General features: G+C 53.7%; 35 protein-coding genes. 15 read left to right on the top strand and 20 right to left on the bottom strand.

Annotated features, from left to right (window positions below):
* Window positions 1–86 precede the first annotated feature (86 nt).
* Window positions 87–1,091 (top strand): helix-turn-helix domain-containing protein, encoded by a 1,005-nt coding sequence (locus IT781_RS15095; RefSeq protein WP_228779188.1) that lies wholly within the window; start codon window positions 87–89, stop codon window positions 1,089–1,091.
* Here IT781_RS15095 and leuA read toward each other — a convergent pair.
* Window positions 1,088–2,740, bottom strand: a complete 1,653-nt coding sequence (gene leuA / locus IT781_RS15090; RefSeq protein WP_194971001.1) for a 2-isopropylmalate synthase — start codon at window positions 2,738–2,740, stop codon at window positions 1,088–1,090. The two genes, IT781_RS15095 and leuA, sit on opposite strands and share 4 nt — an antisense overlap.
* 181 nt (window positions 2,741–2,921) lie before the next feature.
* On the opposite strand from leuA, the gene IT781_RS15085 reads away from it, so the two are divergent.
* The 6 genes from IT781_RS15085 to IT781_RS15060 all read left to right on the top strand — a co-directional run bounded on the left by IT781_RS15085 (window position 2,922) and on the right by IT781_RS15060 (window position 6,735).
* Window positions 2,922–3,392 carry an Lrp/AsnC family transcriptional regulator gene (locus IT781_RS15085; protein WP_194971000.1) on the top strand — a complete coding sequence of 157 codons (471 nt, stop codon included), beginning with the start codon at window positions 2,922–2,924 and terminating at the stop codon, window positions 3,390–3,392.
* A 141-nt stretch (window positions 3,393–3,533) separates the two neighbouring features.
* Window positions 3,534–4,004 carry a VOC family protein gene (locus IT781_RS15080; RefSeq protein ID WP_194970999.1) on the top strand — a complete coding sequence of 157 codons (471 nt, stop codon included), beginning with the start codon at window positions 3,534–3,536 and terminating at the stop codon, window positions 4,002–4,004.
* A gap of 93 nt (window positions 4,005–4,097) precedes the next feature.
* Window positions 4,098–4,655, top strand: a complete 558-nt coding sequence (locus IT781_RS15075; protein WP_194970998.1) for a hypothetical protein — start codon at window positions 4,098–4,100, stop codon at window positions 4,653–4,655.
* 173 nt (window positions 4,656–4,828) lie between these two features.
* Window positions 4,829–5,350: a hypothetical protein gene (locus IT781_RS15070; RefSeq protein ID WP_228779187.1), complete on the top strand. Its 522-nt coding sequence runs from the start codon at window positions 4,829–4,831 to the stop codon at window positions 5,348–5,350.
* 129 nt (window positions 5,351–5,479) lie between these two features.
* Window positions 5,480–5,851, top strand: a complete 372-nt coding sequence (locus IT781_RS15065; RefSeq protein ID WP_228779186.1) for a hypothetical protein — start codon at window positions 5,480–5,482, stop codon at window positions 5,849–5,851.
* A gap of 56 nt (window positions 5,852–5,907) precedes the next feature.
* Window positions 5,908–6,735, top strand: a complete 828-nt coding sequence (locus IT781_RS15060) for an alpha/beta hydrolase (protein WP_194970996.1) — start codon at window positions 5,908–5,910, stop codon at window positions 6,733–6,735.
* Between the two features lie 256 nt (window positions 6,736–6,991).
* On the opposite strand, the gene IT781_RS15055 is transcribed toward IT781_RS15060, so the two are convergent.
* The 6 genes from IT781_RS15055 to IT781_RS15030 all read right to left on the bottom strand — a co-directional run bounded on the left by IT781_RS15055 (window position 6,992) and on the right by IT781_RS15030 (window position 13,340).
* Window positions 6,992–7,402: a biopolymer transporter ExbD gene (locus tag IT781_RS15055; RefSeq protein ID WP_194970995.1), complete on the bottom strand. Its 411-nt coding sequence runs from the start codon at window positions 7,400–7,402 to the stop codon at window positions 6,992–6,994.
* A 2-nt stretch (window positions 7,403–7,404) separates the two neighbouring features.
* Window positions 7,405–8,070, bottom strand: a complete 666-nt coding sequence (locus IT781_RS15050; RefSeq protein WP_194970994.1) for a MotA/TolQ/ExbB proton channel family protein — start codon at window positions 8,068–8,070, stop codon at window positions 7,405–7,407.
* A 13-nt stretch (window positions 8,071–8,083) separates the two neighbouring features.
* Window positions 8,084–8,902, bottom strand: a complete 819-nt coding sequence (locus IT781_RS15045) for an energy transducer TonB (RefSeq protein WP_194970993.1) — start codon at window positions 8,900–8,902, stop codon at window positions 8,084–8,086.
* Window positions 8,903–9,141: 239 nt separating this feature from the next.
* Window positions 9,142–9,459 carry a hypothetical protein gene (locus IT781_RS15040; RefSeq protein ID WP_228779185.1) on the bottom strand — a complete coding sequence of 106 codons (318 nt, stop codon included), beginning with the start codon at window positions 9,457–9,459 and terminating at the stop codon, window positions 9,142–9,144.
* A 288-nt stretch (window positions 9,460–9,747) separates the two neighbouring features.
* Window positions 9,748–10,725 carry a FecR family protein gene (locus tag IT781_RS15035; protein ID WP_194970992.1) on the bottom strand — a complete coding sequence of 326 codons (978 nt, stop codon included), beginning with the start codon at window positions 10,723–10,725 and terminating at the stop codon, window positions 9,748–9,750.
* Between the two features lie 221 nt (window positions 10,726–10,946).
* Complete coding sequence (locus tag IT781_RS15030) at window positions 10,947–13,340, bottom strand: penicillin acylase family protein (protein ID WP_194970991.1); 2,394 nt, start codon at window positions 13,338–13,340, stop codon at window positions 10,947–10,949.
* 551 nt (window positions 13,341–13,891) lie between these two features.
* Between IT781_RS15030 and IT781_RS15025 the strand changes: the two genes are divergently transcribed.
* A complete protein-coding gene (locus IT781_RS15025; RefSeq protein ID WP_194970990.1) occupies window positions 13,892–14,404 on the top strand; it encodes an RNA polymerase sigma factor in 513 nt (170 codons plus the stop codon).
* Between the two features lie 141 nt (window positions 14,405–14,545).
* On the opposite strand, the gene IT781_RS15020 is transcribed toward IT781_RS15025, so the two are convergent.
* From IT781_RS15020 to IT781_RS15005, 4 genes are all read right to left on the bottom strand, one after another.
* On the bottom strand, window positions 14,546–15,379 hold the full coding sequence (locus IT781_RS15020) for a DJ-1/PfpI family protein (RefSeq protein ID WP_194970989.1): 834 nt from the start codon (window positions 15,377–15,379) through the stop codon (window positions 14,546–14,548).
* Window positions 15,380–15,455: 76 nt separating this feature from the next.
* Complete coding sequence (locus IT781_RS15015; RefSeq protein WP_194970988.1) at window positions 15,456–17,873, bottom strand: TonB-dependent receptor; 2,418 nt, start codon at window positions 17,871–17,873, stop codon at window positions 15,456–15,458.
* 169 nt (window positions 17,874–18,042) lie between these two features.
* The gene (locus tag IT781_RS15010) at window positions 18,043–19,077 is read right to left on the bottom strand and encodes a FecR family protein (protein WP_228779184.1); all 1,035 of its coding nucleotides are present in this window, start codon (window positions 19,075–19,077) and stop codon (window positions 18,043–18,045) included.
* Window positions 19,078–19,130: 53 nt separating this feature from the next.
* On the bottom strand, window positions 19,131–19,631 hold the full coding sequence (locus IT781_RS15005; protein WP_194970987.1) for an RNA polymerase sigma factor: 501 nt from the start codon (window positions 19,629–19,631) through the stop codon (window positions 19,131–19,133).
* A 40-nt stretch (window positions 19,632–19,671) separates the two neighbouring features.
* Here IT781_RS15005 and IT781_RS22625 point away from each other — a divergent pair, with 40 nt between their 5' ends.
* Both IT781_RS22625 and IT781_RS15000 read left to right on the top strand, forming a co-directional pair.
* On the top strand, window positions 19,672–19,800 hold the full coding sequence (locus IT781_RS22625; protein ID WP_255528706.1) for a hypothetical protein: 129 nt from the start codon (window positions 19,672–19,674) through the stop codon (window positions 19,798–19,800).
* 316 nt (window positions 19,801–20,116) lie between these two features.
* Window positions 20,117–20,329, top strand: a complete 213-nt coding sequence (locus tag IT781_RS15000; RefSeq protein WP_194970986.1) for an MbtH family protein — start codon at window positions 20,117–20,119, stop codon at window positions 20,327–20,329.
* Here the strand turns inward: IT781_RS15000 and IT781_RS14995 are convergent.
* The 4 genes from IT781_RS14995 to IT781_RS14980 form a co-directional block, all read right to left on the bottom strand.
* Window positions 20,323–22,677 (bottom strand): ATP-binding protein, encoded by a 2,355-nt coding sequence (locus tag IT781_RS14995; RefSeq protein WP_194970985.1) that lies wholly within the window; start codon window positions 22,675–22,677, stop codon window positions 20,323–20,325. The genes IT781_RS15000 and IT781_RS14995 overlap by 7 nt on opposite strands.
* 323 nt (window positions 22,678–23,000) lie before the next feature.
* On the bottom strand, window positions 23,001–23,723 hold the full coding sequence (locus IT781_RS14990; RefSeq protein ID WP_194970984.1) for a 4'-phosphopantetheinyl transferase superfamily protein: 723 nt from the start codon (window positions 23,721–23,723) through the stop codon (window positions 23,001–23,003).
* A 236-nt stretch (window positions 23,724–23,959) separates the two neighbouring features.
* Window positions 23,960–25,207, bottom strand: coding sequence for a PepSY domain-containing protein (locus IT781_RS14985; RefSeq protein ID WP_194970983.1), 1,248 nt, complete (start codon window positions 25,205–25,207; stop codon window positions 23,960–23,962).
* 119 nt (window positions 25,208–25,326) lie between these two features.
* Window positions 25,327–27,834 (bottom strand): TonB-dependent receptor, encoded by a 2,508-nt coding sequence (locus tag IT781_RS14980; protein WP_194970982.1) that lies wholly within the window; start codon window positions 27,832–27,834, stop codon window positions 25,327–25,329.
* On the opposite strand from IT781_RS14980, the gene IT781_RS14975 reads away from it, so the two are divergent.
* Window positions 27,833–28,087: a hypothetical protein gene (locus tag IT781_RS14975; protein ID WP_194970981.1), complete on the top strand. Its 255-nt coding sequence runs from the start codon at window positions 27,833–27,835 to the stop codon at window positions 28,085–28,087. The genes IT781_RS14980 and IT781_RS14975 overlap by 2 nt on opposite strands.
* 250 nt (window positions 28,088–28,337) lie before the next feature.
* On the opposite strand, the gene IT781_RS14970 is transcribed toward IT781_RS14975, so the two are convergent.
* The 3 genes from IT781_RS14970 to IT781_RS14960 form a co-directional block, all read right to left on the bottom strand.
* Window positions 28,338–28,868 carry a hypothetical protein gene (locus IT781_RS14970; protein WP_194970980.1) on the bottom strand — a complete coding sequence of 177 codons (531 nt, stop codon included), beginning with the start codon at window positions 28,866–28,868 and terminating at the stop codon, window positions 28,338–28,340.
* A 131-nt stretch (window positions 28,869–28,999) separates the two neighbouring features.
* The gene (locus tag IT781_RS14965; protein ID WP_194970979.1) at window positions 29,000–29,191 is read right to left on the bottom strand and encodes a hypothetical protein; all 192 of its coding nucleotides are present in this window, start codon (window positions 29,189–29,191) and stop codon (window positions 29,000–29,002) included.
* Window positions 29,192–29,220: 29 nt separating this feature from the next.
* Window positions 29,221–32,820 (bottom strand): non-ribosomal peptide synthetase, encoded by a 3,600-nt coding sequence (locus IT781_RS14960; protein ID WP_194970978.1) that lies wholly within the window; start codon window positions 32,818–32,820, stop codon window positions 29,221–29,223.
* 586 nt (window positions 32,821–33,406) lie between these two features.
* On the opposite strand from IT781_RS14960, the gene IT781_RS14955 reads away from it, so the two are divergent.
* Together IT781_RS14955 and IT781_RS14950 are read left to right on the top strand one after the other, a co-directional pair.
* Window positions 33,407–35,596, top strand: coding sequence for a glycoside hydrolase family 3 N-terminal domain-containing protein (locus IT781_RS14955; protein ID WP_228779182.1), 2,190 nt, complete (start codon window positions 33,407–33,409; stop codon window positions 35,594–35,596).
* Window positions 35,597–35,881: 285 nt separating this feature from the next.
* The gene (locus tag IT781_RS14950; protein WP_228779181.1) at window positions 35,882–37,183 is read left to right on the top strand and encodes a sugar MFS transporter; all 1,302 of its coding nucleotides are present in this window, start codon (window positions 35,882–35,884) and stop codon (window positions 37,181–37,183) included.
* 122 nt (window positions 37,184–37,305) lie between these two features.
* Here IT781_RS14950 and IT781_RS14945 read toward each other — a convergent pair whose 3' ends face one another.
* Window positions 37,306–38,223 carry a hypothetical protein gene (locus IT781_RS14945; protein ID WP_194970976.1) on the bottom strand — a complete coding sequence of 306 codons (918 nt, stop codon included), beginning with the start codon at window positions 38,221–38,223 and terminating at the stop codon, window positions 37,306–37,308.
* Window positions 38,224–38,564: 341 nt separating this feature from the next.
* A complete protein-coding gene (locus IT781_RS14940) occupies window positions 38,565–39,776 on the bottom strand; it encodes a S8 family serine peptidase (protein WP_194970975.1) in 1,212 nt (403 codons plus the stop codon).
* Window positions 39,777–40,322: 546 nt separating this feature from the next.
* Here IT781_RS14940 and IT781_RS14935 point away from each other — a divergent pair.
* A complete protein-coding gene (locus IT781_RS14935; protein WP_194970974.1) occupies window positions 40,323–40,826 on the top strand; it encodes a hypothetical protein in 504 nt (167 codons plus the stop codon).
* A 53-nt stretch (window positions 40,827–40,879) separates the two neighbouring features.
* Window positions 40,880–41,079: hypothetical protein (locus tag IT781_RS22430; protein WP_228779180.1), on the top strand; the 200-nt coding region annotated here is incomplete at its 3' end.

The raw sequence follows: 41,079 nt of genomic DNA, 5'->3' as shown, positions 1-41,079 counted from the left end.
GATTAACACAACCGTCGCGCTAGCGACACTTTGCTAAACCGATCTGAATTCAACTTACTGCGTAACATCAGTTAGGAGTTTTGATTATGGATATTCATGGCCCGATAGCCTCGGAGCCCTCAAAAGATTCAGGCATGATACCGGAAATCAAGCTATCGACCGCTGATCTCCCGGCGCGAGAGCGGCATGAATGGCTGCGCGAAGTGATAGGGCGGGAATATGCCAATGTCGAAGTCACACCGCCGGCCGACGGCAGCCTGTTCAATGAAATGACGATATACCCGTGGCAGAATTTGCGCCTGTCCACCATACGGTCGAGCGCCATTTGCCTGGAGCGGCTACCGCGCGAGCCGCATTTGGTGAGTCAGGATACCTACTTTGCGGTTATCCTGCTCTCAGGCGGCTACCTGCTGGAGCAAAATGGCAAAACCGTTGTTCTGCAGCCGGGGGATATGACGCTTTACGACGCCACGCAGCCCCATCGCATACACTGCCCGCAGCACTTTTCGAAACTGATCGTTTCGGTCCCAAGGCCGATGCTCAGGGACAGAATAGCCGGCATTGAGCATTGCACGGCACTGCGTATCCCCGGCAATAAAGGCATCGGTTCCGTGGCGGCCAATTTCATCCGCACTGCTGCGAGCCAGACCGGCCAATTGAATGCGCAGGAATTTTCCGCGCTGGCCGATCATTCCCTTGATCTGCTGACATTGGCGTTGGCCTCTGTGCGCCCGGCAAACTTCAACGTGTCCAGAAGCCGTTCCATCGCGCTGAACAGAGTCAAGGCATTCATCGAACGCCATCTTGCCAATCCGGATCTGGATACCGCGCGGGTCGCCGGCGGCGTCGGCTTGTCGCCGCGCTATATCAATGATCTGTTTAAGAACGAAGACACTTCCCTGATGCGCTATATCTGGCAGCGGCGGCTCGAAAACTGCCGGAAAGACCTGATTGACCCGGTCCATGCAGGCCATCGGCTTTCCGACATCGCATTCCGTTGGGGTTTCAACGATTTGTCGCACTTCAGCCGCGCGTTCAGGCAGCGCTTCGGCTGCTCGCCGACAGAATACCGGCAGCAGCCGAAAGCCTAACGGATAGGCCTTAAAACGGCATTCAGCGAAGCGGTAACGATATCGTCATGGCAGGCTATGCCGGTATGCGCCCCGCCGTTGTATTTGAGCCGGACATAACAAGCCGCCTTGGCATCGCTACCGGCCGTTATGGCGTGCTCGTGGTAGTCGGTAATTTCGATAACCTGGCCCAACTGCCGTTCCAGCGCGTTGACAAACGCATCCAGCGCGCCGTTGCCGGTTCCTGCCACCGTTATCTCGCCTGCGCCCGAAACCAGACGCGCAGAAATCGTCTCATGCTGGTCGTGATCGAGATGAAATCCGGCCAGTTGGTAAACCGGCTGCACGGCAAGATAGGTCTGCTCGAACAAGGCCACCAGCTGCTGCGCGCTTATCTCCTGGGCCTCTGCTTCGGTCCGGCGCTGCACGATCTGGCTGAATTCAATCTGCAGCCAGCGCGGCAGTTGCAGGCCCAGTTCCCGCTCGATGATATAAGCGGCGCCGCCTTTGCCGGACTGGCTGTTGATGCGGATGACCGCCTGGTAATCGCGTCCGACATCGGCCGGGTCGATGGGCAGATAGGCGACGTTCCACGGCTGCCCCGGCCGGCGGGCTTCAAGGCATTTCTTGATCGCATCCTGATGGCTGCCCGAGAAAGCCGTGAACACCAGATCGCCCGCGTAGGGATGGCGCGGATGCACGGCAATCTGGTTTAACTGGCTGACCTGGCGGCTGATCGAGCCCAGGTCGGAAAAATCCAGCTCGGGATCGACGCCCTGGCTGTACAGATTCATGGCCATGACCATGATATCGGCATTGCCGGTGCGCTCGCCGTTGCCGAACAGCGTGCCCTCGACGCGCTGGGCGCCGGCCATGAGCCCCAGTTCGGCGGCCGCTACCGCGCAGCCCCGGTCGTTGTGGGTATGCAGGCTGATGATGACCGCCTCGCGATGCCGGATATGCGTGCTGAACCATTCGATCTGGTCGGCGTAGACATTCGGCGTCGAGACTTCAACCGTCGACGGCAAGTTGAAGATAATCGGCCACTCGGGCGTCGGCTGCCAGACATCGGCGACGGCGTTGCAGATTTCCACGGCGAAATCAGGTTCCGTCGCGGTAAAGCTCTCCGGCGAATACTGAAACTGCCACGCGGTCTCCGGCTGCGCCGCAACGCATTCCTTCATCACGCGTGCGCCATCCACGGCCAGCGCGATGATGCCGTCCTTATCCATCTTGAAGACCTGCTCGCGCTGCGCTCTGGACGTGGAATTATAAAAATGCATGATGGCCCGTTTTGCGCCTTTTAAAGCCTCGAAACTGCGCCGGATCAACGCTTCGCGCGCCGGCATCAGCACCGATACCGCGACATCGTCCGGTATCAGCCGCTGCTCGATCAGCAGGCGGATAAAGTCATAATCGGTCTGCGAGGCCGAAGGAAAGCCGACGGCGATCTCCTTGAAACCGATCCGGACCAGGAGCTTGAAGAAAGCCGTTTTCTGCTCGATGGTCAAGGGATTGATCAGCGCCTGATTGCCGTCGCGCAGATCCTCGCTGCACCAGATGGGCGCCTGTTCAATCCGCCGGTCGGGCCACTGCCGTTGCGGCAGGCTGATGACTGGACAAGGCTCGTACTTATGATGATCGAAAACCGCTCGCTGTGCTGTATTCATAATGCCTCCTCGCTCAATTATCGTTAAATGAAGCCACAGTATAGGGAAAAGGCTTGAGCGAATGATTGCCAATATGCCGGCAAAAACAGCTTTTTAAGCAATTATTGCTTACTGATCATCATCTGTTTGTATAATCATTTCCGCCATTGCCTAAATCCGAAAACGACCCTGCTGAATTGTTATGAAACTAGATAGAACAGACCGACGCATTCTGGATGAAATACAAAAAAACGCCCGCATTTCCAATCTGGAACTGGCTGACAAGATAGGGCTTTCGCCCTCGCCCTGCTCAAGACGAGTCAAACAGCTCGAAGACGGCGGCTTCATCGACCGCCATGTGACCCTGCTGAATCAGGCCAAGCTGCAACTGAAGCTGACCGCTGTAGTTCAGGTCAGCATGGACCTGCACACGCCGGAACGGTTCGAAAACTTCGAAGCCCTTGTCAGCGCCTGGCCCGAAGTGCTCGAATGCTACCTGATCACCGGCCAGTCCGCGGATTATCTGTTGAAAGTGATCGTTCCGGACATGGATCATTATCAGGAATTCCTGCTCGGCAAACTGACCCGCATCGACGGCGTCAGCGGCGTACAATCCAGTTTCGTATTGCGCAAGGCCATCGATACGACCGTCTTGCCACTGCATCACTTGTAGCCTTTGTTTGCGAACTTAAAGGCAACAAAGCCCGGAAATGAGGTCTAAGGCATTAATAATGACGAGTTGGCGTAGGCTGCCCTCGTCCGCTTCCGGCCATATCAAGCGGTCCGGTATGTTCATTTCGGAAGGAGAATAGTCATGACAGTCAGCCCCATCCCCGACGGTTACCACAGCATCACCCCTTATCTGTGCATTGAAGGCGCAACTGAAGCCATCGAGTTCTACAAGCGCGCGTTCGATGCGGCCGAAGTGTTCCGGCTAGTTACGCCAGACGGCGAGATCGGGCATGCGGAAATCAGGATCGGCGACTCATCTTTCATGTTGTCCGAAGCCTGCAGCCGAAGCCCGCTGCTCAGTCCCCAAGCGCCGGGCGGCTCATCCGTCGGCCTGTATTTATATGTGGAAGATGTCGATACGCAATTTGCGAAGGCCGTCGATGCCGGGGCGAAAGTCATCAGCCCCTTGCTGGATCAGTTTTACGGCGACCGGACCGGCGTCCTGCAAGACCCTTTCGGGCATATCTGGTATCTGGCTTCGCGCATCGAAGACCTGTCGCATGAAGAGATCAGCAGGCGCGCCGAAGCGCTTTTCAGTGCGCAATGCGGATAAGGCCGATGTCGTCTCTGCCCCAGCTCCTGTGTTGATTGCAGTTAATTGCTATACAATTAACCGCTGATAATGAGCGTTATGGAAATCATAATTATGCTGAAAAAATTCATCGCCAAAACCGCCGACCTCTTTTTGGGATTATTGGTGGGCATTTATATCGTTCTGGAAGAGCTGGTCTGGGACAAGATAGCCGAGCCGATTTATAACTTTATACACGGACTCAAAATTTTACAGAAAGTCGAAGCCATGATTTCCAGGCTCGATCGTCATGCGCTGCTGATCATCTTTTTAGCGTTGTTCACGCAAGTGGAACTGCTGGGCATCATCGCGCTGAAGCTGATGGCTACAGGCCAGATCATCTCCGGCACGCTGCTGTATGCCGGCAAAATTCCCATCGCCGCGTTCACCTTCTGGCTCTTTAACATCTCGAAGCAACAACTCATGACCTTCGGCTGGTTCAGGCAACTGTACGAACTGGTGGAACTGGCCATACACAAGATCAAGTCCAGCGCCATCCATCGGCATATCATCGCCCGGCTCAAGTCCGTGAAGGAATGGTTTAAAATCCGGCTGTCCGGCCCCCGGCTGCTGGTCCGCAGACTAATGGAAAAACTCAGAAGTTCAGACCATTTTCGCAAATCAAATAGTTAATTTTGCTCTGACTTTTGCTTATTGGCGCATGATGGTTTAGTAGGCAGGCCGAGAAACATTGTCGCCTCGATCTGACTAAACCCATATAAAGTTACCGATGATCATGCATTAAATCTCATATGAAAAATAGCCGCTTCATATCATTGCTAAACAGATTTCTGGTGTGTTTGCTGATGAACGGTCTATTTACGGGATGTACCACTTTGGAATCCCGGCTGTCTATCGAACCTTATACCAAAAACAAGCCGATGCGGGATGAGCTTGAGACGGTTGCGGAAGCTTATTGCCGAAAAAAGCGTGCAGGTCCGGACTCTGTTGGTTCAGAGATGCAACCTGATTTTATTTTTACTACCGATGGCTGTTCTCGGTGGCTTGATGACTCATGGGCAGCCTGTTGTATTGCGCATGATATTGCTTACTGGTGCGGAGGCAGCGTGCAGAATCGCCAAGAAGCAGATCAGGAGCTCAGGCGATGCGTGCAAAACAAAACGCAGGTTATGGGCAGTCTTATTTATGCCGGCACCCGTATAGGCGGAGTGCCCTGGTTGCCAACCCCATGGCGCTGGGGTTACGGATGGGATGACTGGCCCCGGAGTTATGAAAAATCCCAACCTCTGCCTTCGGTTAAAAAACTTATGGAAGAACTTAAAATTCATGACATTATTGAACATCATCTATCGAACAGCAGAAAGTGAAGGTTACAGACGGTTTTTTATTGAACAGAAATTAAAGCCTGATCCCGGCTTAAAGTCCCTGCGGACTTAATGCATGAGAGTAATGATTATTTCTGACCAGAGCTGGCAGGCATTCGGAGGAAAAAATCAATGAATAATGATGCTCCTGGATTGCGGATCGTTTATGAAGGATCACTTCGGGATGGAATTTACGCTTTTATAATCTTCGCCCTGCTTGCCGTAGTAGTAACGCTATGGATCTTGTACAGAAAAAACACCTTAAAAACCAAATACCTGTTGCTGATAATCTGGGGCATTTTTCCTCCCATGTGGTTTGTTTTGGAGTATTTTTTTATCTTTTTACCTTATGGCGTCAAGGACTCTTTCGCTTTCTTTCAATATGGACAGAATATCGCATCCAAACTTTGGGCTGCTGTTTTTGCTTTAATCTCGATTGATCTTTATAAAACGAAGGAAAAAGAGAAGGAAGACAAAAAAGATGAGACCGAAAAGGAACCCTAAACCGGACATCAATTTATTAATCCGTGAACAGCGGGCATCAATACCAATATTTTAAAATGACAGGATTTTTTCAGACGAGAGACGATCTTTCTCTCTTTTTTAATACATTGTCCAGCACTTCATCAAAGGCATCTATTGTGTTTCTACATGGTGTGGGCGAACACATCGGCCGCTATGAAGCCATTTTTCAATCGTTTACGGCTCAAGGGTATAGCTGTTTCGGCTTTGATCAGCGAGGCTTCGGGCAATCTGACGGCGAGCGAGGGCATATCAATTCATTTACAGAATACGTCGATGATTTAGCCCGATTTATTGATGAAATTGTTAATAAAGACGCAAAAATGCCGGTCTTCTTATTTGGCCACAGCATGGGAACGCTTGTCACACTGGCTTATGCCTTGCAATATTCAACGAAAATACGCGGATTAGTGATTTCCTCATGCCCACTAAAATTTGCCTACTGGCTTGCCAATTTTGGTGGTCTTCTTGCCGATGCATTGTCGGAAATAGCCCCGCAAGTCAAGATTCCCAATATGATAGATCCCGATGAGTTGACGGACGACCCACTAGTTATTGAAGCCTTTAAGCATGATCCTTATATAGTTAAAGACGTTTCGCTCAGTTGGCTGCACGAGTTTAAGCTGACACAGAAAAATATTTTGCTCAATGCCAACCGGATTTTACTTCCCACCTTAATTTGTCATGGTGATGCTGACCCTATTGCGGCAGCTGCGGGCGCAGAATTACTGTATGAAAAATTGGGCAGCGACGATAAATCGTTAATTATTTTTAATGGATTAAAGCATGAGCTTTTGAACCATCTAGCCGATGAAAGGGCACAGGTCCTGAAGAAAATTTTCGAATGGCTGGATAAGCATTGCTAACTTTTTTGCTCGACATCGGCTGACCGGGTTGGAAAACTCTCTCCACACGGCATAACAGACCGATGCCGCGCAAATCATGTAGGGTACGCACTGCGTACCATTTTCCTATCCCCTAATAAAAAGATACGCGATACGTACCCTACAATGATCTCCTTTATACATTTATCGTTGTCGCAGTCCATAGGAACGCTGAAGATGATGACGCCTATCCACTATTTCGCTTTGGACTTTATAGGTCTTCCATAAGTCAAGCAAACTACTGTTCTACCGTTACAAAAGCTATTTTGGTGATGCCCGCATGCTGAACAGTCGCCATTATTTCGGCCACCTTGGCATAAACCACGGCTTGATCGGCGTATAAGTGCACGCCGGTCTCGGGATTTTTCACTATCTCATCCTTTAAAGCGGTTTCCAGCGCAGAGAGGTCCGCCATAGGCTGTTTGTTGAGCGTAATGATCCCTTGCGCATCGATGCCCAACTGCAACGGTTGCTCTTTCACATCCGCCGTGGTCTCGGCGGTTTTCGGCAACGCTACATGCACGGATTGAGTCAGTAGCGGTGCGGTCACCAATAAAATGATCACCAGCACCAGCATCACGTCTACCAGCGGCGTGACGTTGATTTCGCTCATCGCATCTTCGCTGTCCGATTGCGTTTTGAAGGCCATGGTTATGCCCTGCCTTGCCTGTCGGCGCTAAAGACAATGTGCATGAAGCCGGCGACGAAGTTTTCCAGGTCGGCGCGGTGCTGTTTGACGCCGCGCATGAAGAAGTTGTAGGCCAGTACCGCAGGCACGGCAACGGCAATGCCGATGGCGGTGGCGATCAGGGCATCGCCAATGGGGCCGGCGACCACATCCAGGCTGGATGAACCGCTTTGGGTAATCTCATGCATGGCGTGCATGATGCCCAGGACCGTGCCGAACAGGCCGACAAAGGGGGCGGTACTGCCTATGCTGGCGAGCATGGTCAGGCCGGCTTCCATCGCGCGCTGCTCCTGCTGCATGTGGATAAGCAACGATTGTTCCAGCTGCTCGGTCGGCTCCCCCTGATATTTCAGGTGCTTGCCTGACGCCTGTTGGCTGCCGTCCAGCCAGGTGAAACCTTTTGTGGCAATGCGGGCTTGCGGCCCTCTGGCCAGCGTTTCAGGCAAGGCGCGAGCGGTAGCAAGATTCGGCGCCTCCCAAAACGCGCTGTTAAAACGGCGGTTGTAATAACCGTTCTTGCCGAATTGCCAGAGCTTGAACAGAATCAGCGTCCAGGTGATCACTGAAAAAGCCAATAATGCATACAAAGTCCCGTCGACAATCAATTGGGGAGCAATATGGTAAGGCATGCCTTCTTTTCTCCTAACGTTCTAAAGTAAAATTAATGGGTACGATCACCGAGCTGGCTATTGCCGTATTGCCCCGTTTGGCGGGATTGAACCGCCATTTCCTGACCGCCTCGACAGCCGACTCATCCAGCGCCTCGAAACCGCTGCTGCTGTGTATGGCGACGGCCTCGCTATAGCCTTCGGCAGACACGCTTACCCGTAGCCGTACCGTACCCTGCCAGCCTCGCCTTTTGGCAATGGCCGGATATTTCGGGGGAGGATTGAAACCGTAGTTGGCGTTGACGCTGGCTTCGGTATAAGGCGCTGCATTACTCGGTGCCTTGCTTGCTGACGCTGTAGCTCTGGGAGCTGCGCTTGAGTTTTGCGAATTCGACGGTTGCGCTGCCGATGCCACAGGTGAAGGCGCAGGCAGCTTCTCTTCGGCGATTGCCTCTGCTTTTGGCGGTTTCGCTTGTTTGGGCTTTTCCGGCGCTTTTTTCTTCAAGGTTTTTTTGACCGGCGTTTTTTTCGGTTTGGGCGGTTCAGCCGGTTTGGGTGGTGCCGGCGGCGCGGTTACGGCTTTGGGGCCCGGCGCTGAAACCAATGACACTTCCATCATCAATGGTTGCGCCATCGTGACCGGTTCCTTCGGCTGCAACAACCATTGGGCGGCCCAGATGTGCAGCAGCATCACCAGAACAAGCAGTAAACTGCCGATCGAGCGAGGCTTTTCTTCTCCGGTTAAAGCTTCAAACAAGGTTCGCTTTTTGCGCGCGACCGATGGCGCCGCACCGCCCAGAAGCGGTAAACTCTGCCCGATCAAGCCCTGTTCGTGGTTATTGAATAAATACATGGGAAATATGCCTTCCTTAATTTGCCCCAATGCCAGGTGTTGTTCACTACTATGCCGGATAACGGCGGCCCAGCCTGCTGGCGCTTTATTATTATTTGGTTAGTCAAGGTAACGCAGGTGCGAACGGCATCGTTAAAAATTGTCGAAGCCGGCTCCACCAAAGCATGTCATGGATTTTCTTAACCTCATTGTATTGGTACAAGTTGCCGCTGCTGCCTGCTGAAGCTGATCGGCCTTTCTCACTCATCCTGCCGTTTGCAGGAAAGCGTGTTTAAAAGCGCCGTGAGCCGGTCCAGTTTCACATCCACTTGCGTTACATATTCCCTGAGCTGAATCATTTGCGCCTGAATATCGTTGGCATTCTCATGGACATGCTGGAAATGAACCTGAAAATACCGAGGCAACGGAAACAGATCCAGCAAGTCATCACCCTCGTGAACCCGGCGCTCTTCGGGTATCTTGGGGGGCTTGGAGCTTCTCTTGCGTTCTTGCGCCAGCTTTGGTGTTGTCATGCGTCCTTCCGCTTCGATGTTATCGGTCTTACCGGTTTTCTTCATTAAGACAGAGCAGTCCTCTAAATGCATATCAGCAATAACATTAAGTCGTCCCACAAGTCACGGTAGCCAATGTCTGTGGTTCAGTTAATCCATCCCTGGATTCTGGACGTCATGCCTGACGTTTTTCTTGGGGTGCTAGAAGTTCCGAACAGCCGTATTTTGGGAGGGAATAACGGCTATCTCAGAACTTCATCTTAAAAGACGATTCAGTCGTGAAAATCCCTCACTCCGAAAATAAAAAATTATTTTAGGCGGGTTGTAGAGTTTGGCGGCCTGATGCTTTTGGCATCAGCCGATGATGACGAGCCAGTCGCTCAGATGTGTCATCCTGACTGACAGACTCTTTTCCAGTGTTTCGAGGATGTGCGCCGGATCGCGCAGATTGATGCGGCCGTTGATTTTCAATTGGCGCAGGCTGTTGTCCTTGAAGAGAACCACGCCGTTTCTGTAGCGCTGCACTTGTTCAATGACATCGCCCAGGGCAATGTCTTCGAAGACCAGATAGCCGTTCAGCCAGGATGTCGTCAGTTTCGTATCGAGCCTGCCGGTTGCGCTGTGTCCATCCCGGCCAACCGATACAGCATCACCGTCACGCAGGACAACCGACTGCCGCCAGCGCTGGCTATCCGTCACTTCGACGCGGCCCGACAATACTTTGACCTCATCGCTGCGGCCTTTTTCGTGCACGAAGAACCGGGTGCCCAATACGCGTGTGATGGAATGGTCGCCGTGAACGACAAAAGGCCGACGGGCATCGGGCTGCACATCGAAAAAAGCTTCGCCCTTCAGCAACTCGATGGTCCGCTGGTCGCCCTGCATCGTAACCGCCAGCGCGCTGTCCGTGTTAAGCGTGACGACGGAACCGTCCTCCAGACGCACGGTTTTCTGTTCGCCGACCTTCGTCGCATAGTCGGCCTGGAGCAACACGGTCAGTTCAACGCGAAAGACAAACGCCAGCGCCAGGCAGGCGGCCATAGCCAGCAGCAGCCGTTGTCTAGGGCGCGCTTCTTTTTTCAAGCAGAAAATTTCGGGCGGCTTTGTTTCGGCCTCGCTTAATGCCTGCTTCAAAGCGGCATCGCCCCACAGCATGCACATATCATCGTACGCTTGCTGATGCGCAGGGTTATGCGCCAGCCAGCGCGCAAACGCGGCTTTTTCTTCATAGCCGACATTTTCCGCGCGCAGCCGCACAAGCCAGGCGGCCGCCTGTTCGTCGACCAGATCCTCGCTCCCTGATTCCTCATTAAAATCGTTATCGTGCTTCATATTCGGCATACCTAAACTACTATCAGGACTTACGCAAGCCTGTTGGTAGGCGAAGTCTCCCCCACAGGTCTTACACCACTTGTTTCAGCAGTTGAACAGATAAACCGTGTAAGTCCCTGTCTATATTAATAGACGATTATAATGCTATTTTTCCTCATTTATTTACTGCTTAATATTCTGGCGCCCCGTCCTCAAAAGCTCAATCCCTGCCAGTTAACGGATCAATCGACTTCGGGTTTCAGTGTCAGCCTGTGCTCGACCTTGCCGGCCAGCAGCGCGATAGGCAGGCCATTCACCCAGTGGCGGTGCTGATCGCGATAATAAGACGACAGCGGATGCCCCGACTGGCCGCCGGGCATGTGCATGATGCCTTCGTCGAGATGCGCGGGTGAAACGACCAGTCGTTCGCTAGCGCCGAAAGCCGGACCGACCGCCCGCACGCAGTTGGCGCAGCCGGCCAGGGCGTCGGCCGGCATGTCCAACAGAACCCCGAGCAGCGGCATGGCCGTGGAGAAAGGATGGCCGATTCGGGCCTTGTTGACCTGGCCCCAGGTCAGTTCGGACAGCGCCGTATCGGGATAGTCGGTCTTCAGCTGCTGGGCACTGTGCTTTAACTGGCCCAGGATGAAGTCATCCCAGTTGTGGTAATTGGCCGGGTCCGGCAGCAGCTGCGGCACTTTCTCGGTGAGCATGGCCTGCAGAGGCGTGTCGATATAAGACCAGGCATAGTTGAAATTTTTATCCATGCTGCGACTGGCTTCCAGGAACGGACTGAACACGCTTATCGCCAACTGCCGCCGAAACCGCTCCAGCAGGGCAAAGCCAAGGCTGTCCGTATCTGCCCTGCCGTTCCAGGCCCGCAGCGTGTCGCGCAGTTCCCGCAGTTCCGGTTGCCGCTCAATCGTCTTGGGCGACAGCACGTCCAGCGCCAGTTGCTGATAAAACCCGTAGAATTCGTTTCCGGTATCGAGCTGCAGCCCGAACATGGCCCCTTCATTGATGGCCGGCATCTCTTTGAGCCGATGGGTGATGCGGTAGGCGCGGTAGCCGCTCGCGAACTGGCGGCCGATCACGTACGGATACGCTTTGCCGAGGCGGCGGTCATTGGCCGATACCAGTATGCCGGCGGCGGGATCGATCTCGCGCGGCAGCTGGCGCTCATCGACGTAGCCGTCCCAACCGACCTTGCCGTCAGCCCAGGAACGGCTGACCGAGCCATCGAAACCGACGCGCTTGGGAATCTGGCCCATGACCGTCCAGCCGATACGGCCCTGATTATCGGCCAGCAGAAAGTTCAGCTGCGGGCCGCCGGTATGGTTGACGACCGCCATGGCCTGCTCCAGCGTTTCAGCCTGATCCAGATCCAGCAGCCCGAGATTGACGACAGTGTCGTCGAGCGCGCTCCAGTGCACGGCGACCGGCTTGCCCAGCAGCGGCTCCTGGGCCACAGGCCCCCAGATGCTGCGCCTGACGGTCACCTGCAATGGCGCGGCATCCTTGATGCGAATGGTTTCGCTGATCTGTTCAAACGGTTGCCATTTATCGCCGACGCGGTACTGGTCCGGATTCTGCGGATTGATCTCCAGGCTCACCAGATCCAGGAAATCGCCCGTCAGATTGGTGCCGCCCCAGGCCAGCCGGTCATTGCCGCCGGTGATGAACACGGGCATGCCGGGCAAGGTCACGCCTGCCGTGCGGCCGGAGCCGTAATCCATTTCGGCGCGGTACCAGATATTGGGCACTGAAATACCCAAATGCATGTCGTTGGCCAGGATGGCGCGCCCGTCATGCGTTTTCGCGCCGCTGACCACCCAAGCATTGGAGCCGGCCACCATATCCCGCAGTTGCACGGCTTCGGTGAGTTTCAGCGCGGCCGGCGCATGCCGGGCAAGCGCCATCTCCAGCGAAGCCACAGGAATGGGTCGGGCAGGCCGGTAAGGTTCGGCGTCGCCATACAGGCTATCGGTGAAACGATCGGTATCCGGCGTCAGGAAAGACACGACATCGGCCGGCAGGCTTTTCTCCATGACCGTCAGCATGCGCTCTTCTTTCTCTGACCCGGCCGTCAGGTTGTCGAACATGCCCAAAGCCACCAGCAGGCTGTCCTCCGGCGTCCAGCGTTCAGGACGGTAGTCCAGGGCCGTGAATTCGAAAGGCAGGGCCCGTGCGTTATCGATATAACTGTTGATGCCATCGGCGTAAGCTTCGAGATAGCGCCGGTGAGCCTGCGGCAGTTTGGCCACGACGGCTTTTGCGACGCGGGAAAAACCGTAGGTTCGCACTCTGATGTCATTATTGACGGCGATCTGACCGAACAGCTCGGCGAGTCGGCCGGCATTCTTGCGGCGCATCAGATCCATCTGAAACAGGCGGTCGCGCGCCGTGATATAGCCAAGCGCCCGCAGGGCGTCGGCCCGATCGCCGGCCTTGATCACGGGAATGCCGTGGCTGTCGGACGTTACCGTGACGGGTGCGGACAGCCCCTGCACCCTGAACTCGCCGTCCTGGGGCGGCAGCGACCGTTCCAGGAACAGGAAGCCCGCGCCTAGCCCAAGCATACTCAGGCCCAAAAGCGTGAACAGGAAATAAAGGAGTAGTTTTCGAATTCGTTGCATGAATATTCCGGTTTTTGTGCCTTCTTAAAGTTATGCAAAAATTACCACGAAGGTCACAAAGATGCAGGCCTGTAAAACTTCGGGCCCTGTGTTATCGACAATTTGGGCCATATCGATTTATAGACCGGCATAAGGCGGGTGTAATTCCAGGCAGCCGTCAGAAAATAGGGGCATTTTCTTTCGCAGCGCCCGAATTGCCTCCCCTGAGCAGGCTGAGATACATAGATTAGAGGGCTTCTTACAGAGCCTGCCGCCTTTTAAATGAACTGTGTTATTTAGCGCATTATGATGTGTGAAATCACTTAATGATGAGCATGTGTATAAGCTCTGCCAACATCATTTTCGCCCGGAAAAAAACAGAATCAAATCTCATGCCCGCCTGAAACGCATGGCCCGACGCCGCAATAACCTTTTTATGTCTACCGTTTCTATTATTTTAGGCATAAAAAATGCTTTTCAGCTTTCAAGCGCAGACGTGAAATCGCGCATCGTTAAACGCTCATTGTTTCCGGGCGATCTTTATCTGGCTATTAACGACCAAGGAAGAGAAATTGAACATAGAAGCTCTTTACCAGCAACATCAAGACGAATTGATTTACCATGTTTTCGGCATACTGCATTGCCGCGATATCGCGGCGGACATTGTTCAGGAAAGTTACATCAAATTGTCACGCGAAGCCGAAAGGCAAAAGATCGAACATCCCCGCAGCCTGCTGTTCCGGATCGCCCATAATCTGGCGCTCGATTACCTGAAGCACGTAAAGGTGACGGAAAGTTACGCGCAGTCCGAGGATCCGGCCCTGATTCCGGCGACCGAATCGCCATCGGCCGAACAATTGGTATCAGATGCTCAAAGGCTGCATCTTCTAAGGCAGGCCATAGCGGAATTGCCGCCCCGCTGCCGCCAGGCTTTCATTCTGCATAACATCCACGGCATGAGTTATCGCGACATAGCCCAGGCGCTAAACATATCCGAAAGCGGCGTCGAAAAACACATCATGAAAGGCTTGCTGCACTGCCGCAAGCAGATGAAAAAACGGCTGCCGGAACAAAAATACGGCTGAAGCGCCTATCGCAAAAGAACCGCTTGCAGGCCAATAACCAACATGAGGTCTACCCGCTGTTAAGGCAGGCGCCAATGCCGGAAATGATCAGAGGCAGGGGCATGACTGTGCCCCGCCCGAAACCTGAAAAACAGGCTCTATTTAAATTTCCAGTTCCATATCCAGCACTAGCGGCGCAAACATCCCTCTGACGCTATCCCGGACAAAAGCGGGCGCTTTTCCAGGTGAGCCGGCGTTATAGGGCGGCGCCGGATCATATTCCGCTTGCAGCTGAATGGCTTCAGCATATTCCTTGCCGCGCAAAGCACCGACAATTTGCAGGCCCAAATCAATCCCGGCCGTAACGCCGCCGCCGGTCACTAGATTGCCGTCCCAAACTACGCGCTCGCTCACGGGCGTCGCTCCGAACTTTTTCAATAATTCCAGCGTTGTCCAATGGGAAGTGGCCTTTTTGCCCTTCAGCAGGCCGGCCTTGCCGAGCAGCAAACTGCCGGTGCAGACGCTGGCGATGTATCTGGAATTGGCCGCTTTGGTTTTGATGAAGTCGATAAACGGTTTGTTTTTCATGGCCGCCAACGTCCCGGCTGCACCGCCCGGAACAAACAAAATATCCAGTTTTTCCGGACATTCGCTCTGCCTGTGCGTAGGAACAATTGAAAAATTACCGCAAGACACCGGCGTCAGGTCATCGGTGGGAGAAATTAGATATACTTCGGCGCCCATCATGGCGGTAAATAAAAACTGCGGATTAATCAGATCCGGCGCATAAAAGCCGGGGTATAAAAGCATCGCAATTTTTTCATTCCCCATCATTTTTACGTCCGGATCGCTCATGAACGCTTTATGGGCCTGCATGGAATCCGATTGAGCCTGGATTTTTCGCTGTTCATCGTTTTCGGCCGCTTTGACGCTGTTGCCCAAAGGGGCGAGAAAAGCGGCAAATAATGCCAGCTTGGTAAATTGTCGACGATCCATAAAATAGTCCTGATTCGTTGTATTAATGTAAATCCCGATGGACAGATTAAACAGCCATCGGGAATTGCCGAAAACGTCAGAAGATCACTGAGCCGCTGAAATAGACGGTCGTGCCCTGGGAAGGCGTCACGCGGGTATCGAAGTAATTCAGCCGCTGAAAATAATCGTTGTCGGTCAGATTCTTGATCGAGACGCCCAGCTTGTAGGCTTTTGTCCTGTAAGCGATATCCGCATCTATGGTGTAAAAGCTCTCAGTGCTGAATAAATTGGCTTTGTCCACATAGGCGCTTGATTGGGCATAAATTCCGGAACCTATGCTCCATCCTCTCAACATCGCGTCCTGAAAAGCGTAATTGGCCCAGAAACGGCCGGAATGCTTCGGCACGCCCGGCAGACGGTTGCCGTCAGGCACGCCTGCCAGACTGTCGGTGAATTCCGCCTCGGTAAAGGCATAATTTCCTAACAAACTTAAGCCTTCTGTTACTTGCCATGTCGCATCGGTCTCGATGCCCGTCGAACGCTGCTGCCCTTTAGTGACCGACCGGAATTGGGCATCTGTGAAATCGGTGACTCTGACGTTTTCCCGCTCAATCTGGTAGACCGCCAGTTGTCCTGTCAGCTGCTCGGCGATATCAAACTTTATGCCCGCTTCGATCTGATTGGAAAGCTCAGGCTTGGGCGTCGAAGCATAATTGGCGCCGCCCTGGCCGCGCATGCCTTCGCTGTAGTCGACAAACAGCGAAAATTCATCCGTTATGTCAATAAGCCCGCCGACGTTAGGCAGGAAACGTCCCTCATCGGAATTGAATTTTGAGCCGCTAGCCGTGTTGACGAAATCGGTCGTGACATTGGCTCTGCGCACGCTTGCCAGTAAGTGCAGGCGGTCATAGATCGTGCTTTGCAGCTGCACATAGCCGCCATAAGTCGTGTTTCGGGTAAATTGAGTTTGTTGGCGCGTGCCCGGATGGCTGTACGGAACCGGAAAGGACGGAGCGGCCAGGTCTACAAAAGCGACGGGCATCATGTCGAAATCCATGAAGCCGTCGTCATCCAGCTCACTGAAATCGGCGCCCAGCAGTACCGTATTCTTGGTCGGGCCCAGATCGAATTTAGCCGTTCCATAAACCTGCACGCTTTTTTCTTCCTGCTCCTGGCCCAGCTCGCTATTGACCAGCCCCCATGTCGACGGGAGAACGAGCGGTTGATCGGCTCCGAAGCTAAAGCCCTTGCCGAGCAGATTCTGCGACAGGGTATCGAATTTGGAATGGGAATAGCGTCCTTTGGCGGTGAACGACCAGATATCATTCAGCTTGTGGTCCAGCGTGCCCCAGACGCCATAGAATTCCGAATTGCTCTTTGCGATATCATCCGGACCGATGAACAGTTCCGGCCGGATCCTGAAATTGCCCGCAACGGTGCCGGTCGCCGGCAAGCCCTGGTAGTCCTGCTGCTCCCATCGTGAGAACTTGCCCTGCAGGGTGAAAGTGGTATCGTCGTTGTTAGTGAAGGTCAGGGTAGGATTGACATTGAACCGGTCCGTATCGAGCACGTCGATGTTGCTGCTACTGTTCGTGTATTCACCTGTGAACCGGAACAGGACGTTGTCGTTGATCGGCTGGTTCAAGTCCACAAACGGCTGGGCAAAATCATACAGGCCGGCTTTGACCCCTAATTCATAAAACGCTTCCTTTTTCGGCAGCTTGGAAACCAGGTTGATCATCCCGCCCACCGGAGAACCGTTGCCGCCGGCGTAAAGCACCGCATTGGCGCCTTTCAGCACTTCAATCCGCTCGATATTGACCATGCTGCCCTGATCGCCGGCATTCAGATACTGGTTAAAGCCGTCGATGAACTGCCGGGCCGCAAACCCGCGGATCAGGGTAGGTTCAAAATTGGGAGAAACCGTTGAAAGGCGCGGCACAACACTGCTCACGTTGCGCAAGCTTTCTTCCACCGTAATGGTTTGCTGGTCATCCGTCACGGCCTTTGGGATGACCTGAATGGACATCGGCGTTTCCATGATCGGCGTATCGGTTCTGGTGGCGGTGGCCGCATGGGTGACGGTATAAGCCGTGGGATCGTCCGTCTCGTTTTTTCCTACTACGGTCATTGCCTGCAATGTGGTCGCATTCACCTTCTGCACCTGGCCCTGATGGTTTGGCGTTTCCAAAGTGATGGTCTTATCATCGCTGTACCGGTAATTGAGCCCGGTGCCTTTCAGCAACTGCCCCAGCGCCTGTTCCGGCGTATAACTGCCGTTAAGCGCGGGCGCCTGCAAGTGTTCGGCGACAGCGCTGTCATAAAGCACCTGCAGCTTGGTGTCGGCGGAAAAGCGGATCAATGCGGTCGATAAAGATTGCGCCGGAATATTGAATTGCACCGCATTGCCGGCATCGGCGGCATAGCCGTCTTGTCCCGCGGCAAGCAGAATAGCCAGAACCCCTGCCGCTTTGATAGTTTTTTGCCCCTGTTTACGGCTTTTTGATAATTTCATGCTGTATTTCTCTTTTTTGTTATCAAGCGTTACCTATGACTAAAGACGACGCGTCTTGGATTTTCCCTTAGCCGAAGTTGAAAAAAATGCAAGGAAGTTTGAAATTTTTTTATGGAAGATGACTTGGCAGCTGAACCGCTTAATTTATCCGGATACACTCAATCAGCGCCTAATAAAGTAGAACCAGACGCTCGGACAGATTCAGGGCGTTTATCTTTAACGTTGCCTTGATCCCGTCAACCGCAGCGTTCGGCTCATTGGTATCGAACACGCCGCTGACGATGCGTTCTTTCAGTTCCGGGTTGATGAGCAGAATCTGGCCGCGCCGGTAACGATTGACTTCATCGACCACCGTCGCTAAGGGCTGACGGTTAAAAATCAATTGTCCGCGCTGCCACGCCAGCGCTTCCAGAATATTGGCCGGCTTGACCGGCCCGATCCGACCCTGTTGATAACTGACCTGCTGATTCAGATGCACCAGAACGGCTTGATGGGCATTGTTTGAAGAGAGTTCCACCGTTCCTGCGCTGACGATCACGCGCATGGCGTCGGCAAAGTCCCTGACGCTGAAAGCCGTGCCTACGGCGCGGGCGCTGGCTGTGCCGTTAGTGACGATAAACGGGCGGCTTTTATTCGGCGCTACATCGAAATAGCCCTCTCCGCGCAGCAGTTCGATCCGCCGTTGCGCCGCCGAGAACTCCACGTTTAGCGCCGTATCGGTGTTCAGCGTGATCCGAGAGCCGTCATCGAGCGCAATGGTCAGGCGTTCGCCCGGTCCTGTGTGATAATCGCTTTGCCAGTTCTGGTAGAGTATCGACAACTGATTGGACAGCAGCACGGCAATCCCCAAAATCAGCGAGGAAACAGCCATGAAGCGCCGGGAATGGGGACTTTTATTCGCCAAAGGCGGCGGCACCTGCTCGGCATCGACTTTTGCCTGCACCCGCTGCGCGGGCGCTTCCAGCATTTCCCAGAGCCCCCGCATCCTGTCATAAGCCCTGGCATGTTCCCGGCTTGCCCGATACCAGCTTTTGAAGCGGGCCTGTTCTTCGGCCGTCACGTCATCTGCCTGCAGGCGCGCAAACCAGACGGACGCCTGCTCGGAAACACATGGGGGCTGCTCTGAAGAGTTCTTGATGGGCATGGCCGGGTATTGTAGTACCTCAATAAACAGAAAAGGACATGTCAATAAGACGTCTGACAAGCGTCTTTCCCTTATTACGGAGGAACTATTTTTGTTCTGTCATCCGGAGCGGGTCAGTCAATCTGTTTGCGGATCTGCTCGAGAGCCTTGCGCATATGACTTTCCACGGTACGGGGCGAGATGCCAAGCGCATCGCCGATCTCCGTATAACTTTTGCCTTCCACGCGGCACATCAAGAAGACCTCGCGGCATTTCGGCGGCAGACCGTAAATGATCTGTTCAAGCATCTCCAATTGCTGACGGTTGGCCAATACGGTCTCCGGCTCGGGCGCCTCGCAGATGAAATCGTCCGTAACCGGTCCGGCGTCGCGCTGAAGCAGCCGTGCCCGGCTGCGAAGATGGTCAAGGGCAAGATTATTGGCAATCCGAAATAAATAGGCGCGCATATTTTCGATAGTGTCCGCTTTTCGATGGCGGGCAACACGCAAATAAGTTTCCTGAGTTAAATCCGTTGCGGTTTCGGCGCACTGTACCTTGTACGTCAAAAATTGCATCAAATCCTTTTGATGCTGAAGAAAACACGATGACAAACTCTGATCGGGAAATAAATTCATCGTCAAATCAATTCCTTTGATGTTCAAGAATGATGCTGCTATGGAAATTAAAGAAGGGGAAATCCCCTTAATCTTTTTAGCAAATACAGTGCCAATTACAGCCAAACCTTTAAGTTATGCGGCCTGGCGCTCATTCCATCAGTTAGAACGGTTTCGTGACAAGTCATAAAAACTATGTCATATGCCGCACTCGATAGGTTATATGACATAGTTTTTTTAATTTTAGGACTGACCTATGCTTGGGCGACTGAAGTCTGCAGTGAATTCGATCCTTCAACGGCGTAACATCAGTTTCTAAAAAGAACGCAAAGCACACTTTACGATAGATCGTTTCCCACGGTTATTTTTAATGGAAGCCAGGCACACCTGCAGGCAGATAAAAAACGGCAGCGGGATAAAAATAATACTGAGGTTAAATGGCCTGTCAGTCGTCTGATTCATGACTGAAGAGCATCAGCTCACAGAATTTTAATAAGGCATCAACAATGGCTAATAATAACCAAGAAAACAACACTATCTATCGGGTCGTGGTCAACCATGAGGAACAATACTCGATCTGGCCCGATTACAAAGAAATTCCCGACGGCTGGAAGACAGTTGATAAAACCGGCGACAAACAGACATGCCTCGATTACATCAAAGATGTCTGGACGGATATGCGTCCGTTGAGCTTGCGCAGCCAGACGGGGCATCAATGATCAAATGACGGTTGAGTCAAGGCGTAATGCAGTTCGTCAAAGTCGACCGGTTTGGTCAAATAACCGTTAAATCCGGCTGCTCGCGCCTGCTCACGATCCACCTCCCGTCCGTAACCGCTCAGGGCGATCAGCTGCGTCCTATTCATGTCAGGATGCTGCCGCAGCGCCCGAGCCACTGCGTAGCCATCCATGCCAGGCAGACCAATATCGAGCAGCACGATCTGCGGCCGTTTAGCCAGTGCGATTTCCAAGGCGCTGTAGCCGTCATAAGCCAGCAATACTTCGTGCCCTTCGCTGGTCAGCAGCAGGGACAGACTTTGGGCCGCATCGCGATTATCATCGACCACCAGAATGTGCAAAAGGTCCGCCGCCCATTTCGGCTTTGCTGCATGGGCGATCGGGACGGCCGGCGCTGGCTGCACGCGAGGTAGACGAATGCCGAATTCGCTGCCTTGGCCGCGGCCTTCGCTGCTGACCCAGACCTCGCCGCCGTGCATCGTTACCAGGCTTTTAACCAGTGACAGGCCAATGCCCAGCCCGCCTTCCGAGCGGTCGAGAGTGCGATCTACCTGATAGAATAATTCGAACAAGCCCGGTAACGCCGAAGGCGCGATGCCCCGGCCATTGTCGCGCACCCGGAGCAAGATGTCATCGCCTGCCTGCTCAACGGTCAGGTCAATACGGCCGCCTTCATCGGTATATTTGGCGGCATTGTTGAGCAGGTTCGACACGACTTGACAGAGTCGTACCAGATCGCCTTCGACATAGATAGGTTCTGATGGCAATTGTGCCGTAAAGGCATGATGGCGAGCCTCAATCAAGGGCTGCGTGGTTTCCACCGCCCACTGCACGATAGCTGACACCTCGAGAATTTCTTTCTTGAGCTCGATCTTGCCGCGGCTGATGCGCGAGACATCCAGCAGGTCATCGACCAATTGGACCAGGTGGTCGACCTGACGGTCGATGATATTACGGCACCAGGCCAACCGCGCTTCGTCCAGATCGGGCCGCTTCAGAATTCGCGCCGCATTACGAATCGGCGCCAAAGGATTGCGCAGTTCGTGAGCCAGCATGGCGAGGAACTCGTCCTTGCGCTGGTCGGCTTCCCGCAACTGTTGCGCTTGCTCGGCCAAATGCGCCTCGTTTTGCTTACGGTCGGTAATATTTTCAGCCGAGACGATAATACCGCCAATGGCGCCATTCTCGTCGACCCAGGGCATTACTGCCCAACGCGACCAATGCTCGCTGCCATCCTCATGGACCCATAGGTCTTCTTCATTTCTCAGCATAGCGCCAGCCAGGCACTGCTGATGGACCAATTTCCACCTGTCCGGCAAGTCCGGATGCACATCATAGTGATTGAGTCCGCGCAAATCGGCGTAACCGCGGCCATAATCATGCAGCCAGGGGCCGCTGGTTTCCAGATAATTCATGTCCCGGTCGAACATGGCCATGGTAGTGGGCGCTTGGTGAATGAAAGTTTTCAGTTGCGAGCGGGATTTTTTTAGCGCCTCCTCGGCATGGATGCGTTCTGAAATATCGACCGCCATGGACAGTAACCCTACGATACTGCCTTCGTCGTTGCGCACCGGCGATAGCTGGAAATCGACCATAATGAAGTCATCGCCTTTTTTCACGGCCACGTCATAACGCGCTGTTTGCCCCCGCAGGGCGTCGGCCATGGCCGTCCTTAATTGTGCCTGGACCGTCTCGTCATAAAACCAGCACGGCAAGTCGTAGAAGTAATGATGAATGACATCTTCTCGGCGTTGACCAAGCTGATCCAATGCGGCCTTGTTGATTTCCAGAATGACTCCGCGGGTATCTAACAAGGCGATATAGGCAAATTGATTATCGATGAGGCTTTTTAAATGCTGGGTGTTTTCCTCTAAGGCACTATTCACATCAATCGTTTGCTTCAATTCTCTGGCTAATTGCTGGCGATAGCGATGCATAGCCTCAAGCAACGAAGAGACGAGGATGCCGTCAATGAAAAACACCATGTTTGACCAAAAAGCGGTTTGCAGAACCTCGACTGAAAAAGAGTAATAAGGCGGTGTAAAGATATAAGTGGCGAAGAGCAATCCAACGATTGTTGCCAGCAGCCCGGCACCGAACCCACCGATAAAAGCCGCCAGAGTGACCGCAGGAAAGAATGTCACATACTGCAGGCCGGCATTGATAGGCGCCATAGCCAGACGTATCCACAAAGCCAGGAACATCAATGCCATAGTAACGATAAGAAGATAAACGCCGCCTCGTCGCTTCAGAGCGGGATATGAAAAATGCCTGGCTAGTCTGCATCCTGAACGATGGCTGAAGGCAAACAAGCTATCTATTATGGACATTATCAATCCTTATGATAAAAAAGCTGAATTATCGCCCTCTGACGGAAGCCATTTCAAGAACAACGCGATAAGGCACAATTCATAGGGCGCAATAGGCGCTAGCCGTATTGCGCCGCATGCTGGCCTTCGGCCATTCTATACGCTGCTTTGACAATTGGCCTAACACAGCGGTCAAAGGGACGCGCCGCCCGTTAGCGGTTTTGAAAGTTTGCTTTTGGATCTGGTTCGCCGGCTTCGTTAAACATGCGTTGGCAGCGCATCCTTTACATTTACGTTCAGCGAGCAATTTGTGACCTATAGCAGCTGGTCCGGACTAATACAGATTATGACTGTATGGACTCAGGAAATGGGGCGTTCAGTCCCCTGAAACAAAGCCGCTCCATGCCGCCGGCCCTGACTGCCAAGGCACCGCTGATGCCCGGCCCCAAATCCAGGTCCACGAGCTGCCATTGCCCGGCCGCGCCATAGCGATCCGGCAACGATACAAATCGGGAAGTCCCATCCAGCGAGGTCTCGACTTGCGAGACATCCAGCGAAAGACCGGCGCCGACCGTCTTTACAAAACTCTCCTTGCGTGTCCAGAGACGGAAAAATGTGTCGATTTTTTCCTGCGCCGGCAACGCCTGCCAGAACGCCTGCTCGGATTCGGCAAAACATTCCTTGGCGATGGCGGCAAAATCGAGTCTGTGGTTCCATTCCTCGATATCCACCCCGACAGATTCATGACGGCTAACCGCCAGAATCATGGTATCGCCTGAATGCGACAGGTTGAATCTGACCTCGTGCGGGTTGCCGTCGACGACCAGATAGGGTTTGCCCGCCGCCTCCTGCGCAAAGCGGATGGCTTCAGGCGGCCTGTCTATGTAGCGCGCCAGTATCGTCCTGACTTTACCGTGGCTGACAACGTACCGGACGCGGTGCTGTTCCTGGACAAAACGCAGGGCTTTGGCCCGCTCTTCTTCATCGAGCAGCGTCCAGTATCGTTGATAGGCATCCTCGGCTGCGGCTAATGATTCAAGCCATAGATCAATGTTTTTACCGTCCATTTGATGGGCTCCGTCTTAATAACTGATATTGTGCAATTGTAAGGCCGAATTTACTTGTGCCCCTTGTGGGTTCGGCCCGGGACAACCCGAGATAGACAGGCAGTGCGAATACCCGTAAAGGGCATAAATGAATTCGCACCTGCACTGCATACTAAAACAGAACAGAGATCGATTCGTGCCACGCCTGTATTTCCAGGCGCTCTTTGTTCTTTATTATTTTTACCGGCTCGGTTCTTTCAGATTCCGCGTCCCGTCAGCGCCGGCGGGTTGGCCCGATTTTCCTTCAATTTCTTCGCCCTGCGCTTCTGCATCCAGCGGATCAGGCCCGTAACGTACAGAACCAGCGGCATCACGCCTACTATACTCCATAAAACCCGGCCGGCAAATCCGAAGGCTTCGCCGCTGTGCAGCGGCCACATCACGTTTAAAAAGGTTTCGCCGGCCGTGAACCGGTTGGGATCTTCGAACGCCAGCACCTTGCCGCTGTACTGATCGATCCAGACTTTGCTGCGCGGCCGTCTGCGGCTGGCCTCGCCATCCTGCCGCTTCTCGATGACGTAGACGCCTTCCTTGCCGTCGGGCGTCGCCAGCCAGCGCACCGGCGCGCCGGAAAAAATCCGGTCGGCTATTGCGACGGCACGGTCGATGGAGATCGTTTCGGTTTGCCCCTGATGGTCGGACTTAACCGCGGCCGGCGTTTTGAAACGCTCCGCCTTGACCTCTGAAAAGCAACTGACCACCGATTTGATCTGCTCGCGGTAGCCGAACGCAAAACCGCTGAATGCCAGAATGAGCAATACAATGGAACTGTAAAAACCGGCCGTTTTGTGCAGGTCGAACACAAGCCGCTCTGGACTCGCGCCGCGCTTGATGGTGACGGCCTGCCTGAATTTGCCGGCCCTGGGCCACCATAGGTAAAGTCCGGACAAGGCCGATATGAACATAAAAACACCGAGAAAACAGATGATTTTAAAAATCACCTTCCCAATTTCTGCATCTACCTTGCCCATCAGCAAAGTGGCGTGCACTTCGTAAATCAGGCTCCATACGGTGCGCCCCCAGAAGGTTTCACTGACAATCCTGCCGGTGTACGGATCGATCATTATTCGCAGCGGCGCAAAGAGCTCACCGGCGGTCTCCACAGGTTTTGCATATGTCGCCCATAAATAGTCGCGGTTATAGCCGGGCATGTGCAGGTTCCATGTGCCCTGCCTTTGCGGATGAGCGGCCCTGACGATCTGCATGATGTCATGCAGCGGAAGCGGCTGCGCGTGGGCTTCTTTATGGACTTCGGGAAGCCCCATCTCTTCCAGTTCGAAATAGAACACATTGAAAGACCCCGTCAGTCCGAGCAAGGCAAAAACAAAGCCCAGCGACAGGGCGATATAGACATGCGCGTTTAGCCACAATTTGCGGCCGGCTTTGAGCCATGACAGACGTATCGGTTTCTTGCGGTCAAGAATGAATTGAGTTTTTTCAGGCATGGTATTTTCTAGCAGGTTAGTGTTTGCAGCTTTGCAGGCTATGGCGGGTGACAAATAGCCATAGCCTGAGTTCCCGTCAAACTATCAGATTACGAAAAGAACACTTTCGGCTTAAGCGGTTAAAACTTCAACGATACCCGGCCGAAAATGGTCCTCGGATCGCCGGGGAACACGGCCGGGCCAAAATCGGCCGAGACGAAATAGCGCTTGTCCAGCACATTGTTCGCGAACAATTCCAGTTTTATGTTCTTCCAGGTATAGGACGTGGCCAGATCCAGCGTCGTATAGTTGGGCAGCTTGGCGGTATTGGCATTGTCGAACGGGCGATTGCCGACATAATTGGCGCCTGCGGACAGGGTCAGATTTTTCAGGACGCCGCTGTCGAATCTGTAATGGGTCCAGATATTGGCCTGGTGCTCCGGAATTTTTTCCGGCCGGTTACCGACATCGTTCGCGTTGCTTTGGGTGATTTCCGCATCGATGAAGGCATAGCCGCCCTGAACGTACCATTGTTCGGTCACCTGATAAGCCAGCTCCACCTCCGCACCCCGGGATTGAATTTCGCCGGTAGCCACCTGAAAGCCCGGATTGAATCTGTCCTGCGTAGTCACGTTGCTGCGCGTAATGTCAAAAAACGAGGCCGTTCCGCTCAGGCCGGAAGGAAAGTTAATCTTGACGCCGGCTTCCACTTGTGCGGATTCGCCCGGTTCAAGCGAGGCGCCGTTGGCCATCGCAACCGCAGGGAGAGGCGAAAATCCCTCGCCGTAGCCCGCAAAAAAGTGGATGGAATCGGTGGCGTGAAAAGTACCTCCGACCTGATAGGACGTGTTGTCCGTATCTATTTCCGAGGTTACGCCGTTGGCGATATTGAGTCGTTTCGCGCTGTAGGTGGATTGGCGCACGCCGCCTGTCAAGTCAAATTCCGGCGTGATCGAAATAATATCCTGAAACGCAAACGAGCCCAATTCCGAAGTGCCGTGACTGCCGATCCGTACCGGCCCTGCCGCAGGTTGTGCAGCCAGATAAACGGGATTGAGGGCGTCAATGGCGGGTACACCGGCCAGATTGATCGAGCTCGTTCCGAAATGCGACTTGGTGTAATCACCGCCCAGGAAGATCTGATGCGTCAGGAAGCCTGTTTCCACGGTACCGGTAATGTCGATTTGCCCGATGTAGGATCTATCCCTTTCTTTGAAGCCGGTTCTACCCGTGCGCGCTACATTGATACGCCCGGCTGCGGCATCGAGCGTTGTCTGACCAAGAAATACCTGATCCTGGTCGCCATTGAATTCGTCATATTGAAAGCGTGGCGATATTTTCCAGTTTTCCCCTACATCAATGTCCAGCCAGGCCTGAACCAAAGGTGTTTCGATTTCAAGATTATCGAAATTAGGCTCGCCCAGATACGTGTCGCGGGATATGTTTCCGAAACCGCTGCCGCGCACGGTGCCGAATACCGGCAATCCGGGATTCGGCACCGTGCTGCGATGCTGATATTCGGCATTGATGAAGCCGCGCACCGGGCCGCCGTCGTCCCAGGCGAGCGCCAAGCCGAAATTTTCCCTGTCCAGGTTCTGGAAATTAATGAAGCTTTCGGAGCCTTCTATTTCTCCGGTAAAGCGCGCTTTCAACGCGCCATCCGCCAATAAAGGGCCGTTAAGATCCCATTGTCCGCTGGTGATATCGCCGTCGAATTCATCATATCCGCCTCGGGTAAAGCTGAACTCGGAGGCAAATTCGTCAAACGGCCGCTTGGTGACGACGTTGATCACCCCGCCGCCGTCATTGGTTTGCTGCCCGTACACGGTGCTGCCCGGCCCTTTCAATACTTCCACGTTCTCAATATGGCTCAGCGCGGACCAATCGACATCTCCGCCAAAAATCTGCCGTATTCCGTTGCGGTTCTGGTCGGCTTTGAATCCGCGAATGCTTATTTTGGGAAACCGGCTGAATCGCGTTCCGATCACGGTGGCCGAAGGCACCTGTTTCAGGATGTTGCCGATACTGAGCGCGCCCTGGTCCTTGAGCGCCTCGCCGGTGATGACCTGTATGCTTTGCGGGATGCGGGTCGTTTCAACCGGGATTTTTGAGCCCGCCGTCGATTCGGATGTGATGTAAGGGCTGATGTCATCAGGAGCCAAGCTATCGGCCTTCACTGTCATAACCGCCAACTCCACCGATTTTTCAGGAACAGAATTGCCCGGAGAATTTTCTTTCGGTGCTTGAGCCAGGGCGATGACCTGGTTATCGGCAATCCGGTAGGTGATGTTGGAATTGCTCAGCAGCTTTGCCAGCGCCTGCTCGGGCGTATAGCGGCCGTTCAACGCATTGGCTTTGACATCCCTGACCAGCACGGACGGATAGCTCAATTGCGTGTCGGTAGTTTCCGAAAAGGCCATCAAAGCCGAAGCCATGCTCCCGGCCGGAATGTTGAAGCGGAACACCTTATTTTTATCATGCGCTGCGGATTGGCCCGGCACGGCATGACATAATGTCAGCATCAAGGCCAGACCCGCTACCTGCTTTCCGCTCAGGAAGGGTGAATTAATTGCCGGTTCGCCGGCCGGTAATTGGCCGCGGTTTCGCATGGCCGACGCGTCATCGGCACTTATCGCAGTGTCTATCATGGTCTCCCCTTTGTTATTAGTATTAACCGATGCGTTTATCCTGCATCATTGGGAAGTAGACGAGCGGGCTAGGCAATATCCTCACCTGCCCAATCGGGAATTATTTGCTGATGGTCTTGCTTGCCGTATCGAACGTTTCGCGGCGCAGAAAATAGGCATGGCACGTTTTAACCACGCGGCAAGCAGCGAAGGCAAGGCAAAATCCAAGAACCGTCTATTCCGCTGGTTATCCGGTACTTCACTTTTATCTTAGCCAGGGGCTGTAGCGAGATTAGTTGTGTTAGGGATCATTGCGACCTTGGGATGGCTGGATACTTGTTTCAGAAAAATACGCACTGGTGGCAGTCGCCTTTTTCTGAGTGGGCGACTGAAGTCGCCCCCACAGGTTTTAAAACCGCTTGTTTCAGCAGTTGAACAGGCAAAATGCGTAAGTCCTGAAGGAAAAATGTAATTACTTATTCCGAATCCGATCGTGGTTACATTTAATGCAAACAAAGCAATGTTTATTCTAATCTAAGCTTAACCGTTAAAACGGGTACATTATTTCCCGGTGGAGCATAAAGCTTCGCAGTGATTGCGACTTTTCTATCATTTTTGCTTCTCCTGGAATTAAATTCAACCCATGTATTTATGCTTCGCACGAAAACTCGCGAATCTCCGAATATGCTTTCAAGATCTTTGAGTTCCAGCTGCTCAGTATTGTTGGGGTAGAGTTGCAGTTCATTAACTGCCGAGCCATCTGTTTGAGCTTCTGCAGTAACTCTTATTTTGTATTTGTCACTGTTTATATACCATGATTTTTTATTCCCTGACTGTTCAGCCGTGCCGGATAAGTCATTTTGGAGGTCATTCACCGTTAATTTTCCATCGAAAAACAGATTGCTCAAATGCTGTATCAACGGTACCAGCTCAGCATTATCCGTATTCTCCTGTTCAGCTGTCCCTCCAGCCGGCACAACAAAGGGAAATATGAGTAAGAAAAGAACAACCGTCCTCTTAAGTTTATTAGAGATCAAGCTTTGCAGTCTGATCATGAAAGTACGCGTATTACTATAATGCATTAATCAGATCCTTAATTTTGGCTATCAAACTTGCCTGGAAGGACTCTCTCACTGCTTTCAGCAGCACAATTAATATCTGGTTACCGCATCATTAAGAGATAGCCTCACCTATCTGTCAGCATGTCATCGATGCGCTCCGGAAATTCGATGCTGCCACTAGTCCGATATCGCGCCAGGTCACCGGTTTTATACAATCGCCCGCCGTCATTCCGGAATGGATCGGAAATGAATTTTTCATTGTCGTCTTGGATTTGAGAGGCGAAACCGTCCCTATCAGTTTGTTCGTCACTATCCATTATTTTTGTTGGCGACCAGGTATAAATTCTTAAAATTTAAGCATAAGACCTACTTCCTCATGGGTCAGCCGCTCTATTTCCGCCAATAGCGCCGACGCATCAGCCTCGGTCAATTGTTCGCTCTGCCCTATAGGATCAATGCCGTCGAATCCTTCATTGTCGCTTTCCGAAACAAGCTGCTGTATATCCCCCAACAGCGCCGATATGTCAGTGACAGTCAATTGCTCGACCTGCATTTGCACGATCAGCGCTGCCAGTTCCTTTATGGTCGGTTTATGGAAAATGTCGTCTATGGCAAGCTTGATGCCGAACTGTTCCCGAATGCGCGCGATGACCTGCATAGCCAGCATTGAATGGCCGCCCAGCTCAAAGAAACTCTGATTGCCCCCTACAGTCTTGGTATCGAGGATTTCCATCCAGATAGCCGCCAAGGCCTGTTCTATGGAATCGCTGAGGCTATCGCTGCGCTTATCCATAGCCGTGATATAGTTTTCAGGCGTAAGCAGCGCTTTTCGATCGATTTTGCCGTTTGCGTTCAAAGGCAAGCTCTCCATAAATACATAGGCCGAAGGCTGCATATAGTAAGGCAAGCGCTCTCCGATAGCCTGGCGCAGGACATCCTCGATCACCTCCCCGCTGTCGCGGGCGGCCACATAGGCAACCAGCCGCCTGTTGCCTGACTGGTCTTCACGCACGAGAACAACGGCCTCATCCACGCCGGGCTGCTCCATAAGCTTTGCCTCGATTTCCCCCGGCTCAATTCTGAAGCCGTGGATTTGCACCTGATTGTCGATGCGGCCTAAAAACTCGATGCTGCCGTCAGGCCGGTAACGTGCCAGATCGCCGGTTTTGTACAACCGGCCGCCGTCATTCCGGAACGGATCGGGAACGAACGCTTCCGCGGTCAATTCGGGACGGTTCAGGTAGCCTCTGACCACGCCCTCGCCGCCGACATGGAGTTCGCCGGCCGCGCCCAGCGGCACAGGCTGGCCGATTTTATCGAGAATATAAAGCCGCACATTGCTGACCGGCCTGCCGATCGGCAAAGGCCGTTCCAGACCGTCCGGATCGTCCAGGCGGACACTGCTCCACGCCGAGCCTTCGGCCGGCCCGTATTCATTGTATAGCGCCACATGCGGCAGCACCACGCAGTGTCGCCTGACCAGTTCGGTTGGACAGAATTCGCCCGCAACGATGACCGTTTTCAGGGAATGCAACTGCGCCCGGGCCTGATCGAGCAGCAAGGTGTAAAAGGGCGGCAAGGCCAGCACATGCGAGACCTGGTGCCTTTCGATCAGCACCGCTAACGCTGACGGATCCGTATTGCTGTATTCGTCCGGCAAGCACAGGCGCCCGCCCTGCCCCAAGGTCCAGAATATGCCGGCGGCGCTGTCGAACGCGAACGAGGACAGCAGCAGGCAAGCGCTGACCGGCGCCTGATAGGCGGCAAACCGCGCAGTCGCCGCATGCACGGCGTTGCGGTGCGCGACCATGACGCCTTTGGGCTGGCCCGTCGAGCCGGAGGAATAGACGATATAGGCCAGATCGAGCGGATGATTGCATGGCGACGGATTGTCGGCCGGCCATTGCGCAATGGCCGGCCAGTCGCTGTCCAGATAAACGATAGCCTGCGTGTAACAGGACAATGCCGCCGCCAGCCGCGCCTGGGTGAGCAGCAAAGCGATGCGCGCGTCGTCCAGCATGTGGGCAATGCACGCTTCGGGATACTGAGGATCGATCGGCACATAAGCCCCTCCGGCCTTCAGGATGCCCAGCAGGCCCACCATCATCTCCAGACCGCGCTCAACGCAGAGTCCGACCGGCATCTCCGGGCCGCAGCCCTCCGATCGCAGGTAATGGGCCACTTGGTTGGCGCGGGCGTTAAGTTCGACATAGGTCAAGGCCTGTTCTTCAAACGCGACAGCAACGGCATCAGGCGTTTTTTCAACTTGCTCCTCGAATAACTGATGCAGGCACTTGTGCCGCGGATAAACCGCCGCCGTCGCGTTGAAATCGACCAGAAGCTGACGCCGCTCCGCTGCGGGCAGGATGTCGAAATCCATGGCCAAGCGCCAGGGGGCCTGAGTCAATACTTCGACCAGCCCTGCGATGGCGGTGTGAAGATAACCGTTGATGCGGGCTGGGTCGATGCCGTGCACGCATTGCGCAGTCAGCGTGAAGCCCTGCCCCGAATCGTCTACCGAAACGGTAAAAGGATAATGGGTGCGTTCCACGCAGCTGACGACGCGCATGCCGTCGGATTTATCCGGAGCGGCCGCGATAATGGCATGACGATAATTCAGCAATGCGGTAAACAGCGGCACCGACGGCGGCAAGGCGCTGCAGCGTAGCGCAAGCGAGAGCGGAGTGTATTGATGAAGCAGCAGTTCATTCAAGCACTGATGCGTATATTTGACCAGCTGCCGGACACTGGCGCCGGCGAGCGGGATGCGTACCGGCAAGGTATTGATGAACATGCCGATGCCCCGATCAGCGCCGGCCGAACCCCGAAGCCGGCCGGACAGCACCGTGCCGAAAACGACGTCATCGCGCCCGCTGCACCGGGCCAGAACCTGCGCCCAGGCCACATGAAACAGGGCCGCGGCGCTGACCCCGTGCTGTCGGGCGCTGTCGCGGATGCGCTGGGCCAGATCGTCGCTCAGGGCCAGAACCGCCTCGCCGGCCTGTCCGGCGTCCGCTTTTGTGTCCAACAGGCCGAAAGGCGCGGTCGGCTCATCGATATCGCCGAGTTGCTGCCTGAAGTAGATTTCGTGTCCAACCCGTGAAGTCGCCTGTATCTGTTCGATAAAATTGCGATAGGGCACAGGTTCCGGCAGACGATCCCCTTGCCCCTGAAACACCCGCTGAACTTCTGCCATGATCAGCTGCAGCGTGTAGCTGTCGCACGTCATGCGATGGTTCAGCAGCACCAGCCACCAGGCAGTCGAATGCGGATCGGCGGCGATATAGGTGGCAAGCAGCGGTGCGCGCTGCAAATCCAGCCGCAGGTGGCGCGGATCGGTATGGCTGAGTAATTGCTGCTGTATGTCGGCATTTGCGGCCAGCGTCAGTTCCGAAACCGGCAGCGGCGCCCGGCTATGCACGACCTGAACGGGTCTGGACAGTCCGGTCCAGCGCACGGATGTGCGCAGGATATCGTGCCGGTCGACCACGGTCTGCAAGGCGTCCAGAAAATCATCCAGCTTAGGGCGGTCGTCAAACAGGATGACCGAACGCGTCAGATACGCATCGCCCTGGGTTTCGAGCAAATGATGGAACAGAATGCCTTCCTGCAACGGGGCCAGCGGGTAGATGTCCTTGATATTGGCCGCGCCTTGCGGCACACTGCCGACAATCAGATCGATCTCGTCCTGTGTAAGGCTGACCAGCGTCAGCATGTCGGGCGTGATTATGACCGGTTGCGCCGTCTGTGCGTCAGTTTCGCTTGCCGCCTGATCGTCTTGATCGTCCTGAAGGAGGAGCAACAGCTCCCATTTATACTGCTGCAGGAGCGCCATTATTCCTTCATTGAGGGCGCCCTGCGGTGCGCGCACGATTAATTCGGCATCATTGGCGCTGACGGCAATATCTTTTTCCTGCAAGTAGGCAAGCACTTCTAGCACGTCCATAGACGAAACTCCTTGTAAAAGGTGAAGGTTAATGATTGTTCAAAAAAGTCCAGCATGAGTTTGAGCAGTATATCAAAAACTCTGGCCCTGCTTTCGCTTATGGCGGCCGACAATTCGATCCCTGTCGGCTTATTAAATACCACCCGCGTCTCCGAGCTCAAGCCTTGCTTTTGCAGTCGTTCGGTCAAAGCGATCGCCTGTGCATCCGCAGGATAAGCTGCGCCTCAATGCAGCCCTCTCTGTTCAAAAATAGACGCCTCAAAATTCCCTTACCCTCACTCTGGTTATGGCTAGCTGTATGAACCATTTATTGGCTGGTTAACAGCCATGTGCGGCAGACGCCGAAAAAACGGTGGCGTTCATTGCAAACGGGATAAACCGCGCATGCATAACATCGGTTACAATAAAATTGATGGGTGCACCACCCGACTTTTTACTGCCCTCGAACTGCCGTCCATGACCGGCGTTCATTCCCAAAGCAAGCCGCCGCCTTATAGCGGCTTAATCAACTGAATTAGCAAGGAAAATGTTGAAAGCAAAACGTAGTATTCTAATCCTGTCCCTGTTTGCCCTATTGGAGTGCTCCATGAATACGCATGCCGCAAGCGAAGCCATTGAAGATAAAGTAAAAGAACTGCTGTCCCAAATGACGCTGGAAGAAAAAGCCGGGCAGATGACGCAGATCGACTTCAGCGTCGTGGGCACGCCTGCCGTATCAGGCGAAGAGCCCCCGATCGACCGGACCAGGTTGGAAGATGCTGTGATCAACCACCATGTCGGCTCCATCCTGAACGTACCTTTCACGCCCGCCAACAGAGCGGCTCCGATCGGGACCTGGCGGAAAATAACAGCCGCGGTACAGGAAGCCTCGCAGAGAACGCGCCTGAAAATCCCGGTTATCTACGGCATTGACGCAATCCACGGCGCGACTTATACGCAAGGCGCCGCGCTGTTTCCGCAAGCCATCAGCATGGCCGCGACTTTCAATCCGGAACTGAGCTTCAAGGAAGGCGAGATAACGGCGCGCGAAGTGCGCGCATCGGGCCTGCAATGGAATTTCTCGCCGGTTATGGATATCGGCCGGCAACCGCTCTGGCCGCGCTTGTGGGAAACTTACGGCGAGGACGTGCATCTGGCCTCTGTCATGGGCACATCCTATATCAAAGGCCATCAGGGCGATGATTTCTCGGCGCCCGATAAACTGCCGACCTGTTTGAAGCATTATGTCGGCTACAGCTTTCCGATCAACGGCAAGGACCGGACGCCGGCCTGGATCGGCGAACGCATGCTGCGCGAGTACTTCCTGCCGACGTTCGAAGCCGGCGTGCAGGCCGGGGCGCCGACGGTCATGGTCAATTCGTCAGAAGTCGACGGCATTCCGGGCCATGCCAACTATCAGTACCTGACCACGATCCTGCGCGGCGAAATGGGCTTCAAGGGCTTCACCGTCTCCGACTGGGAAGACATCAAGCGCCTTTATACGCGCGACAAGCTGGCCGCGACCCCGAAAGAAGCGGTCAAGATCGCCGTGATGGCCGGCGTGGACATGAGCATGGTGCCGTTCGATTTTACCTTTTATGATTTACTGGTTGAGCTGGCCCGATCCGGCGAAGTGCCGATGTCGCGCATAGACGAAGCCGTGTCGAGGATTTTGACCGTCAAGTTCCAGACCGGGCTGTTCGATCCGGAAAGGCCGGTTTTGCCCGCTGAAGGCAACTTCGCTACGCCCGAGGCCGTGGAGACGAACCGGCAGGCCGCGCGCGAAGCCATCATTCTGGCTAAAAACGACAACCATATACTGCCGTTGAAGAAAGACGCCAGTATTCTAGTCGCGGGGCCCACCGCCAATCTGCTCAGCGTCATGAACGGCGGCTGGACCATTACCTGGCAGGGCGACAGCGAGAGCCTGTATCCGCAGGACAAGCTGACCGTCTTCGAAGCCCTGCAAACAAAGTCGGCCGGCAAAGTGACCTATGTCGGCGGCCAGGCGTTTGACGACCCGATCGATGTCGACAAAGTCGTCGCCGAAGCTCAAAATCACGATTATGTCCTGTTGGCCCTGGGCGAGAAACCCTATACGGAAACGCCGGGCAATATCGACTCATTGATGCTCGACCAGAAGCAGATCGACCTGGCCAATGCCGTGATCGAGGCCGGCAAGCCGGTCATTTTGCTGATGCTGGGCGGCCGCCCGCGCGTCATCACGGCCATTGCCGAAAAAGTGCCCGGCGTGATCCTGGGCTTCCTGCCGGGCATGGAAGGCGGCGAAGCCATCGCCGACATTATTTACGGCGACTACAATCCCAACGGCAAGCTGCCCATCAGCTATCCGAGGAACACCAACGACATCGTGCCGTACGATCACAAGCCGACCGAATCGTTTGAATTCAACACCTACAAACCGCTCTACCCGTTCGGCCATGGCCTGAGCTATACGACGTTCGAGACACGCGGCCTGAGCGTGGAAAAGAGCCAGATTAAAATGGGCGAAAACGTCACTGTCCATGTCAGCGTCAAGAATACCGGCACGCTGAAAGGCAAGGAAACCGTGCTGCTTTATCTCAATGATGTCGCGGCTTCCGTAACGCGGCCTGTCAGACAGCTCAAAGCCTTCAAAAAGGTCGAGCTGGAACCGGGGCAGGAGCAAAGCCTGAGCTTTACCCTGACGCCGCGCGATCTGTCATTTATCGGCATCGACATGAAGCGCATCGTCGAACCCGGCGAGTTTAAGGTGATGGTCGGCAATGAAACGGCCGGTTTTTCCGTAACGGAATAGCAGGCCGTAGGGTATGCATTGCATATCTTCTTCGACGTTTATCGACTCCGCAACTCTCAAGCGGGACGGGGTTTGTTACCCCGTCCCTAGCGTTTCTGCAATGTTAGGGTTAAGGAAATGCGCTTAACCAGCATCAAACGTTTCGGACGGGGCAACATGCCCCGTCCGGCTGCAGCTGATATTAGAAAACACCACGAAGGACACGAAGCTTTATGTTTTCTCGTCTTCGTGGTCAAATCCTTTAAGCTTATATAACAGGTACCTATTAACAAGCAGGATACAAGCATGGCGAATATACCCCATACCCCAATGGCATCCGACAAACTGACAGACAACACCAAAAACCCTTATTTCGGCTCCCTGGCCGTACTGACATCGCTGTTTTTCATCTGGGGCTTCATCACCAGCCTGAACGATATCCTGATTCCGCATCTGAAAGCGGTATTCACGCTGAACTACACACAGGCCATGCTGATCCAGTTCTGCTTCTTTACGGCTTATTTCGTGGTTTCGATGCCCAGCGGCCATCTGGTTGAAAGGATCGGCTTCAAGGGCGGCATCATTACCGGCCTGTCCATAGCCGGCCTGGGCTGCCTGCTCTTTTATCCGGCGGCTGGCCAACATTCCTATCCGTTGTTTCTGGCAGCTTTCTTCGTACTGGCCTCCGGCATCACCTTGCTGCAGGTCGCGGCCAACCCTTATGTGACCATCCTCGGCCAACCGGAAACCGCCTCCAGCCGGTTGACGATGACGCAGGCTTTCAATTCCCTGGGCACGACGATCGCGCCTTATTTCGGCGCCTTGTTCATACTGTCCGCCGCCGTCAAAACGGCCGATGAAATCAAATTGTTGAACGCCGGGGATCTGTCGGCCTATCAGGCCGCGCAGGCGGCCGTCGTGCAGCATCCCTATCTGCTGCTGGCCGCAGTTTTGTTTTTGATTGCCGGCCTCTTCGCCGCGATCAAACTGCCCGAGGTGGAGCCCGCCGAAGCCCATGCGCTGGATATCACCGATGGCGCCTTTCGCGAAAGCGCCTGGGGCTATCGGCATCTGGTCCTGGGCGCGGTCGGCATTTTTGTCTATGTAGGCGCGGAAGTCTCTATCGGCAGCTTTCTGGTCAATTATCTGGCTCAGCCTAATATTTCGGGACTGGCCGAGCACGAGGCGGCGAAGTACGTGTCGCTGTACTGGGGCGGCGCCATGGTCGGCCGTTTCGCCGGCGCGATCGCCATGCGCAATATCCAGCCCGGCAAAGTCCTGGCGTTCAATGCCCTGGCCGCCTCCACCCTGGTTGTAGCCAGCATGGTCGGCGCCGGCCCTTTGGCCATGTGGTCCATTCTGGCCGTAGGACTGTGCAACTCCATCATGTTCCCGACCCTGTTTTCTCTGGCAGTCAACGGCTTGGGAAAGCACACAGGCCAGGGCTCCGGGATTTTATGCGCGGCCATCGTCGGCGGCGCTATCATTCCCGTTGTGCAGGGCCTGTTCGCCGACCGGGTCGGCATCCAGCAGGCTTTCTTCATTCCCGTTCTCTGCTATTTATATATTGCTTATTACGGCTGGAAAGGTCATAGGCTTGTAACTTAAGCAGGTATCGGCTTTTAGAAGTGAAGGGAAATTCGACAAGATGAAAAGTTGGCAGGGCTATCGCAGTTACGGCAGCCTTGCCAATGTTTAGGATTATTGTCCCGGTTTAACGTAACAGGTTATTATTGAGCGAGCTCAACCGGCAACAGGTTGGGATTGGTTAACGGATACCGGTTATCCTTGGCCAATGTGAATGTGCCGGTGTAGTCACCGCCGTTAATGCTGTATTCGTAGTTGCCCGCATTCAAATCATAAACGGCCAGAGGAATGTTTTTCTCAAAATACCTCATGTTTGCCGTACAAGCAAAAGAGCCGGGCGGCAAGTCAGGATATTCAGCATGAACCGTCACTTCAAAGCGGTTGCCGACCAGGCGCTGATTGATTTGTCCTAAATCACCGCAACCGCTGGTAAACGTGCCTTGAATGTTCAAAAACACCTGGACAGGAAAGGAATCAGTGACCACAAGCTTGGCCTGTCCGATGGGCGCTTTTTGCAACGGGTATTCATTGGCTGTTTTATAGCCCTGCAACTCCCAGAGGTTCTGGCCGATTTGTTTGAACGTCGCATCCAGGTAATTGCCGGGCCGCTCAGGCGTATCGACGCGCGGAATCGTCAGGATGCCATCCTGATACATCGGGTAATTGCCCCCAGACAAATTTTCTGCCGAAGTAGACCCTATACCGATCATTTGGTCCGACTCAATTCTGAGTACCCGTTTATCGTTGCTCAATAGGTCCGCTTCAAGGGAACTCGTTTTGATGTGCACAGCATAAGTGGACGGATAGATATGTTCCACAACGCCATCAATACCCAACTTATCCGCAAGATCTTCCTTAATCTTGGCAGATTGCTCCATGTTTTGTGATTCTTCCTGAGCCGCAATGAATAAACTTGTCACTTCTGGATCGTCCGGATTCAGCGTGACAATATAAGATCCTTCTATAATCCCACTGCTTGCTTGTTCACCGACAGGCTGACCGTCTTCGGCAGCGGCTGCCTGACACACTGCAAGCATGCCTAAAAATAGATATTTTTTCATTTGTCTCTTTGTTCCTTTTTTATATTTATAGTACCGATAGGGCTGGATTCAAGCCACAGCGACCTTAAACAAGCTACGATCGCATCTTGGAGTTGCCCTATCTCAGCTCCAGTATTCCTTTTACGCAGCTGCAGGTTGAAACAGCATGCCGTCGAATTGTTAGGAAAAGCATAAAATTGCCTGATTTGACAATTCAAGACATCCAGTTTTTATCAAGAATGAAAAAGAAAAAAAGATTATATCACGCGCTAGAAGATCATACCTCGCGTTAGGATGGTTGCGGTTGCTTCTTCAGGATAATTGAAAGAAGCCGGTCCCGGACAATTAATTCAACAAGAAGCTCACCATGATTGTTTAATCATTAAAGACGTTGCGCCCGTCAAAGGCGTACCGTCCGGGTTGGTGACCGTGTTGGGCGTCATGGCGCTCTTCAGTCCGTCAAAAGCCCGTTTCGGTTGAGCGCAATAGCTGGGGTACAGCTGGCAGCCGATCGCAAACAATCCGCTCACAAAGGGCGCAGAGACAGATGTGCCGCTCCAGGCATAGAGCGCGCCGTCATGTCCATACAAAGGAACGTCTTGTCCCGGCGCAAATAAATCGATCTGCCGGCCTGTGCGCGATTTGGGCCATTTAATATCCTTGCCGGACGACAATAAAGCACTGCCGGTGGCGCCGACTACAAACACCTCATCTATCCGGGTCGGTGAATAGTTAGCCGTATCACAGCCATCATTCCCCGCCGACACCACAATGATTACGCCATGCGCATAGGCCGCCCGCATAGCGTCTTCCAGTGCGGTTGAGATGACCGGAACGTTGCAGTCGCGGGTATTCGCCCCGTTACTCCAGTTCACAATGGTGCCGGCAGGCGCATTTTTGGCCAACCAATCGAAAGCGAACAGATGGGTAGATAAACTGGATGTATCTGAACAGCCCTGGGTTATTTTGGCCGAGATAATCGATACGCCTTTTGCTACTCCGAAGAGATTTCCTCCGGCCGCATCGGCCACCGCTGTCCCATGTCCGTTGCAATCCTGGCCCCATGTTGCTGTTTTGTGGTCGGGATCATTGACATCCCAAACGGTAACGGCACGCCCCCCGAACTCGGGCAGACTGGTATTAACGCCGGTATCGAGGACATAAATGGTCCGGCCGGCGCCGTTGGCGTTCCAACGATAGATATTATCAAGCGCTGCGGTGTCGCCATCGATTCTGTCCAACGCCCACCCGGGCTCGACTTGTTCATTCTGGACGCGCAGCATCAGATCCGGCTCAATTCTGAGTATGCGCTTATCCTTATTCAACAGCTGAGCCTCAAAAGAATTCATCTTGATGTGGACGGCATGAGTGGACGAAAAGATATTTTCTACAATCCCGTCAATACCCAGATTAACCGCAAAGTCTTCCTTAATTTTGGCAAGCTGTGCCGCATCTTCTAATTTTTTCTGAACCTCGGCGAGTAGATCCATTATTTCCGGTTCGTCCGGATTCAGGGTTACAATGTAAGAGCCTTCTATAATTTCGCTGCGCACCTTGCTTACTTGTTCAGTCACAGCCTCAATGCACGCCTTGCCTGATTGTTCATCTTTAATCCCAGTGCACGCCTTGCTTACTTGTTCGCTGATCGACATAAGCTCTTCGGCAGAGGCCATTTGACACGCAACGAGCAACCCTAAATACAAATACTTTTTCATTGGCTTCTTTGTTTTAATTAAGGTTTAAGTACTGACGGGGCTACTCCGAGCCCAAGTACTATTGAATAGACCACGGCCTGCGTCTTCGTGGTTGCGTCATCTCAGCCGTTATAGACAAGAAAAAAAGAATGATTGTTTCGAAAAATTCGATCCATACTGTCCTTTACCTTTCTCTCTGACAGTTTATATTTCGCCGTTGCCTGATATAACCCAACATGATGAGCAGGCATAAGGCAAAGAGTGAAGATCAGAGCGGCTGAGATGCTGTCCGCAAATAATCGAATCTTTTTTGACATCGCTTCCTTGTTTGCTAACATTCGCCATGAGTTGGCCTTGTCGTTGCCGGCTTTTCAAACCAGGACCTATTCAACTTGTTGTTTTTCAATCTCTAAAGGAAAAATAAAAATGAAGAACTATGCTTGCCTGCTTTTGCTCGGATCGGCGCTGTCGATCAGCGCATCCGCCTTTGCTGAAAATCGTGCGGTTAATGTCTCCATCGGCAGCATTGGCGGCGCTCTCGATGAAGCCGCTACGCAGACAGTCCGTCAGGTCATCGGCCATGCGGTCGCCAATAAGACTGTCGATAAATTCATTGTGAATAGTCCGGGAGCCGGCCTGCCTATTCCCGTCGAAGGCAATTTGTCCCTGTGCGCCGAAGCGGGTTTCAATACAGATGATGCAGAGTTTGACGCTTTTATCGATCAATTGCATTCAATCAGCCCCAAAGCAGGAACCTTCTATAATGTAGAACTCGCTCCAAGCTGCGGGACAGCTGACAACGGCAATGTCGACGGCGGCAGCGATTCCACTTTCTGCACGATGGACGTAAAAATGTGCCCCGATGGTTCTTATGTAAGCCGTCAGCCGCCTTCTTGCCAATTCGCCCCTTGCCCGGTAGTGGCTAGGTAGCAGTAACGCCCGAGTCCTTTCTCGCGCGGCAAAAAGCACCAAGCCTTCGTTTTATGCTTTTTGCCGCAACTGCAAGGCAGGCAAAAATTTCTCATTATTTAACTGATGTTACGACGGGCACCTTTTCCCGTTTGCCGCGCCGAGCACCGCAGCTTTTAGCGGCGGTAGGCGGGGTTGATAAACCCAGCATTTTGGCCGCCCATGCCGGGTTTCCGCTAAAGCTCCAACCCAGCCTACACAGGCTGTTAAAAGC

This window comes from Methylobacter sp. BlB1 (assembly GCF_015476545.1).
GTDB lineage: Bacteria > Pseudomonadota > Gammaproteobacteria > Methylococcales > Methylomonadaceae > Methylobacter.
The sequence above is the reverse complement of the archived record's forward strand: the minus strand, read 5'-3'. Positions and strand labels throughout refer to the sequence as shown.

Coding starts and splice junctions, on each gene's coding strand:
- IT781_RS15035 (WP_194970992.1), bottom strand. CDS start 10,725: ATGAAGCACGATAACGATTTTAATGAGGAATCAGGGAGCGAGGATCTG.
- IT781_RS15050 (WP_194970994.1), bottom strand. CDS start 8,070: ATGCCTTACCATATTGCTCCCCAATTGATTGTCGACGGGACTTTGTAT.
- IT781_RS15095 (WP_228779188.1), top strand. CDS start 87: ATGGATATTCATGGCCCGATAGCCTCGGAGCCCTCAAAAGATTCAGGC.
- IT781_RS14985 (WP_194970983.1), bottom strand. CDS start 25,207: ATGCCTGAAAAAACTCAATTCATTCTTGACCGCAAGAAACCGATACGT.
- IT781_RS15085 (WP_194971000.1), top strand. CDS start 2,922: ATGAAACTAGATAGAACAGACCGACGCATTCTGGATGAAATACAAAAA.
- IT781_RS14990 (WP_194970984.1), bottom strand. CDS start 23,723: ATGGACGGTAAAAACATTGATCTATGGCTTGAATCATTAGCCGCAGCC.
- IT781_RS14950 (WP_228779181.1), top strand. CDS start 35,882: ATGGCGAATATACCCCATACCCCAATGGCATCCGACAAACTGACAGAC.
- IT781_RS15055 (WP_194970995.1), bottom strand. CDS start 7,402: ATGGCCTTCAAAACGCAATCGGACAGCGAAGATGCGATGAGCGAAATC.
- IT781_RS15080 (WP_194970999.1), top strand. CDS start 3,534: ATGACAGTCAGCCCCATCCCCGACGGTTACCACAGCATCACCCCTTAT.
- IT781_RS14970 (WP_194970980.1), bottom strand. CDS start 28,868: ATGATCAGACTGCAAAGCTTGATCTCTAATAAACTTAAGAGGACGGTT.
- IT781_RS15070 (WP_228779187.1), top strand. CDS start 4,829: ATGAACGGTCTATTTACGGGATGTACCACTTTGGAATCCCGGCTGTCT.
- IT781_RS14980 (WP_194970982.1), bottom strand. CDS start 27,834: ATGATAGACACTGCGATAAGTGCCGATGACGCGTCGGCCATGCGAAAC.
- IT781_RS15075 (WP_194970998.1), top strand. CDS start 4,098: ATGCTGAAAAAATTCATCGCCAAAACCGCCGACCTCTTTTTGGGATTA.
- IT781_RS15015 (WP_194970988.1), bottom strand. CDS start 17,873: ATGAAATTATCAAAAAGCCGTAAACAGGGGCAAAAAACTATCAAAGCG.
- IT781_RS14955 (WP_228779182.1), top strand. CDS start 33,407: ATGAATACGCATGCCGCAAGCGAAGCCATTGAAGATAAAGTAAAAGAA.
- IT781_RS14975 (WP_194970981.1), top strand. CDS start 27,833: ATGGTCTCCCCTTTGTTATTAGTATTAACCGATGCGTTTATCCTGCAT.
- IT781_RS15040 (WP_228779185.1), bottom strand. CDS start 9,459: ATGAAGAAAACCGGTAAGACCGATAACATCGAAGCGGAAGGACGCATG.
- IT781_RS15030 (WP_194970991.1), bottom strand. CDS start 13,340: ATGCAACGAATTCGAAAACTACTCCTTTATTTCCTGTTCACGCTTTTG.
- IT781_RS15020 (WP_194970989.1), bottom strand. CDS start 15,379: ATGGATCGTCGACAATTTACCAAGCTGGCATTATTTGCCGCTTTTCTC.
- IT781_RS14945 (WP_194970976.1), bottom strand. CDS start 38,223: ATGAAAAAATATCTATTTTTAGGCATGCTTGCAGTGTGTCAGGCAGCC.
- IT781_RS15060 (WP_194970996.1), top strand. CDS start 5,908: ATGACAGGATTTTTTCAGACGAGAGACGATCTTTCTCTCTTTTTTAAT.
- IT781_RS15000 (WP_194970986.1), top strand. CDS start 20,117: ATGGCTAATAATAACCAAGAAAACAACACTATCTATCGGGTCGTGGTC.
- IT781_RS15045 (WP_194970993.1), bottom strand. CDS start 8,902: ATGTATTTATTCAATAACCACGAACAGGGCTTGATCGGGCAGAGTTTA.
- IT781_RS22625 (WP_255528706.1), top strand. CDS start 19,672: ATGGAAATTAAAGAAGGGGAAATCCCCTTAATCTTTTTAGCAAATACA.
- leuA (WP_194971001.1), bottom strand. CDS start 2,740: ATGAATACAGCACAGCGAGCGGTTTTCGATCATCATAAGTACGAGCCT.
- IT781_RS14935 (WP_194970974.1), top strand. CDS start 40,323: ATGAAGAACTATGCTTGCCTGCTTTTGCTCGGATCGGCGCTGTCGATC.
- IT781_RS14965 (WP_194970979.1), bottom strand. CDS start 29,191: ATGGATAGTGACGAACAAACTGATAGGGACGGTTTCGCCTCTCAAATC.
- IT781_RS14995 (WP_194970985.1), bottom strand. CDS start 22,677: ATGTCCATAATAGATAGCTTGTTTGCCTTCAGCCATCGTTCAGGATGC.
- IT781_RS15065 (WP_228779186.1), top strand. CDS start 5,480: ATGAATAATGATGCTCCTGGATTGCGGATCGTTTATGAAGGATCACTT.
- IT781_RS14960 (WP_194970978.1), bottom strand. CDS start 32,820: ATGGACGTGCTAGAAGTGCTTGCCTACTTGCAGGAAAAAGATATTGCC.
- IT781_RS15005 (WP_194970987.1), bottom strand. CDS start 19,631: ATGAATTTATTTCCCGATCAGAGTTTGTCATCGTGTTTTCTTCAGCAT.